Origin of the sequence: Pseudomonas putida (assembly GCF_028682635.1) — a bacterium.
GTDB lineage: Bacteria > Pseudomonadota > Gammaproteobacteria > Pseudomonadales > Pseudomonadaceae > Aquipseudomonas > Aquipseudomonas putida_AE.
On the sequence record NZ_JANHLK010000009.1, the window covers coordinates 114,009 to 170,128 of the forward strand.

The 56,120-nt window shown below is 58.9% G+C and carries 53 protein-coding genes, 1 tRNA gene and 1 pseudogene (2 of these 55 cut by a window edge); 29 read left to right on the top strand and 26 right to left on the bottom strand.

Going from position 1 to position 56,120, the window contains the following annotated elements:
* The 4 genes from tauA to NPS56_RS13700 form a co-directional block, all read right to left on the bottom strand.
* A protein-coding gene (gene tauA, locus NPS56_RS13685) for a taurine ABC transporter substrate-binding protein (protein ID WP_274075085.1) crosses the window boundary here: on the bottom strand, positions 1-289 show its start. The gene continues 689 nt to the left of window position 1, outside the view; the window shows 289 of its 978 coding nt (coding positions 1-289); the start codon lies at positions 287-289; its stop codon lies beyond the left edge, outside the window.
* Between the two features lie 219 nt (positions 290-508).
* Complete coding sequence (gshA, locus tag NPS56_RS13690; RefSeq protein WP_274075086.1) at positions 509-2,092, bottom strand: glutamate--cysteine ligase; 1,584 nt, start codon at positions 2,090-2,092, stop codon at positions 509-511.
* Between the two features lie 257 nt (positions 2,093-2,349).
* The gene (locus tag NPS56_RS13695; RefSeq protein WP_274075087.1) at positions 2,350-2,733 is read right to left on the bottom strand and encodes a PaaI family thioesterase; all 384 of its coding nucleotides are present in this window, start codon (positions 2,731-2,733) and stop codon (positions 2,350-2,352) included.
* Complete coding sequence (locus NPS56_RS13700; RefSeq protein ID WP_274075088.1) at positions 2,733-5,057, bottom strand: Tex family protein; 2,325 nt, start codon at positions 5,055-5,057, stop codon at positions 2,733-2,735. The genes NPS56_RS13695 and NPS56_RS13700 overlap by 1 nt, the downstream gene beginning before the upstream one ends.
* 360 nt (positions 5,058-5,417) lie before the next feature.
* Between NPS56_RS13700 and ompR the strand changes: the two genes are divergently transcribed.
* Both ompR and NPS56_RS13710 read left to right on the top strand, forming a co-directional pair.
* Positions 5,418-6,158: a two-component system response regulator OmpR gene (gene ompR / locus NPS56_RS13705; protein WP_218441155.1), complete on the top strand. Its 741-nt coding sequence runs from the start codon at positions 5,418-5,420 to the stop codon at positions 6,156-6,158.
* Between the two features lie 116 nt (positions 6,159-6,274).
* The gene (locus tag NPS56_RS13710; protein ID WP_274075089.1) at positions 6,275-7,588 is read left to right on the top strand and encodes an ATP-binding protein; all 1,314 of its coding nucleotides are present in this window, start codon (positions 6,275-6,277) and stop codon (positions 7,586-7,588) included.
* Positions 7,589-7,741: 153 nt separating this feature from the next.
* On the opposite strand, the gene rimK is transcribed toward NPS56_RS13710, so the two are convergent.
* Positions 7,742-8,647, bottom strand: coding sequence for a 30S ribosomal protein S6--L-glutamate ligase (rimK, locus tag NPS56_RS13715; protein ID WP_034148478.1), 906 nt, complete (start codon positions 8,645-8,647; stop codon positions 7,742-7,744).
* Positions 8,644-9,105, bottom strand: coding sequence for an ATP-dependent zinc protease family protein (locus tag NPS56_RS13720; RefSeq protein ID WP_178134291.1), 462 nt, complete (start codon positions 9,103-9,105; stop codon positions 8,644-8,646). Before NPS56_RS13720 ends, rimK begins: the two co-directional genes overlap by 4 nt.
* Before the next feature lie 233 nt (positions 9,106-9,338).
* On the opposite strand from NPS56_RS13720, the gene NPS56_RS13725 reads away from it, so the two are divergent.
* From NPS56_RS13725 to NPS56_RS13735, 3 genes are all read left to right on the top strand, one after another.
* Positions 9,339-9,743, top strand: coding sequence for an RNA-binding S4 domain-containing protein (locus tag NPS56_RS13725; protein ID WP_274075090.1), 405 nt, complete (start codon positions 9,339-9,341; stop codon positions 9,741-9,743).
* Between the two features lie 214 nt (positions 9,744-9,957).
* The gene (hslO, locus tag NPS56_RS13730) at positions 9,958-10,860 is read left to right on the top strand and encodes an Hsp33 family molecular chaperone HslO (protein ID WP_274075091.1); all 903 of its coding nucleotides are present in this window, start codon (positions 9,958-9,960) and stop codon (positions 10,858-10,860) included.
* Positions 10,861-11,039: 179 nt separating this feature from the next.
* The gene (locus tag NPS56_RS13735) at positions 11,040-12,581 is read left to right on the top strand and encodes a phosphoenolpyruvate carboxykinase (RefSeq protein ID WP_274075092.1); all 1,542 of its coding nucleotides are present in this window, start codon (positions 11,040-11,042) and stop codon (positions 12,579-12,581) included.
* A gap of 60 nt (positions 12,582-12,641) precedes the next feature.
* Here the strand turns inward: NPS56_RS13735 and NPS56_RS13740 are convergent, their stop codons facing one another.
* From NPS56_RS13740 to NPS56_RS13765, 5 genes and pseudogenes are all read right to left on the bottom strand, one after another.
* Positions 12,642-13,496 (bottom strand): DMT family transporter, encoded by an 855-nt coding sequence (locus tag NPS56_RS13740; protein ID WP_274075176.1) that lies wholly within the window; start codon positions 13,494-13,496, stop codon positions 12,642-12,644.
* Positions 13,497-13,539: 43 nt separating this feature from the next.
* Positions 13,540-13,734: pseudogene (locus NPS56_RS13745) on the bottom strand (DUF1493 family protein); the annotation flags it as partial.
* 233 nt (positions 13,735-13,967) lie between these two features.
* A complete protein-coding gene (locus tag NPS56_RS13755; RefSeq protein WP_274075093.1) occupies positions 13,968-14,255 on the bottom strand; it encodes a helix-turn-helix domain-containing protein in 288 nt (95 codons plus the stop codon).
* Positions 14,256-14,257: 2 nt separating this feature from the next.
* A complete protein-coding gene (locus NPS56_RS13760) occupies positions 14,258-14,572 on the bottom strand; it encodes a type II toxin-antitoxin system RelE/ParE family toxin (protein WP_274075177.1) in 315 nt (104 codons plus the stop codon).
* Between the two features lie 87 nt (positions 14,573-14,659).
* A complete protein-coding gene (locus NPS56_RS13765) occupies positions 14,660-14,950 on the bottom strand; it encodes a hypothetical protein (protein ID WP_274075094.1) in 291 nt (96 codons plus the stop codon).
* 344 nt (positions 14,951-15,294) lie between these two features.
* On the opposite strand from NPS56_RS13765, the gene NPS56_RS13770 reads away from it, so the two are divergent.
* The 3 genes from NPS56_RS13770 to NPS56_RS13780 all read left to right on the top strand — a co-directional run bounded on the left by NPS56_RS13770 (position 15,295) and on the right by NPS56_RS13780 (position 19,135).
* A complete protein-coding gene (locus tag NPS56_RS13770; RefSeq protein WP_274075095.1) occupies positions 15,295-17,223 on the top strand; it encodes a RecQ family ATP-dependent DNA helicase in 1,929 nt (642 codons plus the stop codon).
* A gap of 118 nt (positions 17,224-17,341) precedes the next feature.
* Entirely contained in the window at positions 17,342-18,568 is a 1,227-nt protein-coding gene (locus NPS56_RS13775) for a 3-hydroxyacyl-CoA dehydrogenase (protein ID WP_274075096.1), read from the top strand.
* 147 nt (positions 18,569-18,715) lie between these two features.
* Positions 18,716-19,135 (top strand): acyl-CoA thioesterase, encoded by a 420-nt coding sequence (locus NPS56_RS13780; RefSeq protein WP_274075097.1) that lies wholly within the window; start codon positions 18,716-18,718, stop codon positions 19,133-19,135.
* Between the two features lie 70 nt (positions 19,136-19,205).
* Here NPS56_RS13780 and NPS56_RS13785 read toward each other — a convergent pair whose 3' ends face one another.
* The 4 genes from NPS56_RS13785 to NPS56_RS13800 all read right to left on the bottom strand — a co-directional run bounded on the left by NPS56_RS13785 (position 19,206) and on the right by NPS56_RS13800 (position 24,222).
* Positions 19,206-19,703: a glycine zipper domain-containing protein gene (locus NPS56_RS13785; protein ID WP_274075098.1), complete on the bottom strand. Its 498-nt coding sequence runs from the start codon at positions 19,701-19,703 to the stop codon at positions 19,206-19,208.
* A gap of 354 nt (positions 19,704-20,057) precedes the next feature.
* Positions 20,058-22,406, bottom strand: a complete 2,349-nt coding sequence (locus tag NPS56_RS13790) for an FdhF/YdeP family oxidoreductase (protein WP_274075099.1) — start codon at positions 22,404-22,406, stop codon at positions 20,058-20,060.
* Positions 22,403-23,242 carry a formate dehydrogenase accessory sulfurtransferase FdhD gene (gene fdhD / locus NPS56_RS13795; RefSeq protein ID WP_274075100.1) on the bottom strand — a complete coding sequence of 280 codons (840 nt, stop codon included), beginning with the start codon at positions 23,240-23,242 and terminating at the stop codon, positions 22,403-22,405. Before fdhD ends, NPS56_RS13790 begins: the two co-directional genes overlap by 4 nt.
* Positions 23,243-23,334: 92 nt before the next feature.
* A complete protein-coding gene (locus tag NPS56_RS13800; RefSeq protein WP_274075101.1) occupies positions 23,335-24,222 on the bottom strand; it encodes a LysR family transcriptional regulator in 888 nt (295 codons plus the stop codon).
* 128 nt (positions 24,223-24,350) lie between these two features.
* Here NPS56_RS13800 and lysM point away from each other — a divergent pair, with 128 nt between their 5' ends.
* Positions 24,351-24,800 carry a peptidoglycan-binding protein LysM gene (gene lysM / locus NPS56_RS13805; RefSeq protein WP_274075102.1) on the top strand — a complete coding sequence of 150 codons (450 nt, stop codon included), beginning with the start codon at positions 24,351-24,353 and terminating at the stop codon, positions 24,798-24,800.
* A 99-nt stretch (positions 24,801-24,899) separates the two neighbouring features.
* Here the strand turns inward: lysM and yrfG are convergent, their stop codons facing one another.
* The gene (gene yrfG / locus NPS56_RS13810; RefSeq protein WP_274075103.1) at positions 24,900-25,562 is read right to left on the bottom strand and encodes a GMP/IMP nucleotidase; all 663 of its coding nucleotides are present in this window, start codon (positions 25,560-25,562) and stop codon (positions 24,900-24,902) included.
* Between the two features lie 90 nt (positions 25,563-25,652).
* Here yrfG and nudE point away from each other — a divergent pair, with 90 nt between their 5' ends.
* Together nudE and cysQ are read left to right on the top strand one after the other, a co-directional pair.
* A complete protein-coding gene (gene nudE / locus NPS56_RS13815; RefSeq protein WP_274075104.1) occupies positions 25,653-26,219 on the top strand; it encodes an ADP compounds hydrolase NudE in 567 nt (188 codons plus the stop codon).
* Positions 26,216-27,043: a 3'(2'),5'-bisphosphate nucleotidase CysQ gene (gene cysQ, locus NPS56_RS13820; protein WP_274075105.1), complete on the top strand. Its 828-nt coding sequence runs from the start codon at positions 26,216-26,218 to the stop codon at positions 27,041-27,043. Before nudE ends, cysQ begins: the two co-directional genes overlap by 4 nt.
* A 63-nt stretch (positions 27,044-27,106) precedes the next feature.
* On the opposite strand, the gene NPS56_RS13825 is transcribed toward cysQ, so the two are convergent.
* The 4 genes from NPS56_RS13825 to rfbC form a co-directional block, all read right to left on the bottom strand.
* Positions 27,107-27,562 carry a YiiD C-terminal domain-containing protein gene (locus tag NPS56_RS13825; RefSeq protein ID WP_274075106.1) on the bottom strand — a complete coding sequence of 152 codons (456 nt, stop codon included), beginning with the start codon at positions 27,560-27,562 and terminating at the stop codon, positions 27,107-27,109.
* Between the two features lie 40 nt (positions 27,563-27,602).
* Positions 27,603-28,997: a sigma-54-dependent transcriptional regulator gene (locus NPS56_RS13830; RefSeq protein ID WP_274075107.1), complete on the bottom strand. Its 1,395-nt coding sequence runs from the start codon at positions 28,995-28,997 to the stop codon at positions 27,603-27,605.
* The gene (locus tag NPS56_RS13835; RefSeq protein ID WP_274075108.1) at positions 28,994-30,802 is read right to left on the bottom strand and encodes a sensor histidine kinase; all 1,809 of its coding nucleotides are present in this window, start codon (positions 30,800-30,802) and stop codon (positions 28,994-28,996) included. The genes NPS56_RS13830 and NPS56_RS13835 overlap by 4 nt, the downstream gene beginning before the upstream one ends.
* A gap of 82 nt (positions 30,803-30,884) precedes the next feature.
* Positions 30,885-31,433 (bottom strand): dTDP-4-dehydrorhamnose 3,5-epimerase, encoded by a 549-nt coding sequence (gene rfbC, locus NPS56_RS13840; RefSeq protein WP_274075109.1) that lies wholly within the window; start codon positions 31,431-31,433, stop codon positions 30,885-30,887.
* Between the two features lie 186 nt (positions 31,434-31,619).
* Here rfbC and NPS56_RS13845 point away from each other — a divergent pair, with 186 nt between their 5' ends.
* The 4 genes from NPS56_RS13845 (at position 31,620) to NPS56_RS13860 (ending at position 37,246) form a co-directional block, all read left to right on the top strand.
* A complete protein-coding gene (locus NPS56_RS13845; protein WP_274075110.1) occupies positions 31,620-34,532 on the top strand; it encodes an aminotransferase in 2,913 nt (970 codons plus the stop codon).
* Between the two features lie 265 nt (positions 34,533-34,797).
* Positions 34,798-35,676, top strand: a complete 879-nt coding sequence (gene aguB, locus NPS56_RS13850) for an N-carbamoylputrescine amidase (protein WP_046815314.1) — start codon at positions 34,798-34,800, stop codon at positions 35,674-35,676.
* 5 nt (positions 35,677-35,681) lie between these two features.
* Positions 35,682-36,788: an agmatine deiminase gene (aguA, locus tag NPS56_RS13855; protein WP_274075111.1), complete on the top strand. Its 1,107-nt coding sequence runs from the start codon at positions 35,682-35,684 to the stop codon at positions 36,786-36,788.
* Between the two features lie 245 nt (positions 36,789-37,033).
* Positions 37,034-37,246 carry a hypothetical protein gene (locus NPS56_RS13860; RefSeq protein WP_274075112.1) on the top strand — a complete coding sequence of 71 codons (213 nt, stop codon included), beginning with the start codon at positions 37,034-37,036 and terminating at the stop codon, positions 37,244-37,246.
* 195 nt (positions 37,247-37,441) lie between these two features.
* Here NPS56_RS13860 and NPS56_RS13865 read toward each other — a convergent pair whose 3' ends face one another.
* Positions 37,442-39,535 (bottom strand): TonB-dependent receptor, encoded by a 2,094-nt coding sequence (locus NPS56_RS13865; RefSeq protein ID WP_274075113.1) that lies wholly within the window; start codon positions 39,533-39,535, stop codon positions 37,442-37,444.
* Between the two features lie 443 nt (positions 39,536-39,978).
* Between NPS56_RS13865 and NPS56_RS13870 the strand changes: the two genes are divergently transcribed.
* The 4 genes from NPS56_RS13870 to NPS56_RS13885 all read left to right on the top strand — a co-directional run bounded on the left by NPS56_RS13870 (position 39,979) and on the right by NPS56_RS13885 (position 43,201).
* Positions 39,979-41,265: an OprD family porin gene (locus NPS56_RS13870; RefSeq protein ID WP_274075114.1), complete on the top strand. Its 1,287-nt coding sequence runs from the start codon at positions 39,979-39,981 to the stop codon at positions 41,263-41,265.
* Positions 41,266-41,588: 323 nt separating this feature from the next.
* Positions 41,589-41,807, top strand: a complete 219-nt coding sequence (locus NPS56_RS13875; RefSeq protein ID WP_274075115.1) for a tautomerase family protein — start codon at positions 41,589-41,591, stop codon at positions 41,805-41,807.
* Entirely contained in the window at positions 41,804-42,448 is a 645-nt protein-coding gene (locus tag NPS56_RS13880) for a DsbA family oxidoreductase (RefSeq protein WP_274075116.1), read from the top strand. The genes NPS56_RS13875 and NPS56_RS13880 overlap by 4 nt, the downstream gene beginning before the upstream one ends.
* 42 nt (positions 42,449-42,490) lie before the next feature.
* Positions 42,491-43,201: an SDR family NAD(P)-dependent oxidoreductase gene (locus tag NPS56_RS13885; protein WP_274075117.1), complete on the top strand. Its 711-nt coding sequence runs from the start codon at positions 42,491-42,493 to the stop codon at positions 43,199-43,201.
* 72 nt (positions 43,202-43,273) lie between these two features.
* Here NPS56_RS13885 and NPS56_RS13890 read toward each other — a convergent pair whose 3' ends face one another.
* Positions 43,274-43,714, bottom strand: a complete 441-nt coding sequence (locus NPS56_RS13890) for an Lrp/AsnC family transcriptional regulator (protein ID WP_033040011.1) — start codon at positions 43,712-43,714, stop codon at positions 43,274-43,276.
* A gap of 139 nt (positions 43,715-43,853) precedes the next feature.
* On the opposite strand from NPS56_RS13890, the gene NPS56_RS13895 reads away from it, so the two are divergent.
* The 8 genes from NPS56_RS13895 to NPS56_RS13930 all read left to right on the top strand — a co-directional run bounded on the left by NPS56_RS13895 (position 43,854) and on the right by NPS56_RS13930 (position 51,930).
* The gene (locus tag NPS56_RS13895) at positions 43,854-46,901 is read left to right on the top strand and encodes an aminotransferase class III-fold pyridoxal phosphate-dependent enzyme (protein ID WP_274075118.1); all 3,048 of its coding nucleotides are present in this window, start codon (positions 43,854-43,856) and stop codon (positions 46,899-46,901) included.
* 213 nt (positions 46,902-47,114) lie between these two features.
* Positions 47,115-47,903 carry an ABC transporter substrate-binding protein gene (locus NPS56_RS13900; RefSeq protein WP_274075119.1) on the top strand — a complete coding sequence of 263 codons (789 nt, stop codon included), beginning with the start codon at positions 47,115-47,117 and terminating at the stop codon, positions 47,901-47,903.
* 64 nt (positions 47,904-47,967) lie between these two features.
* On the top strand, positions 47,968-48,615 hold the full coding sequence (locus NPS56_RS13905; protein ID WP_274075120.1) for an amino acid ABC transporter permease: 648 nt from the start codon (positions 47,968-47,970) through the stop codon (positions 48,613-48,615).
* 10 nt (positions 48,616-48,625) lie between these two features.
* Positions 48,626-49,285, top strand: a complete 660-nt coding sequence (locus NPS56_RS13910; protein WP_274075121.1) for an amino acid ABC transporter permease — start codon at positions 48,626-48,628, stop codon at positions 49,283-49,285.
* Complete coding sequence (locus NPS56_RS13915) at positions 49,282-50,049, top strand: amino acid ABC transporter ATP-binding protein (protein ID WP_274075122.1); 768 nt, start codon at positions 49,282-49,284, stop codon at positions 50,047-50,049. The genes NPS56_RS13910 and NPS56_RS13915 overlap by 4 nt, the downstream gene beginning before the upstream one ends.
* 518 nt (positions 50,050-50,567) lie before the next feature.
* Complete coding sequence (locus NPS56_RS13920; protein WP_150747378.1) at positions 50,568-50,750, top strand: type II toxin-antitoxin system HicA family toxin; 183 nt, start codon at positions 50,568-50,570, stop codon at positions 50,748-50,750.
* Between the two features lie 143 nt (positions 50,751-50,893).
* Positions 50,894-51,295, top strand: a complete 402-nt coding sequence (locus tag NPS56_RS13925) for a type II toxin-antitoxin system HicB family antitoxin (protein ID WP_274075123.1) — start codon at positions 50,894-50,896, stop codon at positions 51,293-51,295.
* 188 nt (positions 51,296-51,483) lie between these two features.
* Positions 51,484-51,930, top strand: a complete 447-nt coding sequence (locus NPS56_RS13930) for a hypothetical protein (protein ID WP_274075124.1) — start codon at positions 51,484-51,486, stop codon at positions 51,928-51,930.
* A 102-nt stretch (positions 51,931-52,032) separates the two neighbouring features.
* On the opposite strand, the gene NPS56_RS13935 is transcribed toward NPS56_RS13930, so the two are convergent.
* Entirely contained in the window at positions 52,033-52,668 is a 636-nt protein-coding gene (locus NPS56_RS13935) for a DNA cytosine methyltransferase (protein WP_274075178.1), read from the bottom strand.
* On the opposite strand from NPS56_RS13935, the gene NPS56_RS13940 reads away from it, so the two are divergent.
* Positions 52,552-53,589: a phage integrase gene (locus tag NPS56_RS13940; RefSeq protein ID WP_274075125.1), complete on the top strand. Its 1,038-nt coding sequence runs from the start codon at positions 52,552-52,554 to the stop codon at positions 53,587-53,589. The two genes, NPS56_RS13935 and NPS56_RS13940, sit on opposite strands and share 117 nt — an antisense overlap.
* Positions 53,590-53,605: 16 nt before the next feature.
* On the top strand, positions 53,606-53,809 hold the full coding sequence (locus NPS56_RS13945; RefSeq protein WP_274075126.1) for a hypothetical protein: 204 nt from the start codon (positions 53,606-53,608) through the stop codon (positions 53,807-53,809).
* Positions 53,810-53,902: 93 nt separating this feature from the next.
* Here the strand turns inward: NPS56_RS13945 and NPS56_RS13950 are convergent.
* The 3 genes from NPS56_RS13950 to NPS56_RS13960 form a co-directional block, all read right to left on the bottom strand.
* A tRNA-Thr gene (locus NPS56_RS13950) sits at positions 53,903-53,978 on the bottom strand.
* 395 nt (positions 53,979-54,373) lie between these two features.
* A complete protein-coding gene (locus NPS56_RS13955) occupies positions 54,374-55,603 on the bottom strand; it encodes a methyltransferase (protein WP_274075127.1) in 1,230 nt (409 codons plus the stop codon).
* Positions 55,584-56,120, bottom strand: the 3' portion of a protein-coding gene (locus tag NPS56_RS13960; protein ID WP_274075128.1) for an ABC transporter permease. 153 nt of this gene lie beyond the right edge of the window; 537 of the gene's 690 nt are visible here — the last part of the coding sequence; the start codon falls outside the window, past its right edge; it ends in the stop codon at positions 55,584-55,586. The genes NPS56_RS13955 and NPS56_RS13960 overlap by 20 nt, the downstream gene beginning before the upstream one ends.

A 56,120-nucleotide genomic window follows, 5' to 3' on the forward strand; every position in this document is an offset into this window, starting at 1 on the left:
TCTCCACCGGCACCTTGCGGGTGATGGCGGCTGTCAGCGGGCTGGAACCGAGGTAGCCGATCTGCACGTCACCCGAGGCGATGGCGGCGATGATGTCGGCACCGTTATCGAATTTGCGCCAGTTGATGTCGGCCTTGGTGGCTTTTTCATACGCGCCGTCGGCCTGGGCGACTTTTGCCGGGTCTACCGTGGTCTGGTAAGCGACGGTCACGTCAGCCGCCTGGGCAAACAGACTCGCCGCAGCCAGGGAGGCGGCCGCCAGCAAGCGAAGAGGGAAATTCAGTTTCATCGAGAAGCTCCTTGTCAGGCGACCGAGAGTCGGCGTGAAAAGGAGACTAAATGATATAAGAATCCGAAAATAAATAACTTTTTCGAATGAGCTTATGAGCGGAAAATTCTAAGAGTCTCTTTGTAGGAGCCGGCTTGCTGGCGAACCAGGCGGCGCGGTGTGACGGTTGCACCGCCTTCGCTGGCAAGCCAGCTCCTACAGGTTTTGCGTGATTTTCGATTAATTGCTGATCGCCAGAATACTCGCCTGGTACGAGCCGACAAACACATCGAAATCACCGACTTCGTTCTGCTCCAGCTCCGCTTGCTGAGCCAGCGACGAACGCGCCCGCTCTTCAAACTTCGCCTGTTGCTCGGCCGGCAACGGCTCGCTGCGGAAAAACTCCGCGTGTACCCGGCTCTGGCGCAGGGAGAACTGGGCAAAGCTTTCCTTGTGCTCGGCCATGGCCGCCAGCACCTGGGCCGATGGCGTCAGGGCAGGGTTCTGGACCTTGGCCATCTGTGCGTCCAGCGCCTTGCTGTGGGCGTCGCCGCCGTGGCTCTGATCCAGCAGCGCGGCCAGCGGGGCAATGCGCTCCAGCAATTGGCCGGCCCACTCCTTCAGGTCGACCGGTTGCCCGTCGCGTTGCAATTGCAGGCCCGGGCGACGACCTTCCTTGACCACGCTGAGGAAGTTGGAGGTCGCATTGCCGCAGCTGGTGTTGGTCAGCAACGGACTGTCGTTCAGCGCGCAGTACAGCAGGAACGCGTCGAGGAAACGCGACTCGGTGAGGTCGATGCCCATCGGCAGGAAGGGGTTGATGTCCAGGCAGCGCACTTCGACGTACTGGATGCCGCGGGCCACCAACGCCTGGATCGGCCGCTCGCCGGTGTAGGTCACGCGTTTCGGGCGGATGTTGGAGTAGTACTCGTTCTCGATCTGCAGGATGTTGGTGTTGAGCTGGACCCACTCACCGTCCTTATGGGTGCCGACTTCGACATAAGGCGGATAGGGTGTCGCCACCGCTTTGCGCAGGCTGTCGGTGTAGCTGTTCAGGTCGTTGTAGCACGGCGTCAGGCCGGCCTGGGCGTTGCTCTGGTAACCCAGGTCGCTCATGCGCAGGCTGGTGGCGTACGGCAGGTACAGGGTATCCGGGTCCAGCTGTTCCAACTGGTGCGAGCGACCACGCAGGAACCCGGCGTCCAGCGCAGGGGATGCGCCGAACAGGTACATCAGCAGCCAGCTGTAGCGGCGGAAGTTACGGATCAGCGCGATGTAGGACGACGACTGATAGTCGCGGTCGGTGCCGACAAAGCCTTCGGCCTGCTTGAGCAGCGGCCAGAGTTTTTCCGGCAGGGAAAAGTTGTAGTGAATGCCGGCGATGCACTGCATGGTCTTGCCGTAGCGCAGGGCCAGGCCCTTGCGATAGACGTACTTGAGCTGACCGATATTGGACGTGCCGTAGTAGGCGATCGGGATATCTTCCTCGGCCGGCAGCGGACACGGCATCGAGGGGCTCCACAGGTACTCGTTGCCGAGCTTGCTGTAGGCAAAACGGTGAATGCTGTCCAGGCTCGCCAGCGTATCGGCCGGGTCGGGCAGGGCCGGGGTGATGAACTCCAGCAGCGACTCGGAATAATCGGTGGTGATCTGTTCGTTGGTCAGCGCGGAACCCAATTCTTCCGGGTGCGGCGTTTGCGCCAGGCGACCTTCATCGGTCACGCGCAGGCATTCACGTTCGATGCCGTGAAGGCACTGTTCGAGCAGAGAGAGGTTTGCGCGCTCGCCGAGCAGAGCCAGGCGGCGGTTGAGAAGTTCGCTCAAGTTGGATTCCTTCACGCGTCAGTCGCCCCAATATGGGGGTGGGCAAGACGGTCTACAAGGGTGAAGTTAAAACTGGCGTTTTCGCCTGGTTTTGGAACTCGCCGCAATCGATGTGGGAGCGGGCTTGCTCGCGAAGAAGTTGTGTCAGCCAACAGATAATTACCTGACACACCGCCTTCGCGGGCAAGCGCGCTCCCACAGGAAATTCCGACGCTGTGGTCACAGCGCCGAAATTAACTCAAATCGATGACATCTAGCTACAGGACAGCGAACGTGCCTTGTGCTTTAGCGACCAGTTTGTCGCCTTGCATCACATCGGCTTCGACCACCAGCGTGCGCCGACCCGGGTGGATCACCCGGGCCGTGCACATCACCTCGCCGTCAGCGACGGCGCGGATGTAGTTGATCTTGCACTCGATGGTCGCGCTCTGCTGGTCAAAGCCGTGGGTGCTGGAGCAGGCCAGCCCCATGGCAATGTCCACCAGGCTGAACAAGGCTCCGCCGTGCAGCTTGTTGGCGCGATTGCGCAGTTGTGGCTCAAGCACCAGGGCGACTTGCGCCACCCCGGTTTCCAGGCTGTGCAAACGGCAGCCCAGCAGCTTGAAAAATGCGCTTTCGGTGTACCCGGCAGGGACGTCCATCAGCGCTTCTTCAACTGTTTGGCGTTGGCGAACAGCGACGCCATGGCGTTGTTGCTCGGCGCTGCGGCCGTGGTTTCCTTGCGCGGTGCGGTGTTCTGGGATTGGCGTGGCGCCGAACCCGGACGCGCACCACGGGCGCCGTCGATTTTCTCGCCCGGGGTGTCGCTCATGCGCATCGACAGGCCCACGCGTTTACGCGGGATGTCGACTTCCATGACCTTGACCTTGACCACATCACCGGCCTTGACCGCTTCCCGTGGATCCTTGATGAACTTCTCCGAAAGTGCGGAGATGTGCACCAAACCGTCCTGATGCACGCCGATATCGACGAATGCGCCGAAGTTGGTCACGTTGGTGACCACGCCTTCGAGAATCATGCCCAGCTGCAGGTCCTTGAGGTCTTCGACGCCTTCCTGGAACTCGGCGGTCTTGAACTCGGGACGCGGGTCGCGGCCAGGTTTTTCAAGCTCTTGCAGGATGTCGGTGACCGTCGGCAGGCCGAAGGTTTCATCGGTGTACTTCTTCGGATCGAGGCGCTTGAGGAACGCGGCATCGCCGATCAGCGAGCGGATGTCGCGGTCGGTCTCGGCGGCGATGCGCTGTACCAGCGGATAGGCTTCCGGGTGCACGGCGGACGAATCCAGCGGGTTTTCGCCGTTCATGACGCGCAGGAAGCCAGCGGCCTGCTCGAAGGTTTTTTCGCCCAGGCGCGCGACTTTCTTCAGCGCCGCGCGGGTCTTGAATGCGCCGTGCTCGTCGCGGTGGCTGACGATGTTCTGCGCCAGGGTCGCGTTGAGGCCGGAGATCCGCGCCAGCAGCGCCACGGAGGCGGTGTTGACGTCGACGCCCACGGCGTTCACGCAGTCTTCGACCACGGCATCCAGGCCACGGGCCAGTTTCAGCTGCGACACATCGTGCTGGTACTGGCCGACCCCGATGGATTTCGGATCGATCTTCACAAGCTCCGCCAGCGGGTCTTGCAGGCGGCGGGCAATCGAAACAGCACCACGGATCGAAACGTCCAGATCCGGGAATTCCTTCGAGGCCAGTTCAGACGCCGAGTACACCGAAGCGCCCGCCTCGGAAACCATGACCTTGGTCATCTTCATGGCTGGGTATTTTTTGATCAGCTCGGCGGCCAGCTTGTCGGTCTCACGGCTGGCGGTGCCGTTGCCGATGGCGATCAGGTCCACGGAATGCTTGGCGCACAGGGCGGCAAGAATCGCGATGGTCTGGTCCCACTTGTTGTGCGGCACGTGCGGGTAAACCGTGGCGTGGTCGAGCAGCTTGCCGGTGGAGTCGACCACCGCAACCTTGCAGCCGGTACGCAGGCCCGGGTCGAGGCCCAGGGTTGCGCGCGGGCCGGCCGGTGCCGACAGCAGCAAGTCGTGCAGGTTGTGGGCGAACACGTTGATCGCCTCGGTTTCCGCGCCGTCGCGCAGCTCGCCCAGCAGGTCGGTTTCCAGATGGGTGTAGAGCTTGACCTTCCAGGTCCAGCGCACCACTTCGCCCAGCCATTTGTCGGCGGCGCGGTTCTGGTTCTGGATGCCGAACTGCTGGCCGATCATGCCCTCGCACGGGTGCATGGTGCCCGGCAATTCGTCGCCGACCTTCAGCGCGGAGCTGAGGATGCCTTCGTTACGGCCACGGAAAATCGCCAGGGCGCGGTGCGACGGCATGCTTTTCAGCGGTTCGTCGTGTTCGAAGTAGTCGCGGAACTTGGCGCCTTCCTCTTCCTTGCCGGCGATCACGCGGGCACTGAGGGTGGCTTCCTGCTTCAGGTAGCTGCGCAACTTGTCGAGCAAGCCGGCGTCTTCGGCGAAGCGCTCCATGAGGATGTACTTGGCGCCTTCGAGGGCTGCCTTCACGTCGGCCACGCCTTTTTCGGCGTCAATGAAGCGCGAGGCTTCGGTTTCCGGGCTCAGGGTCGGGTCGTTGAACAGACCGTCAGCCAATTCGCCGAGACCGGCTTCCAGGGCGATCTGGCCCTTGGTGCGGCGCTTCTGCTTGTACGGCAGGTAAAGGTCTTCGAGACGGGTCTTGGTGTCGGCGAGCTTGATGTCGCGTTCGAGTTGCGGGGTCAGCTTGCCTTGCTCCTGGATGCTGGCAAGGATGCTGATGCGCCGTTCGTCGAGTTCTCGCAGGTAGCGCAGACGCTCTTCCAGATGACGCAGCTGGGTGTCATCGAGGCTGCCGGTCACTTCTTTCCGGTAACGGGCGATGAAGGGCACCGTGGAGCCTTCATCGAGTAGCGCGACGGCCGCTTCGACCTGTTGTGGGCGTACGCCGAGTTCCTCGGCGATGCGGCTGTTGATGCTGTCCATAAAACCACCTGACAAATTGTGAAAGCAGGCTCGCAGGCGCGCAGATAAAGGCCTGGCGAGTCTGGTTGAGCGGCCTGGCCTGCGCCGCTACCTGGATCAAAGGTATCCCGTTGACCCGTGAAATCGAACAATTACTGCCGGCGCCATGAAAATAAAAAGCAGCTGGCCGGCGTAACGATCAGACGTTGCCTGACACAAAAGGCCGCGCATTATAACCAGCGTTGCGTCCTTCGGGGACATCACAGGTTGTAGGCATAATCCCCGGATTTCTGGCGATAAAGGAAAAATCTGCTAACAATGCACACGGTGCGTATAACGGCAGCTACGCCATAATGCGCGCCGAGATCAAAGGAGCATCCAATGAGCAGCACTGCACAAACTGCTGAAGGCGAAAAAATTCTTATCGTTGACGACGATCCAGGGCTGAGCAGCCTGTTGGAACGTTTTTTCGTCAGCAAGGGCTACCGCGCTCGCGCCGTACCGAACACTGAGCAAATGGATCGCCTGCTGGCGCGCGAAGTGTTCAACCTGGTCGTCCTCGACCTGATGTTGCCCGGCGAAGACGGCCTGACCGCCTGCCGCCGCCTGCGCGGCGCGAACAATCAAATCCCGATCATCATGCTGACCGCCAAGGGCGATGAGCTGAGCCGGATCAAGGGCCTGGAGCTGGGCGCCGACGATTACCTGGCCAAGCCGTTCAACCCGGACGAGCTGATGGCCCGCGTAAAAGCCGTCCTGCGTCGTCAGTCGGCTCCAGTGCCGGGCGCGCCGGGCAGCGAAGACGAAAGCGTGACCTTCGGTGACTACGAGCTGTCCCTGGCCACCCGCGAACTCAAGCGTGGCGAAGAAGTGCACATGCTCACCACCGGCGAATTCGCGGTGCTCAAGGCATTGGTGATGAATGCCCGCCAGCCATTGACCCGCGACAAGCTGATGAACCTGGCCCGTGGTCGTGAGTGGGATGCCCTGGAGCGCTCCATCGACGTGCAGATTTCCCGCCTGCGCCGGATGATCGAACCCGATCCGTCCAAGCCCCGCTACATCCAGACCGTCTGGGGTGTGGGTTACGTGTTCGTTCCGGATGGCGCCGCCACCAAGTGATCGACGATTTGTAGGCGCGGGTTTGTGCGGGCAACGGGCAAGATGGCCTTGCCCGCAGACTCGCGACCGGCAATGTGCGAGCATCGCTCGCTCCTGCACGTGTTTAACGGTTACCCATGAAAACCCCGGTTTGGTTCCCCCAGAGTTTCTTCTCCCGCACCCTTTGGCTGGTGCTGATCGTCGTGCTGTTTTCCAAGGCGCTAACCCTGGTTTATCTGCTGATGAACGAAGACGTGCTGGTGGACCGCCAGTACAGCCATGGCGTCGCCCTGACGCTGCGCGCCTACTGGGCCGCCGATGAAGAAAATCGCGAAAAGATCGCCGATGCGGCAACCCTGATCCGGGTGGTGGGCGCCGGTGTGCCGGAGGGCGAACAACACTGGCCCTACAGCGAGATCTATCAGCGGCAGATGCAAGACGAACTGGGGGCCGATACCGAGGTGCGCTTGCGCATGCACTCGCCACCGGCGCTGTGGGTTCGGGCGCCCAGCCTGGGCGATGGCTGGCTGAAAGTGCCGCTGTATCCGCACCCGTTGCGTGGCCAGAAAATCTGGAATGTGCTTGGCTGGTTCCTCGCCATCGGCCTGCTTTCCACGGCCTCGGCGTGGATCTTCGTCAGCCAGCTCAATCAGCCCCTCAAACGCCTGGTGTATGCCGCGCGGCAACTCGGCCAGGGGCGCAGCGTGCGCCTGCCGATCAGTGATACGCCCAGTGAAATGACCGAGGTCTATCGCGCCTTCAACCAGATGGCCGAAGACGTCGAGCAGGCCGGTCGCGAGCGCGAACTGATGCTGGCCGGGGTTTCCCATGACCTGCGCACGCCGTTGACCCGGTTGCGCCTGTCTCTGGAGCTGATGGGTGACCATAACGACCTGACGGACGCCATGGTGCGCGATATCGAGGACATGGACGCCATTCTCGATCAGTTCCTGGCGTTCATTCGCGATGGTCGTGACGAGTCGGTGGAGGAGGTGGACCTGAGCGATCTCGTCCGCGAGGTCGCCGCACCGTACAACCAGAACGAAGAGAAAGTACAACTGCGCCTGGAGCCGATCCAGCCGTTCCCGTTGCGGCGGGTGTCGATGAAGCGGCTGTTGAACAACCTGATTGGCAACGCCTTGAATCATGCAGGCAGCGGGGTCGAGGTGGCGGCCTATGTGTCCGGGGATACCAGTGCGCCTTATGTTGTCCTGAGCGTCATGGACCGTGGCGCCGGGATAGATCCATCCGAGCTGGAAGCAATTTTCAACCCGTTCACCCGGGGTGACCGCGCTCGGGGCGGCAAGGGTACTGGTTTGGGACTGGCGATCGTGAAGCGGATCGCTTCGATGCATGGTGGCAATGTTGAGTTGCGCAACCGTTCGGGGGGCGGCCTGGAAGCGCGGGTGCGCTTGCCGTTGGGGCTGATGTTGCCGCGGGACGCTGTTTAAAACCCGATTTTTCAGTGGAGCTGATGGCCCCTTCGCGAGCAAGCCCGCTCCCACAATGATCGTGTTGAACGCAAATTTCATGTCCACTGAAGATCACTGTGGCAGCGGGCTTGCCCGCGAAGGCGGCTTCCCTGCCACCAAAAGATTCGGCGTTTAACCCTTCCCTTTGGTCCGAGTCATATTCGGCCCACCATTCTTCTCAAGATGCTCAATGATGATCCCCGCCACGTTCTTGCCGGTGGTGGTCTCGATCCCTTCAAGCCCCGGCGACGAGTTCACCTCCATCACCAGCGGCCCGTGATTGGAACGCAGGATATCCACCCCTGCCACGGCCAGTCCCATGACCTTCGCCGCACGCAAAGCGGTCATGCGTTCTTCCGGGGTAATCTTGATCAGGCTGGCGCTGCCACCGCGATGCAGATTGGAGCGGAACTCCCCGGGTTTGGCCTGGCGCTTCATGGCTGCAATGACTTTGTCGCCCACCACGAAGCAGCGAATGTCGGCGCCGCCGGCCTCCTTGATGTACTCCTGGACCATGATGTTCTGCTTGAGGCCCATGAATGCCTCGATCACCGACTCCGCCGCCGTGGCGGTTTCGCACAGCACCACGCCGATACCCTGGGTGCCTTCCAGCACCTTGATCACCAGGGGGGCACCGTTGACCATTGCGATCAGGTCGGGAATATCGTCCGGCGAGTGGGCAAACCCGGTGACCGGCAAACCGATACCCCGACGTGACAGCAATTGCAGCGACCGCAGCTTGTCCCGCGAGCGAGCAATGGCTACCGATTCGTTGAGGGGAAACACCCCCATCATTTCGAACTGGCGCAACACCGCGCAACCATAAAACGTGACCGACGCGCCGATCCGCGGGATCACCGCGTCAAAGCCTTCCAGCGGCTTGCCGCGGTAGTGGATCTGCGGCTTGTGGCTGGCAATGTTCATGTAGGCGCGCAGGGTATCGACCACCACCATTTCATGGCCGCGTTCGGTACCGGCTTCGACCAGGCGGCGGGTGGAATACAGACGCGGGTTCCGCGACAGCACAGCGATCTTCATGCAACACCTGTGGAAGAGGTAGATACCGGGAACACCGGCTTGTCTTGTACATATTTGATGCCCGGATTGACGACCAGCTGGCCATCAATCAGGGCTTTGGAGCCGAGCAACAGGCGATAACGCATGGATTTGCGGCAGGCGAGCGTGAACTCGACCCGCCAGACCCGGTCGCCGAGGGCCAGGGTGGTGCTGATCACGTATCGCACCTGCGCATGACCGTTGGAGCTTTTAATGGTTTTTCTCGTCACCAGGGGCGCTTCGCAGCGGCGGTGACGCAACTGCACCACCGTGCCCAGGTGCGCGGTAAAGCGCACCCATTGCTCGCCGTCGCGTTCGAATGTTTCGATGTCGGTGGCATGCAGGCTGGAGGTGCTGGCGCCGGTGTCGATTTTTGCCCGAAGGCCCGCGACTCCCAAATCCGGGAGCGCCACCCACTCGCGCAGACCGACAACGGTCAAATGGTCAAATGTCTTCAAATTTGCTCAACCGGTAGAAACCGCTCTGGCCGCAAGCGGCAGAATTCGCGGTATTCACGCAGAATAATGGTTAAAAGGCGACAGATATCTACGGCCCGGATTTCCAGCCCCGCGAGGCAGTTCTGGAATGACTGCATTGTAATCCGAGACGGCTTAATTCTTGGTACGAGGAAACGGTAGTACAGTTCATCAATATTTCAGGATGAGGAAATTCCATGGCACAAAAAAACGAAGAGGATGACAAAGTCCGGCTCGATAAATGGCTGTGGGCAGCGCGGTTCTATAAAACCCGTGCCTTGGCCAAGGCGGCGATCGAAAGCGGCAAGGTGCACTGCCGGGGCGAGCGCTGCAAACCGGGCAAGGAGCCGCGTATTGGCGACGAATTCGTGATCCGTACCGGTTTCGAGGAGCGCACGGTGGTGGTCCAGGCGTTGTCGATCGTGCGCCGTGGTGCGCCCGAAGCACAGACGCTGTATGCCGAGACCGAAGCCAGCATCGCCAAGCGCGAGAATGCCGCGGCCGAGCGCAAGGCAGGTGCCTTGGGCGTGAGTACCGATGGCAAGCCGAGCAAGAAACAGCGGCGCGATCTGTTCAAGTTTCGTGGCAGCAGCAACGAGTGATTGACCGGAGCCACCGATCGCGCCAATCAGGCCAGGACTTGTAATTGCGCCTGTGCGTAGCCATATGAGGTAATTAGTCTGCCGTGTTTGTGCCATTCGTCGTAAAGCGCGCACAGCCACTGGCCTGCAGGCCATAACCAGGCAGCCATACGCTATAGCCAAGGCGTAACCTCGTTCTGTAAACACTTTTGTCACCTATTCAGATACCAGACTTATGACCGACTTACCGGATAACGACTTCACCCAACGCTTCATCTTCGATGACAGCGACACCCGCGGCGAGATGGTTTCGCTGGAGCTCAGCTACGCTGAAGTCCTGGCCAAGCACGCCTATCCGGAGCCGGTTGCGCAACTGCTCGGCGAGCTGATGGCGGCTGCGGCGTTGCTGGTCGGCACCTTGAAGTTCGATGGCCTGCTGATTCTTCAGGCCCGCTCCGAAGGCCCGATTCCGCTGCTGATGATCGAGTGCTCCAGTGAGCGCGACATCCGTGGCCTGGCCCGTTACGAAGCGGACCGGATCGCCCCCGATGCCAGCCTGGCCGACTTGATGCCGGATGGTTCGCTGACGTTGACCATCGATCCGAAGCAAGGCCAGCGCTACCAGGGCGTCGTCGATCTGGACGGTGAAACCTTGTCCGACTGCTTCACCAACTACTTCGTCATGTCCCAGCAGATCGGTACGCGCATCAAGCTCTGCGCCGATGGCCGCCGCGCCCGTGGCCTGTTGCTGCAGCAACTGCCCGCCGATCGCCTGAAAGACGAAGAAGAGCGCGCCGCCAGCTGGCAACACCTCACTGCGCTGGCGACCACCCTGACGGCCGATGAGCTGCTGGGCCTGGACAACGAAACCGTGCTCCATCGTCTCTATCACGAAGAGCAGGTGCGTCTGTTCGATGTGCAGAAACTGCGCTTCCGTTGCAGCTGCTCGCGCGAACGTTCGGCCAATGCGTTGGTCAGTCTGGGTATGGAAGACGCGCAAAACCTGGTGGTCGAACACGGTGGAAAAATCGAGATCGATTGCCAGTTCTGCAACCAGCAGTACCTGTTCGACGCCGCCGATGTCACCCAATTGTTCGCCGGAGCGGGTGTCGAGACGCCGTCAGATACCCGGCACTAAAACGGTTCAGCGCAGGTAAATTCACTGGAAAGTGGCGTAATAGCGCCGTTACGACGGGAGGGCCCTACTCTTTTTGGGCTTTTCTGGCATAATCCGGCCCACTTTTTTCGCGGTAGTAGTGCACGACTTTCTACTACAAAACGTTTGGAGCACTCGGCCACTGGCCGACGGGGAACCTCATGACGCAAGCCAATAACGCCGTGTACACCGATCTGAGTGTTGATGATCTGGTTAAAGAAGCCCTCAACCGCGGTGAAGGCGAGCTTGCCGATACCGGCGCACTGGTTGTTCGCACCGGTCACCGTACCGGCCGTTCGCCAGTCGATCGTTTCATCGTTGAAGAGCCGTCCACCTCGGCCGCCATCGCCTGGGGCCCGATCAACCGCAAGTTCCCGGCCGACAAGTTCGATGCCCTGTGGGATCGCGTCGAGGCGTTCAACAACGCGCAAGAGCACTTCGTTTCCCACGTGCATGTAGGCGCAGCCGAAGATCACTACCTGGCCGTGAAGATGACCACTCAGACTGCCTGGCAGAACCTGTTTGGCCGTTGCCTGTTCATCAACCCGGCTCAGTACAACCCGGCTGGCCGTGAAGAGTGGCAAGTGCTCAACGTTGCCAACTTCGAGTGCGTGCCTGAGCGTGACGGCACCAACTCCGACGGTTGCGTGATCCTCAACTTCGCGCAGAAGAAAGTGCTGATCGCTGGCATGCGCTACGCCGGTGAAATGAAGAAAGCCATGTTCTCGGTGCAGAACTTCCTGCTGCCGGCCGCCGACGTGCTGCCAATGCACTGCGCTGCCAACATCGGCGAAGAAGGCGACGTGACCCTGTTCTTCGGTCTGTCCGGCACTGGTAAGACCACCCTGTCCGCCGACGAAAGCCGTTACCTGATCGGTGACGACGAACACGGCTGGGGCGAGGGCGTGGTGTTCAACATCGAAGGCGGTTGCTATGCCAAGTGCATCGACTTGTCCGAGAAGAACGAGCCGGTCATCTGGAAAGCCATCAAGCACGGCGCGGTCCTGGAAAACGTCGTTATCGACGATGCCAAGCACGCCGACTACGCCGATGTCAGCCTGACCCAGAACAGCCGTGCCGCCTACCCGCTGGAGCACGTTGCCAAGCGTTCCGAGAAGAACCTCGGTGGCGAGCCGAACGCTGTGATCTTCCTGACCTGCGACCTGACCGGCGTACTGCCGCCAGTGTCGATCCTCAACGAAGAGCAAGCGGCCTACCACTTCCTGTCCGGCTACACCGCTCTGGTGGGGTCGACCGAAATGGGTTCGGGCAGCGGCATCAAGTCGACCTTCTCCACCTGCTTCGGCGCACCGTTCTTCCCGCGTCCAGCTGGCGAATACGCAGAGCTGCTGATCAAGCGCATCCGCGGCTTCGGTTCCAAGGTTTACCTGGTCAACACTGGTTGGACCGGTGGTGGCTACGGCGTCGGCAAGCGCTTCAACATCCCGACCACCCGTGCGGTGATCGCAGCGATCCAGAGCGGCGCGCTGATCGGTACCGAAACCGAGCACCTGGACACCATCAACCTCGACGTGCCACTGGCCGTACCGGGCGTTGAGACTGGCCTGCTGAACCCACGCAACACCTGGGCCGACAAGCCATCCTACGACGAAGCCGCCAAAGCACTGGCCGGCCTGTTCATCGAGAACTTCAAGAAGTTCGAAGTGAGCGACGCGATCAAGGCTGCCGGTCCTCAGTTGTAAGTGTTGGTTTGACGCAATGAAAAAGCCGCCCTTCGGGGCGGCTTTTTTGTGGGCGACGTTTCAGGTTTTCAGGTGCAAGACAAACGCGCCGACCAACACCAGTACTACCCCCAGTACCTGCACCTTCCCCAGCCGTTCCTTGAAAAATACATACCCCAGAATAGCCGCTATCCCCCCCGACAACGTGCTGATCACCGTCACCACCGAAACCGACCCGGCCACTGCGCCCCAGGCGAATGACGAAAACCCGCCGAGGTTCATCAGGCTGGCGCCGGTCAGCGTCACGCAGTTTTTCAGCGGCGGGATTTTCAAGCCGTCGTCGATCCTGAGCACGATCACCACCAGCACTATCAGGCCCACCAGATACGCGAGCCAGAGCATCGTTACCGGCCCGAGTGTCTGCAGGACGAAGCGGCCTTGCAGCCAGAAACTGGTGCCGTAGAACACTGCCGCCAGCAACGCGTAGGCGATGGAACTGCTGGCTTGTGTGGTGTGGGGTACCTTCGGGTCGGAGTGAATGCTGGACAGAACCACACCGAGCACACAAAGGCCGATGCACAGCAACTGGATCAGGCTGATGTGTTCGCCGCCGGCCCAGGACAACAGCGTGGTCACCACGCCATAGGATGTCACCAGCGGGGCGACGATGGAGGCTTTGCCCAGGGCGAAGGCCTTGGACAAGGCCAAGGCGCCGGACACCGTCAACACGGCGGCGGCGAGGCCGAATAGCCAGGTTTCCAGCGGGGCGGCCAAGGACCGCAGAATGAATACCGGGAAGGCGACCAACAGCAGGCTCATGATGGTAAAGCCCAGCGCCTGACCGAAATACACGGCACGTTTGACGCCAACCGCGCGGGCGTTCAAGCCCACCAGAAAATCCGTGCCGCCCCACAGCACGGCGGCCAACAAGCCCATCAGAACGTCCACGCAATGTCCTTATCGTTATTCGCCGGGGACGCTACAGGCTTTCAAGTTCATCCGTGTCCCAGCGTTGGGCATTGATGGCCCGGTAGAGCATGCCGATGGTCAAAGGCACCTTGTCGCCACGACCCTTGGCTTTGCGCTTAAGGAATACATCGTAGCCGTCAGGCTGGAAATAGCGATAGCTGTCGTAATCCACGAAATCGATGGCGAAGTGGTCTTCCAGGGTTTGACTTGGGCAAATCTTATTGTTCGTCAGAGAGGATGGGAAGGGCGGGAGCAGATTGCGGCGAAGCATTTTGCATGTACTTGGCGATGGCTTTTTCTCGAGTGGACAGTGGTTTTTCGAGATCTGCCGGCGACGTGTTGAATCCTGCAAAACGCAAGCTTGCTAGATGTTTGAGCGGCTGACCTTTTCGTAATACGACTGTTTTTGTTTGAGCGTTAGCTTGCTATAACGTTGCTTCAGGTGGCTAATGCATTCAATACATGGACAGGGTCATTATGAATAGCTTTCAGCAAAGCCTTAGCCGGCCCCGTTGGCTCGCGACGGCCCTGCTCCCAATTTCGCAAAGTGCCAAGTTGGACGTCGATCAATGCTGCGAATTTGGCTTGAGTTAAACCAGTGGCCTTACGGATTTCTTTGACGTGCAACGCAACTACTTGAAATTCGCGGGAAGGTCGCCGCTCACCCCGTACAATCTCGTCCATCTGTTGTACGCTTTCCATCAGCTCATCAAAAAATTTGCTCATGGTTATCTCCAGTGTTCAATGACTGCTTTCAACGCTTTGCGCTCATCGGCGGTCAAATCTTGTTGTTCATTTTTAGGGTAGATCATCAATAAAGCGATTTGCGATGCCGAGATGAAATGATAGTAAATCACTCGAGCTCCGCCTCGTTTACCATGTCCCTTCGCTGCGACCCGCATTTTGCGGATCCCGCCTGTCCCTTCGATAACGTCGCCGGCTGAAGGGTTCGACACCAGCAGCTTCTGTAATATCGCGTAGGCATCGTCATCCAATAATTCTTTGGCTCGACGAGTGAAGATTGAGGTTTCAATAAAAATCATCAGTAATGTACGCCATTGGCTTACTTTTTGGCAGTGCCGGCGGTCCTGAATGACCTCCGCTTTTTCAGTTGCGACCATTATTGTTCTTCAGCCGGTCAGTTTCGGCAGGCGTTGCCGGGCGATGTCGAGCAGGTCGTTGCCGTCCTGGGTCAGCAGGTACAGCGCATTGACGATGTTGGGGATATCGCGGGTGTCGGCCTGTTTGAAGCACAGGCAATACAAGGTCTCCAGCAGGTCGCTGGCGGCGCGGATGCGCTGGCGGGCGGCGTCGAGGATTTCCAGGGGATCGGCCTCGGTGTCGATCACCAGTACCGGGGATTCGCTGTTGCTGGATTTGAGCGGGCGATAGCGGTCGGTCAGTGGGTCGGGGCGGATCATCGAGGTGGGTCCTGTGCGAAATCGGCAAGTGCGCCCGGTAAGCCCAGACACGGTTTTTCAGCCTTGCCGGAAACTATAGAAGGGCGTGGTGTTGTGCGACAAGACGGCGGAGATCGACAGGTGTTGTAGGGTTTTGCGCGGTTATTGAGGAAAGGGACTACAGACGCCGCAGAAGCTGTAGGGCATTTCGAATTTCGCTGCCCGCGAAGGCGATTTGCCAGGCGCCGCACTCCCAAGCCATCCGCTGTATCATCCCGTATCGTTTTTGCCCCCGACCTTTTCTCGACTCGCTGCGATCGCCGGCTAGGCTTTGCTCATCGCAGCAGTCAACGGAGTGACAGCTTATGCACAACACCCTGGAACAGGTTTTCGGTTATCCACAGTTTCGGCCCGGCCAGGAGGCAACGATCAGCGCAGTGCTGGCGGGGCGATCGGCGGCGGCAATTTTCCCCACTGGCTCCGGCAAGTCCCTTTGCTATCAGCTGTCGGCCGTATTGCTGCCGCACCTGACGTTGGTGGTCTCGCCATTGCTGGCGTTGATGCAGGATCAGTTGGCGTTCCTGCAACGCCACGGCATTGCGGCGGGCAGTATCGATTCGGCCCAGAGCCGCGATGACGCCAGCGATGTCATGGCCCGCGCCAAGTCCGGCGAACTGAAAATCCTGATGGTCTCCGTGGAGCGCTTGAAAAACGAGCGCTTTCGTAATTTCCTGCAGCAGGTGCCAATCTCGTTGCTGGTGGTGGACGAGGCGCACTGCATCTCCGAATGGGGGCATAACTTTCGCCCGGATTACCTCAAGCTTCCGGACTATCAGCGCCAGTTCAATATCCCCCAGGCGTTGTTGCTGACCGCCACCGCGACCCCGAAAGTGATCGCCGACATGCAGGCGAAATTCGCCATCGAACCTGGCGACGTGGTGACCACCGGTTTCTATCGGCCGAACCTCAATCTGTGGGTGGAGCCGGTTCGCGGCCAGGACAAGCGCCGACGCCTGGTTGAATGGATGAGCCAGCGACCCGGCCAGCCGAGCATCGTCTACGTCACCCTGCAGAAAACCGCCGAGCACATTGCCGAACATCTGCAGCGCCATGGCATTCAGGCCGAGGCTTATCACGCCGGTCTGCCTCACGAGCAGCGCGAGGGCATCCAGAGGCGTTTCATGGGCGGGCAGTCCAATTGCATCGTCGCCACCATCGCTTTCGGCATGGGCATCGACAAGAGCGATATCCGTAACGTCGTGCATTTCGACCTACCCAAATCGATCGAAAACTACAGCCAGGAAATCGGCCGTGCCGGGCGTGACGGGTTGCCATCGGACTGCCTGGTGCTGGCCAACCGCGACAGCCTCAACGTGCTGGAAAACTTCGTCTATGGCGACACGCCTGAACTGGACGGTATCCGCTGCGTGCTCGACGAGATGCAGGCCGCCGCGCCCGAGGGACAATGGGAGTTTCTGCTGGGGCCACTGGCGGACCAGAGCAACATTCGCCAGCTGCCGCTCAAGACCTTGCTGGTTCAGCTGGAGCTTCGTGGTCTGATCGCTCCGCGTTATGCCTACTACGCCGAATACCGGTTCAAATATCTGCAGGAGCCCGAGCAATTGCTGGCGCGCTTCGAGGGTGAACGCAGGGATTTCGTCGCGGCGATCATCCAGACGTCCCCGCGCGCGCGTACCTGGGCCACGGTGAATTTCGATGCGCTGTACGAACAGCATCAGGCCGAGCGCAGTCGGGTGGTCAAGGCGCTGGATTATTTCCAGGAAAAGGGCTGGGTCGAGCTTGAAAGCAAGCTGATGACCGAGGTCTACAGCCTGCTGCAAACCGATTTCGACAGTGCCGAGTTGAGTGCAGAGCTGCACGCCGGCTTCACTCGGCATGAACAGACCGAGGTTGCGCGGATACATGCCATGCTCGATTTGTTCGCCACTGATCGCTGCCTGGGTTATCGCCTGGCCGAGTATTTCGGCGACGAAAATGTGCCCCGTCAGTGTGGGCATTGTTCGGTTTGTCACGGGCAAGTCGCACGACTGCCAGCACCCCCGGAGTTGCCTGCGCTTGTGGATAAAAATTTCGAGGCGCTGTGTAGCGATTTTATCCACAAGCATGAACAACACACGGGGAGTTTGCCGTCGGCCGAGCGTGTGACGCGGTTTCTGTGCGGGATCAGTGTGCCCTTGTTTACCAAGCTCAAGGTGCGGACGATTTCGGGATTTGCGGTGTTGGAAGATTATCCGTATGCCGAGGTTCGAGGGTGGGCCGAGGCACACCTCTAACCCGTGTGTGGGCGCATCCATCCGCTGAATGTTGCTCATCACAGGAATAAATTTCAAAAAAGCGCAGCGGCTGACTATGGTGAGGGCTGTCTTCGGATCGCCAACAAGAGAACAGAACATGAGCCAGACACCGTTCGATATTCAGCGCGCAGCCGTGATCGGCGCGGGCACCATGGGCCGTGGCATTGTCATGTGCCTGGCCAACGCCGGGGTGGCGGTGCAATGGGTCGATAACAATCCGCAGATGCTTGAACAGGCACTGGTCACCGTGGCGGACACCTACGCCCATAGTGTTCGGCAAGAACGCATCGATCAGGCCGAGGCCGATGCCCGTATCGCGCGGGTCACGGCAGCGGCCAATTATGCGGCCATCCGTGACGTCGACCTGGTGATCGAAGCCGTTTACGAAAACCTCGAGCTCAAGCAGTCAATCTTCCGCGAACTGGATGGCCTGCTCAAACCTGAAGCCATTCTGGCGAGCAATACTTCAGCACTGGACATTGATGCCATCGCTGCCGTTACACGCCGTCCGCAACAAGTCCTGGGCCTGCACTTTTTCAGTCCGGCGCACATCATGAAGCTGCTGGAAATTGTCCGTGGTGCCCAGACTGCACCAGCGGTGCTTGAGGCCGCACTGGTGTTGGGCAAACGCATGGGCAAGGTCAGCGTGGTGTCGGGCAATTGCGACGGCTTCATCGGCAATCGCATGCTCAATACCTACGTGCTGGAGGCGCGCAAAATGCTGCTGGAGGGTGCTTACCCTTACCAGGTGGATGCGGCGCTGCAAGGTTTCGGTTTCGCCATGGGGCCATTCCGCATGTTCGACGTGGTAGGCGTCGATTTGCAATGGCGTGCCCGGCAACTGTCCGGCGTTGGGCAGGATGCGCCAGAGGTGCAGGTGGATAACCGTCTGTGTGAATTGGGTCGTTTTGGCCAGAAGAGCGGCGATGGCTTCTACCACTATGAACCGGGTAGTCGTCAGGCTGAGCACGACCCGCAGGTCGATGTGCTGGTACTGGAAGTCAGCGAAGGGCTGGGGTTCCATCGTCGCGAGATAAGCCAGGAAGAAATCCTGGAGCGCTGCCTGCTGGCGCTGGTCAATGAGGGCGCGAAGATTCTTCAGGAAGGCATCGCCGGATCGGCCCATGACATCGATCTGGTTTACCTCAACGGATACGGGTTCCCGGCGGACAAGGGCGGGCCGATGGCCTGGGCGGATCAGCAGGGGTTGGCGGATATTCATCAGCGGCTGTTGGCACTGGAGACCCGCCAGGGCGATCACTGGAGCCCGGCGCGGTTGATTGGTGAGTTGGCGGCGGCGCGGAAAGGGTTTGCCGACAAGTAATTGATATGGCGCCTGTTCCGGCGCCTTCGCGAGCAAGCCCGCTCCCACAGTTGAAGGCGTTCCACTGTGGGAGCGGGCTTGCTCGCGAAGAACGATAACCCGGTTTTTCGCCTTAAATTGGTCATCCAACCCCAGGAATCAACGCTGATGCCCCAACGCTCCGACTACCCGCACTTGCAACCCATCACCACCCGTTGGCACGACAACGATGCCTACGGTCACGTCAACAACGTCACCTACTACAGCTACTTCGACACGGCGGTGAACACCTACCTTATCGAAGTCGGTGGGCTGGACATCCACGATGGCGAGGTGGTGGGTTTCGTGGTGAGTTCGGCCTGTGATTACTTTGCTTCCATCGCCTTCCCGGATCGGATCGAGATCGGCTTGCGGGTCGGCAAGTTGGGCAGCAGCTCGGTGCAGTACGAATTGGCGGTGTTCAAGCAAGGGGAAGACGAGGCCTGTGCGGCGGGGCGCTTCGTGCATGTGTTCGTCGACCGGGCATCGAATCAGCCGGTGGCGATTCCGCTCGGGTTGCGCAGAGCGATGGAGCGCCTGGTAGTTTAAAACGGGCAAAAAAAATCGCAGCCCTTGGGCTGCGATTTTATCTATCAGTGAACCGCCTGGTATTCCGGGATCAGTCACGATGGCGATAGTACTTGTGATGCTTGCGGTGGCCATACGCATGACCGCGACCTGGATGGCCGTCACGGTAGTAACGACGATCATCATGACCGCGATATCGACGACCGTCATGATCATCGTCATCATCATCGGCTTTGTTGCCCATATAGTTACCCAGCGCGCCACCGGCACCGCCGCCTGCTGCGGAGCCGATCAGGCTGCCGGTGGTGCCGCCAACGCTGCGGCCAACCACGTTACCGCCTGCTGCGCCCAACGCACCGCCAATGGCGGCTTCGCCACGGCTGCGTTTGTCTGCGCCGACTGCGCTACCACCCGCGCCGCCCAGGGCCGCGCCGATGGTGGAACCTGTATTGCCGCCCAGCGATTGGCCGACGACCGAGCCCAAAACCCCGCCCAATGCGCCGCCCACACCTGCTTCGGTGGTGCCGCCAGCAGAGGCCATGCCACTGACCAGGCCAAGGGACAACAAGAGAATCGAGGAGAACTTCATGGAGGAACCTCAAGGGGATGACGACGCGATCCTGAGGCTGTGTCATGGGCGTGACAATCGAAATCCGACGAGTAACACGACTTGAGCACATTTCTATAAGTTGCTGTTTTTTGGGCGGAACTTAATGGTTTTTCGCCGGTCTTTAGTTACTTCGGACAGGCCGTTTTTGTGAAAAACGGCCTTTTTTGTGGGCGTTGGGAAACTGTTTCATCCGGATTATTTGTTGGATGATCCACCGCTTTCGCGAGCAAGCCCGCTCCCACATTGAATACCAGGCGTACATAAAATCTGTGTTCGCTGAAGATCAAATGTGGGAGCGGGCTTGCTCGCGAAGACGCCAGTCCAGACGCCGAATCAGGCCGACCTGGCCATGATCAACCCAGTCTCACTCGCCGCTTCCAACCGGATCGCCACGAACTTCGACGTTGGTGTATGGCTGCCATCCCCGGTGCTCTCCAGCGGCACCAGCGGATTCACTTCCGGATAATACGCCGCTGCTTGCCCCGCCGGGATATCGAACGCCAAGAGCGTGAAGCCCTTTACCCGTCGCTCCAGGCCATCATCCCAGATCGACACGATGTCCGCCTTCTGCCCCGGCTTGAAGCCCAGGCGAATGATGTCAGCTTCGTTGACGAACAGCACATCACGTTGGCCTTTAACCCCGCGGTAACGGTCATTGAGACCATAGATCGTGGTGTTGTACTGATCGTGGGAGCGCATCGATTGCATGATCAGGTCCGGCAACACACCGGTGGCGCGGGTACGTTCGTGAACCAGATCCCTGGGCAGCGCGTTCGGGCGGAAGTTGGCCCGGCCGGATGCGGTATTCCACTTGCGCGCGCCGGCGCTGTTGCCCAGGTAGAAGCCGCCTGGGTGCTTGACCCTTTCGTTGAAATCCTTGAAGCCTGGGATGGTATCGGCAATCAAGTCGCGGATGCGCCTGTAGTCGGCAACCAGCCAGTTCCAGTCGACCGGATGGCTGCCCAGGGTCGCGGCGGCGATGCCGGCCAGGATCGCCGGTTCCGAGCGCATCTGGTTCGACAGTGGCTGCAACTGTCCGTTGGAGGCGTGGACCATGCTGAACGAATCTTCGACAGTCACCGCTTGCGCGCCTTCAGTCTGGATGTCGATGTCGGTACGGCCCAGGCACGGCAGGATCAGGGCGTCTTTGCCGTGAGTCAGATGGCTGCGGTTAAGCTTGGTGCTGATCTGCACGGTCAGGTCGCAGTTGCGCAGGGCCTGGAAGGTGCGCGGGCTGTCCGGGGTGGCTTGAGCGAAGTTGCCACCCAGGCCGATGAAGACTTTGGCCCGGCCTTCGGCCATGGCATGAATCGCCTCGACCACGTTGTGGCCGTTTTCCCGCGGAACCTTGATCTGGAAGCGACGCTCCAGGGCATCAAGGAACGCCACGGGTGGCCGTTCGTTGATGCCCATGGTCCGGTCGCCCTGCACGTTGCTGTGGCCACGCACCGGGCACAGGCCGGCGCCTGGCCGTCCGATGTTGCCGCGCAGCAACATCAGGTTGGCGATTTCCTGGATGGTCGCGACCGAATGGCGATGCTGGGTGATGCCCATGGCCCAGCACATGATGACGTTCTTGCCCTTGGCGTACATGCGCGCCGCTCGCTCGATTTCCACCAGGGGCAGGCCGGACTGCTCGACGATCTGCTCCCATGGGGTTTCGTCGATGGCGGCCAGGTAGTCCAGTACATTGACGCTGTGTTCATTGAGGAATGCGTGATCGAACACCGCAGGCTCGCCCGCATTCTGTGCATCACGCTCCCATTGCAGCAGGAATTTCGCCATACCCCGCATGATCGCCATGTCGCCGCCCAGCGCCGGACGGAAGTACGCGGTGTTGGTCGGTTTGTCGCCATTGGTGAGCATTTCGATCGGGTGTTGCGGGTGCTGGAAGCGCTCCAGGCCACGCTCTTTAAGTGGGTTGATGCACACCACTTGCGCGCCGCGTTTGACCGCTTCACGCAACGGTTCGAGCATCCGAGGATGGTTGGTGCCGGGGTTCTGGCCCCAGACGAAAATCGCATCGGCGTGTTCGAAGTCGTCGAAGGTCACGGTGCCTTTGCCGACGCCGACACTTTGTGACAACGCAACGCCGCTGGCTTCGTGGCACATGTTCGAACAGTCGGGGAAGTTGTTGGTGCCATAGGCGCGCACGAACAGTTGGTACAAGAAAGCCGCTTCGTTACTGGCCCGGCCGGAAGTATAGAACTCGGCCTGGTCCGGGCTCGCCAAGCCGTTCAGGTGTTTGGCGATCAGCGCAAAGGCAGCGTCCCAACTGATCGGCTTGTAGCGATCGGTCTCGGCGTCATAGCTCATCGGCTCGGTCAGCCGGCCCTGATATTCAAGCCAGTAGTCGCTTTGCTCCAGCAGCGAAGTGACGCTGTGTTTGGCGAAAAAACTGGCGTCGACGCGGCGTTTGGTCGCTTCCCAGTTCACCGCCTTGGCGCCGTTCTCACAGAACATCACCATGCCGGCTTCGTTGGAGTCACCCCAGGCGCAGCCGGGACAGTCGAAGCCGCCGTTCTTGTTGGTCTTGAGCATCATGCGCAGGTTTTTCAGCGCGTTGTCGCTGGTCAACCAGGCCTGGGCGACGCTGATCAGTGCGCCCCAACCTCCGGCCGGGCCTGTGTAGGGTTTGTAGCGAGGGACAGGTTTCTGGTCGGCTTGACGGTGTTGACTCACGCTTGGTTCTCCAACGCTGGGCTGTAGACCCGCGGCGCATTCTTTTGTGGCAGATGGATGAGATTGAGGTTGTGGCGACGGGCCCATTGCACGGCGAGCCCTGTCGGAGATGACAGGCTGACCAGGGTCTGGATGCCGGCGCGCAAGACTTTCTGGATCAATTCGAGGCTGCAGCGACTGGTGACGATCGCCAGCCCGCCTGCCGTCGGAATATTTTGCCGGATCAAGCCACCGATCAATTTGTCGAGGGCGTTGTGCCGGCCGATATCTTCACGGCCCAGCAACAGTTGGCCCTGATCGTTCATGAACACGGCCGCGTGCACCGCCCCGCAGTGCTGGCCAAGCGGCTGGAACGCGCCAATGCGCTGGCGCAGGCCATCGAGCCATTCAATGGGTGGCAGCGGGGCGCCGGGCAATACCTGGAGGTCCGGCAATGCCTGCTCGACCGCTTCCACGCCGCACAGCCCGCAACCGCTGGTACCGGCCAGTTGCCGACGCTGTTGCTTGAGGTTCCAGAACGCGCGATTGGCGATGGTCACTTGCGCGTACTGCGCCGAGCCCGAGCCGCTGAGTTGCAGGTCATAGATGTCCGTGGCGTCCTGGATGATGCCGCTGCCCAGGCTGAAGCCGACGATGAAGTCTTCAAGGTCCGTGGGCGTTACCAGCATCACCGCCTGGCTGATGCCGTTATAGGCAATCGCCAGTGCGACTTCCTCGGCCAGCGCGGTGCTGGCCGACTCCGAATGTTCGAGGTTGCTGTAGCTGTACGTTTGGCTGGCGTCGGGCGCGGGCGTTTCGAGGGCAGGCGCCGCGCAGGCTGGGCGCTTGGCGTTCATGGCATCACCGAGGGTTTGATCAGCTTTAAGACTAGGCGCGGCAACTTGTCACGTCTAATCGCTATTACTGATCTGCCGATAGATGCCGTCGATCAAGCGCCGATCAACGATTGTTGATAAAGCGCAAAACAGGCCTCCGCCAAGGCCGAGCGTGGCGCGCTGCGTCGCATGATCAGCCCCAGCCGGCCAAGGGTCTGGGCGTTTTCGATCGGTTGCAGGCGCAAATGATCGGTCAGTCCTTCCAGGCCTCCGTCCAACGGCATCACCGCGCAGCACAAGCCACCGTGCACAGCTTGTAACAGTTGATGAACGGCATCGGTTTGCAACAAAGGCTGCGGGTTGAGCCCTCGACTATGGAAGTTGTGGTCGATGGACTGGCGAAAGTGCATGCCGCTGGTGAGCATGCCCAGCGGTAATTCGATCATCGACTCCCAACTCAGCGGTGTATCGCCAAAGGTAAAGAAACGCTGATCGTAGAGCAGGCCCATGCGGGTTTCACTGAAGGTCAGGGAATCGAAGCGCTCGGCATCCAGGCGTTCGAGGTAGGACACGCCGAGGTCCAGGCGATTGTTCGCCAGTTGTTCGAGGATCTGCTCGGAACTCAGTGCCGAGAGTTCGAAGCGCAGGTTCGGGTGTTCCGTGTGCAGGCGTTGCAGCAGCGGCAAGGGATCGAAGCTCGACAGCGGCACCACGCCCAGGCGCAGGGTGCCGACCAGGTTACCGCGACAGGCGGCCGCCTCGGCGTACAGGCCATCATAGGCCGCCAGAACGGTGCGCGCCCAAGCCAGCACCCGCTCGCCAGGTGCAGTGAAGCCTTCGAAGCGCTGGCCGCGATTGACCAGCGGCAGGTCGAGTTCTTCTTCGAGGCTGCGCAGGCGCATGGACAGGGTCGGCTGGGTAATGTGGCAGCGCGCGGCGGCCTGGCCGAAATGGCGGGTTTCGTCCAGAGCGATGAGGAATTTCAGCTGCTTGATGTCCATCTTCGTTCCTGGAGGCGGGAAGGGGCGATTCTATCGCAAGCGGCGTCATTGGTCGGTTTGGATTGGCAAATGACTGCCGTGGTCTAGGCTTTTGCGTCTGGAACCCGAAACCCAAGGAGAGCGAAACAATGAGCCTGTTCAGTTTTCTAAAAGAAGCCGGTGAAAAAATCCTCGATGCGTTGACGCCGGACAAAGCCGAAGCCAACAGCGAGGCGTTGACCAAGCATGTGCAGAGTGCGTTGACGGGGATCGACACTTCCAAGATTCAGGTCAAGGTCGAGGGCGATAAGGTCATCGCCAGCGGCGAAGCGAATACGCAGGAAGAGAAGGAGAAAATCCTCCTGGCCCTGGGCAATGTGGCAGGTGTCAGCGGTGTTGAAGACGAGATCACTGTTACTGGACCTGTGGTCGTGGCGGCGAAGTTTGTTGTGGTCGAGAAGGGCGACACCCTGAGTGCCATTTCCTTGCGCGTGTATGGCAATGCCAACCTGTACAACAAAATCTTCGAGGCCAACAAACCCATGCTCAAGGATGTGAACAAGATCTATCCGGGGCAATCGTTGCGGATTCCCGAATAATGTGAGGCTCTGTAGGGCTGCCGCAGGCTGCGATCTTTTGATCTTGTTTTTAAAGATCACAGTCAAAAGATCGCAGCCTTCGGCAGCTCCTACAGGGAATCAAAGGCCGGTTATCAAATCCCGATAATCACCCACTGCGGCAAATTCAGCGGTGTCCTTGGGCCCCTTTTGGCTGTCCGGCTCTTTCACGGCCAGCAAATGCCCCACACCAAAATCCCGCGCACTGCGCAGGATCGGCAAGGTATCGTCGATAAACAGGCTGCGCGCCGGGTCGAAGTCGATGTCGGCCTGCAAGGCATCCCAGAACTGCGGGTTTTCCTTGGGGAAACCGTAATCGTGGGAGCTGATCAGGCGCTCGAAATAGGGTGCCAGTTCGATTCTTTCCAGCTTCAAGGACAGCGAATCGCGGTGCGCGTTGGTGATCAGCACCACGCGTTTGCCTGCACGCTTGATCGCGGCCAGGAAGGTGTCCGCATCCGGGCGCAGGGCGATCAGATGAGCGGTTTCCAGTTTCAGCTCGCGCACCGGCAGCTTCAGTTCGGCACTCCAGAAATCCAGGCAGTACCACTGCAGCTGGCCAGCATTGCGTTCAAACAGGGGCTGCAGTTCCATATCGGCCATGGCCCGACTCACTCCGTGCCATTCGGCATAGCGCTTTGGCAGGTGCTCCAGCCAGAAATGGTTGTCGAAGTGCAGGTCCAGCAGCGTGCCGTCCATGTCCAGCAGAACGGTATCGATATCGCGCCAGGGCAGCAGGGACATAAAAACTTCTCCAGCGGTAAAAAAAGGTATCCGGGGACAACAAACAGGATAGGCCGGGTATAGTAACCCGCTATCGCCCAGGAGCCGCTCATGCGCCAGAAACCCACCATCCTCGCCCGCGAGATTGTCGCCACCAGCCGTTTGTTCTGCGTCGAGGAACTGAAGCTGCGTTTTTCCAATGGCGTGGAGCGCACCTATGAGCGGCTGGTCGGCAAGGGTGCAGGTTATGGCGCCGTGATGATCGTGGCGATGCTCGATGCGGACCATGCTGTCCTGGTCGAGGAATACTGCGGTGGTACCGATGAATACGAATTCTCGCTGCCCAAAGGCTTGATCGAGCCAGGTGAGGACGTTCTGGCGGCAGCCGAGCGCGAGCTCAAGGAAGAAGCCGGTTTTGGCGCGCGACAGCTTGAGCATTTGACCGAGCTGTCGCTGTCCCCCGGTTACATGAGCCAGAAAATCCAGGTGGTCTTGGCCACTGACCTGTACGAAGAACGCCTGGAAGGTGACGAACCTGAGCCGATGGGCGTGGACAAGGTCAACCTGCGCGAGTTGTCGGCGCTGGCGCAGAACCCGAAGTTCACCGAAGGCCGGGCCTTGGCAGCCTTGTACCTGGCCCGTGACCTGTTGACCCAGCGCGGGGTGTTCCAGCCATGAATTTTCCCCACCCATTGATGGCGCCGGTGGTCGAGCTGGCGTTGCAGGCCGGCGATGCGATCCTGCCATTTTGGCGCACCGGCACGCAGGTGACCGCCAAGGCGGATGATTCACCCGTGACGGCCGCAGACCTGGCCGCTCACCATCTGATCCTGGCCGGGCTGACGGCACTCGATCCGAGCATCCCGGTGCTGTCCGAGGAAGACGCCAACATCCCCCAGAGCGTACGCGCCGGATGGCAGCGCTGGTGGCTGGTGGACCCGCTGGACGGCACCAAGGAATTCATTTCCGGCAGCGAAGAGTTCACCGTCAACATCGCGTTGATCGAGCAGGGGCGCGTGGTATTTGGCGTGGTGTCGATGCCGACCAACGGGCGTTTCTATGTCGGTGGTGCCGGGTTCGGCGCGTGGCGTGGCGATCAAGGTGGCACGCCCGTGGCGATTGCGGTGCGTGATGTTCCGGCCCCCGGTCAGCCGTTCACCGTGGTTGCCAGCCGTCGCCATTCCAGTCCAGAGCAGGAACGCTTGCTGGCTGGGTTGAGCGCCAGCCTGGGAGAACTGGAACTGGCCAACATCGGCAGTTCTCTGAAGTTCTGCCTGTTGGCCGAGGGGGCGGCGGATTGTTATCCACGCCTGGCGCCGACTTCGCAGTGGGATACAGCAGCGGCTCAAGGCGTGCTGGAAGGGGCGGGTGGCGAGGTGCTCGATTTGAAGGGGGCGCCGTTCTGTTATCCGGCGCGGGAGTCGCTTTTGAATGAGTTCTTTTTGGCGCTGCCGGCCAAGGCTGCTTGGCGGGAGCAGTTGTTGGCGTTGGCTCGAGGTTAAAATCAAAAGATCGCAGCCTGCGGCAGCTCCTACAGGGGTATTCGTATGGCTGCGATTTTTGCGTTAGCGGTGTAGCACGTATTGCCCGACAAACTTCACCGCATCCTCATCGCTACCCGCATTCACCACTCGCGTATGCAGGCTCAATCGCGCCCGTCCGTACCGCTGATACATCGCCAGGAATTTCTTCCACACCTGCGCACTCGGCGCCTGGCAAATGGCGTGTGCATCGCCTGTCACTGGCAGCGGGTAGTTGATCTGCCCTTCCTGAATAACGATGTGCCCGTCGCTTATCCCTTCTTCTTTCAGGCGTAAATGCAGCCAGCCCCAACCGGCCAGTACCGCGCCGCAATACAGGCTGCCGCCGAACATGGTGCTCTTGTGGTTGACGTTGGCGTCCAGCGGCAAGTACAGGCGCAGTTGCTGATCGTGCCAGTCGAGCACCTTGAGGCCCATGTCCCGGGTGAGGGGAATGTCGTGGTGGAGGACGGATTCCAGTTGACGACTGTCGCGGCTCATTCAGGGGCCTCTTGTTTGTAGTGGATGAGTGGGCGGCAGCTCAATCGAGGTCGTCGCCATGGGTGGAGGTGCCGCTGTCGGCAAAGCTCAGGCCGTGCTTGCGCAATTTGTCATGCAAGGTCTTGCGTGGAATGCCAAGCGCCTCGGCGACGCTGCGTACCGAGCTGTGCGAGCGCGCCAGTTCCGCGGCAATCAGGGTTTTTTCGAAGTTTTCCACCTGCTCGCTCAACCCGCCGCTGACCATGTCTACCGTCGTGCCAACCGAGCCTTGCACCTCGTTGTTATCCAGCGCCAGTTCCAGGCCCAGGGCGAAGCGTTCGGCCGCATTTTGCAGTTCGCGCACGTTGCCAGGCCAAGTGTGGCGCAACAGCAGGGCGCGTTGCCCGGGTTGCAGTTCATGCGGCGGCAAGCCGTGGCGGGCGCTGGCTTCATCGGCGAAATGCTGGAACAGCATCAGCGCATCTTCACCGCGTTCGCGCAGTGGCGGAATGCGCAGGGGCGCGACGTTCAGGCGATAGTACAGGTCGGCGCGGAAGCGCCCCTGATCGGCGGCCTGACGCAGGTCTTCCTTGGTGGCGGCGATGATGCGGATGTCCAGCGGGATCAGTTGATTGCCGCCCAGACGTTCGACCACCCGCTCTTGCAGCAAGCGCAGCAATTTCACCTGGACGTCCAGGCTCATGCTTTCGATCTCATCGAGAAACAGCGTGCCGCCGTTGGCAAACTCGAACTTGCCGATGCGGCGTTTCTGCGCACCGGTGAAAGCGCCTGGCTCGTGGCCGAACAACTCGCTTTCGACCACCGACTCGGCCAGCGCCCCGGCATTGATCGCCACGAACGGACCATTGCGCCGATTCGACAGGTCATGCAGCGCGCGGGCCACCACTTCTTTGCCGGCCCCGGTCTCACCGAGGATCAACACGTCTGCCCGGGTCGCCGCCAAGGCGCCGATTTGCTCGCGCAGGCGCAGCATCGAGGGCGAGTGTCCGACCAGGCGTGTGCTCAATTCATTGCGATCGCTCAGGGCCAGGCGCAGGCTGCGGTTGTCCAGCACCAGTCGGCGCAGGGCCAGGGCGCGGCGAACGCTGTCGAGCAGGGCGTCGCTGGCGAAGGGTTTTTCCAGAAAGTCATAGGCCCCGGCGCGCATGGCTTGCACCGCCAGCGGCACATCGCCGTGGCCGGTGATCAGCAGCACCGGCAGTTCCGGGTCCTGGGCGTGGAGTTCGGTCAGCAGTTCGATGCCGTCCATGCCCGGCATGCGGATATCGCTGACGACCACGCCCGGCCAGTCGCGCTCCAGTTGCGCGGCCAGGCCCTTGGCTTCTGCCAGCGGCAGAATCTTCAGGCCGGCCAGGTCCAGGGTCTGGCTCAAGGCCTGGCGCAGATGGGGATCGTCGTCGATCAACACGACCTGGATGCGGTTGTCGATGGTCATGCACTTCGGTCCTCGGACGGTTGCAGGCTCACACCCGGTGCGCCTGCGCGCAGTTTAAGGGTAATCAGGGCGCCGCCTTCCTTGTGGTTGGCGAACGACAGTTCGCCGCCGAAGGCGCGCATCAGGGTCTCGCAGATCGCCAGCCCCAATCCAAGGCCCTGGGTGCGGGTCTTGGTGGTGTAGAAGGGCTCGCTGGCGCGGCCGAGGGCCTCCAGGCAGAAACCGGGGCCGTTGTCGCGAATGTACAGGTTGACGCCATCGGCCGTGGATTGGGCACTCAACCAGAGTTTTCGCGGCGGGCCTTTTTCCGTCAGGGCATCCAGGGCGTTGGCCAGCAGGTTGCCCAGCACCTGGCGCAGGCGGGTTTCTCCGGCCTCTACCCACAAAGTGGCGGCGGGCAAGTCGCGGATCAACTCGACTTCCATACTGCGCCGACGCTTGGCCAGCAAGGCCAGGGCATCGTCCAGCGCCGGTTGCAGGGCGACGCTCTCCGGGGCATGGCGATCGCGCCGGGCAAAGGCGCGCAGGTGAGCAATGATCGACGCCATGCGGCCGGTCAATTCGCTGATCAGCTTGAGATTGCCGCGGGCATCGTCGGTGCGCTGGTGGTCGAGCAGCACTTCGGCGTTTTCCGCGTAGCTGCGGATGGCCGCCAAGGGTTGGTTGAGTTCATGGCTGATGCTTGCCGACATCGTGCCCAGGGCCGACAGCTTGCCGGCCTGCACCAGGTCATCCTGGGCGCGAACCAGTTCTTGCTGGGCCTGTTCGCGTTCCAGCACTTCCTGTTTGAGTCGACGGTTGAGGCCCTCAAGATCACTGGTGCGCTCGGCCACCCGGCCTTCCAGTTCGCGCCGGGCCTTGGCTTCGAAGGCGATCCGTTCCAGGTAGTGGCGGCGGCGTTGCATCATCAGGCCGAGCAACAGCATCAACACCAGCAGCGTCGCGCCACCGATGGCGAGCACCGTGCGCACCGGGCGATCTATCAGGGTGCGCGGGGCGAGGATGCTGACGTTCCAGCCGGTTTCCGCGATCGCCTGGGTCTGGGTCAACCAGGCGTTGGGATTGAGCTTCAGCGGCTTGGGTTCGCGGGTGGGGTAGGGCTGGATCGCGGTGATTGCCTTGCGCTCTTCTTCGCTCAACTCACGGGTCGAACGAAAGCGCCATTCGGGGCGCGAGGTGAGGATGACCACGCCGTTGTGATCGGTCAGCAGCAGTTGCTCCGGGGTTTTGCCCCACAGGCTTTCGGTGTGGTCGAGGTCGACCTTGACCACCAGCACGCCAGTGATCTTCTCGCCCTCGCGCACGGCAGCGGCGAAGAAGTAGCCACGTTTGGCGGACGTGGTGCCCAGGCCGAAAAAACGTCCGAGTCGACCGGCCATGGCTTCGCTGAAGTACGGCCGGAAGGCAAAGTTACGACCGACGAAGCTGTCGTGCTTATCCCAGTTGGAGGCGGCCAGGGTCTTGCCCGTGGTGTCCATCAGGTACATGACTTCGGCGCCGGTCTGGGTGCTGATGTTTTTCAGCAGACGGTTGGCGTTGCCCTGGGTGACGCCATCGTCCGGCGCGCCAAGCACGGCGCGCAGGGCTGGCAGGTCGCCGAGGATCTGCGGCAATACTTCATAACGATGCAGGGTGCCCAGCAGGTTGGCGACGTAGAGATCGAGGGTCTGGCGATTCTGCCCGGCCAGTTCGCTACGGTAATAGCGCTCGGCCAGATGCTCCAGCGGCCACAGCAAGGGCGCCAGGCACAACGCGAGCAGGGCCAGGCTGCGCCAGCGGGGTCTGCGGGGAAGGGTCGGAGTCATGAGCATCGAGCGCCTGGGGGTACAGGTGCATTATGCCTAGGCTTGCCGACGCAGTCTGCGCGCTGAAAAGGGCGCCGCCGTTTCAGTCGAAGACGTCGGCGTCCTTGAAGAATGCGGCGGCCTGATCCCTGGCCGACAGTTGCGGCGCTGTATCCAGCGGCGGCCACTCGATGGCCAGGTCCGGATCATCCCAACGAATGCTGCGCTCGGCCACCGGGTTGTAGTACTCGGTGGTTTTGTAGAGAACCTCGGCGAAATCACTCAACACCAGGAAACCGTGGGCGAAACCCTTGGGGATCCACAGCTGGCGATTGTTCTGCGCAGAAAGGCGTACGGCCACCCATTTGCCGAAATGCGGCGAGCTGCGCCGCACGTCGACGGCGACATCAAGAATTTCCCCGGCGCAGGCCCGAACCAGCTTGTCCTGGGTGTTCTCCAGTTGGTAATGCAGCCCGCGCAGCACGCCTTGTTGCGAGCGCGAATGGTTGTCCTGAATGAATTGCGTATTCAGGCCAGTGGCTTCCTTGAAAGCCTTGGCGTTGAAACTTTCGTAGAAAAACCCCCGTTCGTCACCGAAAACCTTGGGCTCGATGATCAAAACACCGGGCAGGTCGGTGGTCACAACATTCATGGGTTTCTCCAACGATGGGCATTGATGGTCGCCATTCTTGCCTAGAGTGCCTGCAAGGGCGAGTGTCATGTGGTTTTTTTCTTGGTAGTTGACCGATCCAGCCGCTTGCCAGCCGTTTCAAGGGGGTTGCGTATCGCCTTGAGCAGTGGCGATATAGGCGCCTAATAAAATTTCAGGGGTCGTTGTATGCCGCTCGCCACGTTGATTCATCGCGCCAGTTTGCCCAGCCCGCAAGTGTCAGCGGAGCAAGCGCTAGAGCTGCTGCAGGCGCATTACGGGCTTAGCGCAAGATTACAGCCCCTGGGCAGCCAGCAGGATCTGAATTTTCGCGTCGACAGCGATCAGGGGCGGTTTGTCCTGAAAATCTGCCGGGGCGACTATTCGGCGCTCGAGCTGCAAGCCCAGCATGCCGGGCTCAAGCACCTGGCTGAGCATCCTGACGTCCATGTGCCGCGGGTGATTGCGGCGAAAAACGGTGCGGACCTGTTGTCCCTGGAGGTCGCAGGCCAAGCGGTGCATGTGCGTCTGCTGGATTACATCGAAGGACAATCGCTGACGCACCTCGAACATTTCAATCGCACGGTGGTGGCCGGTTTCGGGCGGCTGTGCGGTGAAATGGACCTCGCACTGGCGGATTTTGACCATCCGGGGCTGGTGCGCACCCTGCAGTGGGACGCGCGCCACGCCCATGCGCTGATCGCCCATTTGCTGCCGGTGATCAAGGATGAAACCCAGCGCCGCTTGATCGTTGAAGCGTGCGAACAGGCAGAGCGCCATTTGTTGCCACTGCAAGACAAGTTGCCCGTGCAAGCCATTCACATGGACATCACCGACGACAACGTGGTCTGGCAGCGCGATGCGCAACGCCATTGGCAGTTGCAAGGCGTGATCGATTTCGGTGACCTGATCCGCACCTGGCGCATTACCGACCTGTCGGTGACCTGTGCCGCGTTGCTGCATCATGGCGGAGGCGATCCCTTCTGCATTTTGCCGACGGTGCAGGCCTATCACGCGGTCAATCCGCTGCAACACGAAGAACTGCTGGCGCTGTGGCCGCTGATCGTCGCCCGCGCGGCAGTACTGGTGCTCAGTGGCGAACAGCAGGTCAGCATCGATCCGGGCAATGCCTATAGCCGCGACAACCTGGTCCACGAGTGGGAAATTTTCCGTGTGGCCACCTCGGTGCCGTTGGCGCTGATGGAAGCGGCCATCCTGTCGGCCGTCGGACAGCGCCTGCCGGACATTGGCAGCGACGGTTTCGCACCGCTGCTGCCGAGTCTGGTGGGGCGCGAGTTTGCGTTGATCGACCTGGGCGTGCTCAGCCCGCATTTCGAGGCCGGTAACTGGGAGCAGGAAGGCATCGATCAGCGCCTGTTGGACGAAGCCTCCGCTGCCCACGGCCTGGCGGCCAGTCGTTATGGGCAATATCGGTTGTCGCGCACGCGCCCGGACACTGCCGGCGAACCGGACACTTGTCCCTTGCACGTCGAGTTGCGCGTGCCCCATGGCACGGCAGTCGAAGCGCCGTTTGCCGGGGTGGTGCACCAGCCGATGGCCGGGGTGCTGCAACTGGATGGTCCGCAACTGAGTGTGCGGTTGTGGGGCGTAACGCCATCGCTGCACAGCGGTGCGGCGCTAGTAAAAGGCCAGGTGCTGGGCTCGGTCAGCGGGCCGTTGATCGTGCAGTTGTGCCGAAGTGCGTCGATCAGTGCGCCGCTGTTCTGCACACCTTCGCGCGCCGCCGCCTGGCAAGCGCTTTGCCCGTCGCCGGCGACGCTGCTGGGCCTGGCGTGCGATGCGCAGGAAGAACTCGATTCGCAGACCTTGCTGGCTCGGCGCGACGCCAGTTTCGCCCGTACGCAAAAACACTATTACGTCGACCCGCCGCGCATCGAACGCGGCTGGCGCAACCACCTGATCGACATGCAGGGCCGCTCCTACCTCGACATGCTCAACAACGTTGCGGTACTCGGCCACGGCCATCCGCGCATGGCGGCGGTTGCCAGCCGTCAGTGGTCGTTGCTCAACACCAACTCGCGGTTCAACTATGCGGCGGTGGCCGAATTCTCCGAGCGTTTGCTGAAACTGTCGCCAGAGGGCATGGATAGGGTGTTCCTGGTCAACAGCGGCAGCGAGGCCAACGACCTGGCCATTCGCCTGGCGTGGGCCTACAGCGGCGGGCGCGACATGCTCAGCGTGCTGGAGGCCTATCACGGCTGGACGGTAGGCGCGGATGCGGTCTCGACTTCGATCGCCGACAACCCCAAGGCCTTGAGCAGCCGTCCGGACTGGGTGCACCCGGTGATCGCGCCGAATACCTATCGCGGCGAATTCCGCGGCCCTGACAGCACGCCGGACTACGTGCGCAGCGTCGAACACAACCTGGCGAAAATCGCCGAGCAAAAGCGTCAACTGGCCGGTTTCATTTGCGAGCCTGTGTACGGCAATGCCGGTGGTATTTCACTGCCGCCGGGGTACTTGCAGCAGGTTTACGCAATGGTCCGCGCCCAAGGCGGCGTGTGCATCGCCGACGAAGTGCAAGTGGGTTACGGGCGCATGGGCGATTTCTTCTGGGGGTTCGAAGAGCAGGGCGTGGTGCCGGACATCATCACCATGGCCAAGGGCATGGGTAACGGCCAGCCCCTGGGTGCAGTGATCACCCGCCGGGAAATTGCCGAAGCGCTGGAGGCCGAGGGCTATTTCTTCTCGTCTGCCGGTGGCAGCCCGGTCAGTTGCCAGATCGGCATGGCGGTGCTGGATGTGATGGAAGAGGAAAAGCTCTGGGAAAACGCCCAGGTGGTCGGCGGGTACTTCAAGGAGCGTCTTGAAGCGCTGATCGATATTCATCCGTTGGTCGGCGCGGTGCATGGTTCCGGGTTTTATCTGGGGGTGGAGTTGATCCGCAACCGTGAAACCCTGGAGCCGGCCACCGAGGAAACCACGGCGTTGTGCGATCGCTTGCGCGAGCTGGGGATCTTCATGCAACCGACTGGCGATTTCCTGAACGTGCTGAAGATCAAGCCACCGATGGTCACTACGCGCCAGAGCGTGGATTTCTTCGTGGATATGCTCTCGAAGGTGCTCGCGGAGGGTCTGTAAACACATACTCACTGTAGGAGCGAGCTTGCTCGCGAAGAGGCCGTGTCAGCCACGAATTCTTGTCTGAATGACCGCTTTCGCGAGCAAGCTCGCTCCTACAGGGAGTGGTGGTGTTAATTCGATTGTTATCGGGTTTAAGTGTGAAATTTTAGACGCATTGCTTATCTGTCGCTTCTAAAGCCGATATTTATCGGCTATAAAGTCGCCAATGCCAGGGTGTGGATCAACCATGCCCGACCGTCACGCACTTGCCCGGAGATGATTCATGAGCCGTAACGTTACCGTCGCCGCCACCCAGATGGCCTGTTCCTGGGACCTTGAAGGCAATATCGAGGTCGCAGAAAGGCTGGTCCGCGAAGCCGCCGCCAAGGGCGCGCAGATCATCCTGATCCAGGAACTGTTCGAAGCGCCGTACTTCTGCCAGAAGCCGAACCCGGATTACCTGCAACTGGCGACGACGGTCGAAGACAACGTCGCCATCAAGCACTTCCAGAAAGTCGCCAGGGAACTGCAAGTAGTGCTGCCGATCAGCTTCTACGAACTGGCAGGCCGTGCGCGTTTCAACAGCATTGCGATCATCGACGCCGACGGCAGCAATCTCGGGATTTATCGTAAAAGCCACATTCCAGATGGCCCTGGCTACCACGAGAAGTACTACTTCAACCCGGGCGATACCGGCTTCAAGGTGTGGAACACCCGCTACGCGAAAATCGGCGTGGGCATCTGCTGGGACCAGTGGTTCCCCGAGGCTGCGCGCAGCATGGCGTTGCAAGGCGCGGAAATCCTGTTCTACCCGACCGCCATCGGCAGCGAGCCGCACGACAAGACCATTTCGTCCCGTGATCACTGGCAACGCGTGCAACAGGGCCACGCCGGCGCTAACCTGATGCCGCTGATCGCCAGTAACCGCATCGGCAACGAAGAACAAGACGGCTACGACATTACCTTCTATGGTTCGTCGTTCATCGCCAACCAGTTCGGCGAGAAGGTGCAGGAACTCAACGAAACCGAAGAAGGCATCCTGGTTCACACCTTCGACCTCGACCAACTGGAACACATCCGTAGCGCGTGGGGCTCGTTCCGTGACCGTCGTCCGAACCTGTACAGCGCGCTGAAAACCCTCGACGGTTCCCTGGAGTCCTGATCGACATGACCACTTTGAGCAGCACCCCTCGCGCAGACGGCTTCTACATGCCGGCCGAGTGGGCACCACAAACCCAGACCTGGATGATCTGGCCCGAGCGTCCGGACAACTGGCGCCTGGGCGGCAAGCCGGCGCAAGCCGCGCACATGGCGGTGGCCAAGGCCATCGCCCGTTTCGAACCGGTCACCGTGGCGGTGTCCGCCGGCCAGTACGAAAACGCCCGTGCCCGCCTTGACGTACCCAATATCCGCGTGGTCGAGATGTCCAGCGACGATGCCTGGGTCCGGGACACAGGACCGACGTTCGTCATCAACAACAACGGCGAAGTCCGCGGCGTGAACTGGGACTTCAACTCGTGGGGCGGTTTTGACGGTGGCCTGTATTCGCCGTGGAACCGCGACTCGCAGGTGGGCGGCAAGATCCTCGAGATCGAGCGCAGCCAACGCTACCGCACCGAGGGCTTCGTGCTTGAAGGCGGCTCGATCCATGTCGATGGCGAAGGCACGCTGATCACCACCGAAGAGTGCCTGCTCAACCGCAATCGCAACCCGCACCTGAACCGTGCGGAAATCGAAGCGGTGCTCAGCGCGCATCTGGCTGTGGATAAGATCATCTGGTTGCCGGACGGCTTGTTCAACGACGAAACCGACGGCCATGTGGATAACTTCTGCTGCTACGTGCGTCCGGGAGAGGTGCTGCTGGCCTGGACCGACGATCCACAGGACCCGAACTACCCACGCTGCCAGGCCGCGATGAAAGTGCTGCAAAACAGCACCGACGCCAAAGGTCGCCCATTTACGGTGCACAAGATGCCAATTCCAGGGCCGCTGTATGCGACCGAGGAAGAATGCGCAGGTGTCGACCCGGTGCATGGCACCCAGGAACGCAATCCGAGCGTGCGTCTGGCCGGTTCGTATGTGAACTTCCTGATCGTCAACGGCGGCATCATCGCCCCGAGTTTCGACGACCCGCTCGATGGTCCTGCAAAAGAAATTTTGCAGAACCTGTTCCCCCAGCATGAAGTGGTCATGGTGCCTGGCCGTGAACTGTTACTGGGAGGCGGCAACATTCACTGCCTTACCCAACAACAGCCAGCACCGTACAAAGAGTGAGTGCAGTTGTAACAGCTTGAGTTTGTAGCGAAATCAGACAGGCAAACGTTTTCGCGCGCAACTTTGTGGGAAGCCCGCAGCCCTTAAGGACTGCGGGCTTTTTTGTATCCGCTTGTCGACAGCGCGCACGCCTTGGCATAGCTCTTGTATCTGCGAAGGTGTAATGCCGGGAGGGGGAGAACTTAGTTGTTCTGTCATAAACCTTGGATAAGTTAGCCGCTCAAAAACCGGGAGAGAGCGTTGAAATGAACGCCGAAGTGAATGTGGCAAGTGAGCGGGCGTTGCATCCCCTGGCAGTTAATGGCGAGTCGCTGCAGATCCTGGCGCACTGGTTAAAGTCCAATGGAACGCGTCAGATCACACAAAGTGATCCGCGCCGGACGATGATCGAGCGCTACCCCGCTGGCTTGTTCAGCGAAGCGGAACTGGATGCGTTGTGGGATGTGATGGAAGGATAAGAAGAAAAACAACGGATTGATAAAACAAAAGCGCTGCCGGGATGGCAGCGCTTTTTTTATGGGCGACAAGTTGTAGCAAATTACCCCGCCCCCCTGTAGGAGCTGGCTTGCCAGCGATGAGGCCAGCACACCCAACATTGATATCGGATGAAACGCCGCCATCGCTGGCAAGCCAGCTCCTACAGGGTGATGGTGTTAGAAACTGTAAGTCCCGGTCACCACAACGCTGCGCGGCTCACCCGGCTGAATCTGCGCCGCACTGGTGGCCGACGAGTAATACGTCTTGTCACTGATGTTGTTCAGCGCCGCGCGCAGATCCCAATCCTTCTGCCTGAACCCGGCCAACGCATCCCAGCGGCCATAACCCGGCAGCACGGTGGTGTTGAGGTTGTCGGCATAACGATCGCCAACCAGGGTCAACCCGGTTTCGGCATACCAGCCCATTTCAGGTTTCCAGGTCACGAACAGGCTGCCGTTACGCTTGGCCACGTTGCTGATGCGATTTCCTTCAAAGCCATTGTTGTCTTCCTCGATGGTCGCGTCCTGAAGACCTACGCCACCGCGCACATACCAGTTGCCGGTGATCTTGCCGGTGGCGGTCAGCTCTATCCCACGCGAACGTTGTTTACCGGTCAGCAAGGTAATGGTCGGGTTGTTCGGATCACTGGTGCGGCGGTTGTAGAGTTCCAGTTCGTAGATCGCCAGCGTGGTGCTCAGGCGATCGTCGAGCCAGTCGCTTTTCACGCCGATTTCTTTCTGCCTGGTCAGCTCCGGGCTCAGGTCGTTGGTATTGCCGGCCGCACCCGGAGTGATGCCGATCAAACCACCGCCGACCGGCGAAAACGTCTTCGACCAGGAGGCATAGAAAGAATGATTCTGCAGCGGCGTCCACACCAGCCCTACGCGAGGGCTGGTGCTGTGGCTGTCACGGTCTTCGGAAATGTCCCGCAGCTTGTTGGTCGACTCGATGTCGAACGTGTCGTAACGCAAGCCGGCGAGCAGTTGCCATTGATCGTTCAGTTGCAGCTGATCCTGCACATACACCGCACGGCTTTCGACCTCGGTGTGCGAGCTGCTGGAGACCTGCATGCGACCGGTGTGGCGTAAATCCCGATTGGGGTTGTTCAGGTCCAGCGGCGGCACCGGTGAACTGCCCGGGCCTGAGGTGGCGGCGGTGTACAAGGTCGGATCGCGCCGCTGGCTGCCGATCTCGATGCCGGTCAGCAGGCGATGTTCCAGGCCGAAAGTATCGAACCCGCCTTCCAGTTCAACGTTGTTGTAGACGTTGCGGGTGGTCAGGTCCTGTTGCCAGTGCTGGCGCGTGACCTGGTTGGTGGTCGGGTTGTAGCCGGTCAGGTAGGTGTTGTCGAAATCGCTGTTGAGCTTGAACACGCCCAGGGTCTGGCGCAGTTGCCAGTTGTCGCTGAGCTCGTAGGTGAGCTTGGAGCGCAGCGATTGCGACTTGTCGTCGATGAAATCGTGCTCGCTGCCGTAGGTCGTGTCGCGTCCGACGTCTGCCGGGCGGCCGTTGACCCCGGGGACACCGCGATCCGGCGTACGGTTGTAACGGCTGTATTCGTACTGCACCAGCCAGTTCAGGTCCGGCGTCAGCTGCCAGCTCATCGAGGGTGCAAACAACTGGCGATTACCACTCACGCCATCGCGGAAACTGTTCTGGTCCATGTTGCCCATATTCAGGCGCAGGCTGATGTTCTCGGATGGATCGCTGCTAAGGTCGGCATACAGGCTGCGAAGATCATCGCTGCCGCCCTGGGCTTCGAGGGTCGAGCGGCGGCCGAACTCCGGAAGTTTGCTCACCCGGTTGACGATCCCGCCCTGGCTGCCGCGGCCGTACAACACGGCGGCCGGACCTTTGAGCACGTCGATGCGTTCGATGTTGTGCAGGTCGCGCACGTATTGGCTGTCGTCACGGATGCCATCGAGATAAAAGTCGTTGCTTGCGTCAAAACCACGGATGCGCAGGCTGTCGAAGCGGGTGTCGGCGCCGCTGCTGACGTTGGGGATGCCACTGAGTGCGTTGCCCAGGTCGTTGGTGCCGTAATCGACAACGTTGGCGGTCTTGATCGAGTCGATGGCTTGAGGCACGTAGCGCACCGGCGTGTTGGTGCGGGTCGCCGTATTCGTTTCCTTCACACGTGGGTCATCGGCCTCGGTTTCGGCACTGATGGACGTGGCAGGTAAGGTGGTAGGCGCAGCGTAGGAAAAACCGGCAGATATCAGAGCAGAAAGCCCAAGGCTGAAGGGCGTAAGGCGAAAAGGGGCAGGCATTGAAGAACGCATCCGTAGGATTTTTAGGGGTGTAACTAAAGCGGCGCGAATGATAATGCTTGCTATTTACTTGTGTTAATTATTCCTGAGAAGGTGCTCTGCTTGATTGTTTCCAATTGTGTCGCAATTGTTACTTTTGCCTTTTCAACGTTATTTGAAGTCGATAAGACTGCGCGTCCGTTGAGGTTTTCTGCCAAGCAAACTCATTTCTTAGACGAATTTCGCCGGGTTATAGACGATTCATGAAATTGACACATCGTTAAGGCCGCGGCTACGATCCGGCCCAACGCCTGTGGCAGACCGCCATGACCGAAAAATAATTAAAAGGCCCGCCGCGAGAGATCGTGGGCGGGCCTTTTTGTTTGTGGGATGAAAAAAGAGCGCGATAGCGCCGTTTCGGCCGTTGAACACAGCGCGTTTCAACCCGTAATAAGGAAAACAACATGTTGAACAAGCGAATCAGCCTGATCGCTCTGGGGATTTTGAGCGCTACACAGGCCATGGCTAACGACCAGGCCGAATCCAAGGGATTTGTTGAAGACAGCAGCCTCAAAGTGCTGCTGCGCAATGCCTACATGAACCGTGACTACAAAGACGGCAACCCGGATAAATCCGAGTGGGGCCAAGCGGCCATCGGTACGTTCTCGTCCGGCTTCACCCAAGGCACCATCGGCGTGGGTGTGGATGCCTTTGGGCTGTACGCGCTCAACCTGGAGCGTAATGAAGACCGCAGCGGCGCCCAGGGCATCGACTTTTTCAAACAGGGTGCCAGCGGCGAACCGGCTGACGACCTGGCCAAAGCTGGCGCAGCCGTCAAATTCCGTCTGTCCAGCACAACGCTGACCTACGGCGACCAGATGCCGGTGCTGCCGGTATTGAGCTACGACAACGGTCGTCTGCTGCCGGAAAGCTACACCGGTACCCTGATCACCTCCAAGGAGATCAAGGGCCTGGAACTGAACGCCGGTCGCTTCACCGCCGAATCGCGCAAAAGCGCTGAAGGCCATGACAGCGGTGGCTTGAAGTCGATCAACGTGTTGGGCGGTAGCTACCAGTTCACCGAACAATTCAAGGCCGCGTTATATGCCTCCGACGTCGAAGACGTGCTGAAGAAGCAATACGTGAACGCCAACTACGTGTTCCCGTTCGACAAGGATCAGTCCCTGACCCTGGACTTCAACGGCTACCGTACCAAACTGGACGACTCTTACGTCCGTGACAACGGTATTACCGGCGACGACAACAAGATCTGGAGCCTGGCAGCCACCTTCGCCACCGGCCCGCACTCGTTCACCCTGGCGCACCAGCGCAGCACCGGTGACAGTAACCTGGGCTACGCCTACGGCGGCTACCAGAAAGATCAAAACCGCGTCGGCGACGGTGGCAACACCATCTACCTGGCCAACTCCTACTGGTCCGACTTCAACGCCGAAGACGAACGCAGCTGGCAACTGGGCTACGGCCTGGACTTCAGCACCTTCGGTGTGCCGGGCCTGAGCTACAACTTCGCCTATGTACGCGGTGACAACATCACCACCTCCACCAGCGAAGGCGGCACCGAGCGCGAGATCTTCAACCAGTTCAAATACGTCGTACAAAGCGGCCCGGCCAAAGACCTGAGCGTGAAGCTGCGCAGCTCGATCCTGCGCGTGTCGCAGAAGTCGAGCGAGTACAACGTCAGCGGTAACGAAGTGCGTGTGTTCGTGGACTACCCGATCAACATTTTCTGATGATGGGTTGCGGTATCGAGGCCTGATGTAAGGCTGAGAAAAAGAAGAAGCCCCGACTGGTTCGGGGTTTTTTTGTGAGTGCTTGTTGGCTCATGTCGTCAAAAGGCGATATCGGGAACACGTCTTGAGAACGTCGTCCGCGGCGACATGTTCCGAGACTGGATAAACACCGCATCTCGATACGCTGAAGTTTGACTTGGCTTATTACCTCACGTAACTAATGAAGTTCCCGCCCCCACCTTTATCCCCTCCAGCTAACTCCATACATTGAGCTCCAACGCCTCTCCCATCATTCCGACGGGAAGGTCACTGGAGTTTCGATCATGCCTTTTGTAAGCGTACGCATCACCCGCGATGGCGTTACCACTGAGCAGAAAGCTCAGGTGATTGCCGAGATCACTGAAACACTGGAACGCGTCCTCAACAAACGCCCTGAGCTGACCCATATCGTGATCGAGGAAGTCGACACCGATAACTGGGGCTATGCCGGTATCACCACCACCCAGTACCGCAAACAACTGGCGGAGGAGGGGAAGTCATGACGGCGTCGGTGACCATCGATTTCGTTTCCGACGTGGTGTGCCCATGGTGTGCTCTGGGGGCGACGGCGCTGGAGCAGGCGATCGAGAACGTGGCGGGTGAGGTGGCGGTCGAGCTGACCTACAAGCCTTTCGAGCTGAACCCGGACATGCCGGTTGAAGGCGAGAAAGCCGTCGAGCACTTGATGCGCAAATACGGGCGCACCGCCGAGGACGTCGCCTCTGGCAAGGCGATGCAGATCGCTCGCGGCGAGGCCATCGGCTTCAAGTTCGATCTGGAAAAGCGCACGCACTTCTACAACACCTTCGACGCTCACCGGTTGTTGCTCTGGGCGCTGGAAGAAGGCCGCCAGGTGGCGCTGAAGAAGATCCTGCTGCGCGCTTACTTCAGCGAAGGCCAGAACCCGAGTGATCAGCAGACGCTGGTGCGCCTGGCGGGTGAAGCCGGGTTGGACGAGGCCCGTGCGCGCAAGGTGCTGGCGTCAGGCGCCTTTGCCGACGAGGTACGTGAGCTTGAAGCTTTTTATCGACAGCACGGCATCAATTCGGTCCCGGCCCTGGTGCTCAACGGTCGTCACCTGGTGTCCGGCTCGCAATCGGTCGAGTACTACGAACAGATGTTGAGACAAATGGCACAAGCCTGATTACCAAATTTTTAAATCATCATTTATCAGTAGAGGTTCATCATGAGCAATTCGAAAAAAGTCGTTGTCATCACTGGCGCATCCCAAGGTCTCGGCGACGGCATGGTCAAGGTCTTCCGCGAGCTCGGTTACCAGATCGTCGCCACCTCGCGCTCGATCAAGCCATCCACCGATCCGGACATCCTCACCGTGGCCGGTGACATCGGCGAGCCAGAAACTGCACAGCGCGTGATTCGTGAAGCGATCGCCCATTTCGGCCGTGTCGATACCCTGGTCAACAACGCCGGGATCTTCATCGCCAAGCCGTTCACCGCGTACACCGCTGAAGATTACGCCAATGTTTTGTCGGTGAACGTCAACGGCTTCTTCTACATCACCCAACTGGCCATCGCCGAGATGGAGAAACAGGGCAGCGGCCACGTGGTCAACATCACCACCAGCCTGGTCGACCACGCCATCGACGGCGTGCCATCGGTACTGGCCTCGCTGACCAAAGGCGGCCTGAACGCGGCAACCCGTTCCCTGGCCATCGAATACGCCAAGCGCGGCATTCGGGTAAACGCGGTATCGCCTGGCATCATCAAGACCCCGATGCACGGCGAAGAAACCCACGCCGCACTGGGCGCACTGCACCCGGTCGGGCACATGGGCGAGATCGATGATATTGCGCAGGCAGTGGTGTATCTGGACGGCGCCAAGTTTGTTACTGGCGAGATCCTCCATGTAGATGGTGGGCAGAGCGCGGGTCACTGAGTCCTGGGTTTTCAAACTGCGCAAACAACAAAGCCCTTGTATTGCTACAAGGGCTTTGTTTTTAGGGCCGCATCAGGAAGTCTGCCGATCAATATCGCGTCGAAGCACGACAGCGGTGGTGATGTCTTCAACGGTTTCGTGACTGGCTACTGCGTCTCTAACCCGATTCAGATCATCGATCGTTCGCGATTCGATCTCGATGACCAGATCAAGCTGGCCACTGACCGAGGAGACGCGTCGTACCTGGGAGTTCTGGGCAAGCAGGTCCAGCAGGCTTATTGCCGGTGTGCGCTTGAGGCTCACAAGCAGGATGGCGCGAATCACGTTGGCGTCGATTTCGCCGATATCAGCCCGGTAGCCCCGGATCACACCATTGCGTTCAAGGTTGATGACGCGCTCGCTGGTGGCGCTTCTTGACAGTCCAATTCTCGCGGCCAGGGCCTTCAGGGCAATGCGCGCCTCTCTGGACAGGATTTCGAGTATTTCGCGATCTTTCGTGTCCAGGTCGCGCATCAGAACTCCCTAATTTTGTTACCGAATTTGTGCCGGTCGATTCCGACAATATGCAGGCCAAAGCCGACCGCATACCTACTGCCGTCCAAGGCTCCGCGTGCCAAGCTATCTGAAAAAAATGGCCTGGAAAACAATTACCATGACTAATCTTTCCCATCCCGCCCCCCAGTTCTCGACGGCGGAAGCCGAAAACCTCGGTGAGCAGCTTTTCGACGTTATCGGCACAGCCACGCCACTGGACGGTGAACGAGACCGCAACTATCGGTTGAGGACAGGCACCGATGCGGGGTGGATTCTGAAAGTCGTCAACTCGACGGAACCGCGTGTTGAAAGCGAGTTTCAGACGGCCATTCTCAGTCACCTTGCCAGTTGCAGCCCAGAGCTTGCCGTGCCCTTTCTCAAGAAAAGCCTGGCGGGTGATTTCCTCGCCTCGACAGTGGCACCTTCTGGCGAAACCCATGCGGTTCGCCTGGTCGGTTGGTTGCACGGAACGCCACTTGCCGAGGTCCCTCGTACGTTCGAATTGATGCGCAGCCTCGGTCAATCTTTCGCAGAGGTAGATCGTGCACTTCAGGGCTTCATTCATCCGGGCGCGGTACGTGATCTCGACTGGGATTTGCGTCACGCCGCACGTTCGCGCTCACGCCTGCATTTCGTGAAAGACGCGGACAAAAGGGCGATTCTGGAACGGTTCATTGACAGGTTCGAAAGAACCGTTCAACCCAAGCTTGCGCGTTTGCGCACACAGGTCATACACAATGACGGCAATGACTGGAACATCCTCGTCGATTCCTGCAACCATCAGAAAGTCTCGGGCATCATCGATTTCGGCGATGCCGTCCATACGATCCTGATTGCCGAAGTAGCCATCACCTGTGCTTATTCCATCCTCGACATGGAAGATCCAATCGGCGCGGCCGCTGCCCTCACGGCCGGTTTCCATGAGAAGTACCCTCTGCATCCCGAGGAGGTCGACGTCCTCTTCAATCTCATTGCGATGCGCCTGGTCACGAGCGTCACGTTGTCGGCATTGCGATACGGCCAGACGCAAGACAATCCCTACCTTGCCATCAGCGAAGCGCCGGCCTGGCGCCTCCTGGAGAGGATGGATCGCATGAACCCTCGACTGGCGACGGCGATCCTGCGCAAAGCCTGTGGTTTTGACGCGATCGAAGGCGCCGGTGCGGTTCGCCGCTGGGTGGCTGAAAACAGTAAGTCTTTTGCGGATATCGTGCGTCCATCTGCGGCGACCATGAACAAGGCGATCGCTCCATTCGGGGATGCTTCGCACGTAATGACGATCGCCTCGGCCGAGCAGCGTCCAGCGCAGGCAACCCAGTGGTGGAATGAGTTTTCTGCCGAGCACAAGGTGCCGCTCGGCATCGGACCCTGGGGCGAGGAAAGGACCATCTACACCGACACGGCATTCGAATCGCGCTTCATTGAAGGGCAGCGTCGGATCATTCACGTCGGTGTCGATTTGATCATGCCCGCCGGCACACCTCTCTATACGCCTGTTGCCGGTGTGGTGCAGAGCGTCGAGGTCGAGCCTGAGCCGCTTGGCTATGGCGGTTTGATCATGCTCGAGCACTCGCCTGAAGATTGCCCTCCCTTCCTGACCCTGTGGGGTCACATGGCCCATGAAGCGCTGGCGCGACTTAAACCCGGCGACCGACTTGAGGCTGGCGCGCTGGTTGGATACATGGGCGCGGATACGGAAAACGGTGGGTGGATCCCCCATGTACATTTTCAGATGTCCACGGACACCGGGTTGAAAGCCAGCGAGTTCATTGGCGTCGGTGAGCGGGCTTATCTTGAGGTTTGGGCCGACCTTTTTCCCGATGCATCGACCCTCGCCGGGATTCCTCCGGAAACCTACAGCCAGGACGGCTGCACCAAGGCTGAGATCGTTGCCAAGCGTAAGGAACTGCTGCTTCCAAACTTGTCGATTTCCTATTCAGATCCGATCAAGTTCGTACGCGGTGATGGGGTTTGGTTGATCGATAACTTCGGCAGAGCGTATCTGGACTGCTTCAATAACGTGTGCCATCTCGGCCACTCCCATCCAGATGTGGTGCAAGCGCTTTCACGCCAAGCCGCACGCCTGAACACCAACACGCGTTATCTGCACGACAATATCGTGGAGTACGCAGAGCGGCTCACCGCGACGTTACCTGAAGGTTTGGCGGTCGCTTCCTTCGGCTGTTCAGGCAGTGAAGCCAACAGCCTCATGCTCCGGATGGCGCGCAATCACACGGGTCGTAACGACGCCATTGTGCTGGATTGGGCCTACCACGGCACGACACAGGAGCTGATCGATCTCAGCCCTTACAAATATAAGCGCAAGGCCGGTAAAGGACGTGCAGACCATGTGTTCGAAGCGGTCGTCCCGGATGCTTATCGAGCTGAGCAAGATTGGCCGTACGAGGAGCTCGGCAAGCGTTTCGCTGAGAGTGTGGCGGATCAGATTGAGCTCATGCGCAAGCAAGGTCGATCCCCGGCATTCTTTTTGGCGGAGTCCATTCCAAGTGTCGCCGGGCAACTGTTCTTCCCGGATAACTACTTGAAAGAAGTCTATGCAATGGTTCGCGCAGAGGGTGGTCTTTGCCTGGCGGACGAAGTCCAGGTCGGCTTCGGTCGTGTTGGCAGCCACTGGTGGGCATTTGAAACCCAGGGCGTCGTTCCCGACGCAGTGTCCATGGGCAAACCCATTGGCAATGGGCATCCCATGTCGGCGGTTGTTACTACGCGCGAAATGGCAGACAGCTTCAACAATGGCATGGAGTACTTCAATACCTTCGCCGGTAGTCCGGTTTCATGTGCTGTAGGGCTCTCGGTACTCGATGTGATTGAGCGCGATGACTTGAAACTCAACGCACTGACCGTTGGCAACTATCTGCTCGACGGCTTCAGTAAGTTACAGCGGCGATACGATGCAATAGGCGATGTGCGCGGGCTGGGTCTTTTTCTCGGAATAGAACTTGTCACCGATCGCAAAACGAAAATTCCAGCCACGGCGCTGGCGAAAAAAGTAGCCGATGGTGCCAGGGAGCGAGGCGTTTTGATCGGTACTGAAGGCCCCTATGACAATGTCCTGAAAATGCGTCCGTCGATGATTTTCAGTCAGAAGAATGCTGATTTCCTCCTTGAAGTCCTGGACGAAAGCTTCAAGGCCGCACTCCAGTAAGGGGTCAAAATCGGGGGCGTGCAGCAAGGGTCCTGGTTGATCAGTCTCTTCGCACGCTGCCTTCCCGGCATAGTGTCGGTCAACTCCGGCAATGTGTCAGGCAGGCTGGCACCTTGCTGGGTGCTTTCCAAAATAGCCTATGCAAAGATTTTCCTGAAGGCTGGGTGAAGAGCCCCAAAACAATAAATAATAATTCTTCCGAGGTGCCATCCGATGCTAACTAACAGGCTCAAGGACTTGATTGTCGCTTCCACTGTGGTGGTGGCGGCACTGGTTTTTACCTCCGCTGTTCACGCTGATGATTTGAAGTCAATTCAGGATTCCCAAGAGATTCGTATTGCGATGAGCGGGCAATACGTTCCCTTCAGCTTTGTTAACGAGAATAACCAGGTTGTCGGATTCGACGCCTCCATCAGCGAGGCACTAGCTGAGCGGATGGGGGTAAAAGTGACGATCATCACGACCCCGTTCGACGGGATCATTGCCGGTCTTCTGGCGAAAAAATACGACGCCATCATCGCGTCCATGACCATTACGCCGGAACGCCAGAAGGCCGTGGATTTCGTTGGGCCCTATTACCACGCTGGCCGCACGATCGTGGTGAAGGACAGCTCTTCGATCAAAAGTTTTGATGATCTCAAGGATGTTGTGGTTGGCGTCACGCTGGGGGATGCCCACGATAAATGGGCCAGGGCTCGCGGCAACCTGAAGGTGAGATCGTACAAGGGTCTTCAGGAAATGCTGGTTGATCTGGATGCCGGTCGTATCGACGCGCTGGTGATGGACAGTGTTCCGGTGCTGGTCGCCGTCAAGGAAACCGGGCAGAAGGTTCGCATCATTACTCCACCCGAGAGCGATGGTGGCATTGAAGGTATGGGTATTGCACTGCGCAAGAATAACCCTGAGCTCAAGGCGACGATGCAGAAGGCGCTTGAAGAAATGCTCGCCGATGGCACTTACGAAAAGATCTCCATGAAATGGATTGGCAACGATATCCGCTAATTCATCTTTAGCCTGGCCCGACTTTTTCATCGGGCCAGTCAATCGGCCTTTTCTGAGCGTTTCCATGGATCTGACACTCATACAGCGCACATTCCCGTTTTTTCTGGAAGCGGCCTGGATCACGGTGCAAATCTCGGTACTTGCACTGCTACTGGGTTTCCTGGTCGCCATCGTGCTGGTCGCTGCGCGGTTGTCCACTTTTCTCATCTTTCGCAGCCTCGCAAGAATCTACATCAGCGTTTTTCGCGGCACTCCCTGTCTGGTCCAGCTGTTCATCATTTACTTTGGCGGGCCGCAGGTCGGGGTTGAATTGGAGCCCTTTGCCGCAGGCGTGATCGGCTTGGGCCTGAACATCGCGGCCTACATGGCCGAATCCATTCGTGGCGCCATCATCAACGTCGATCCTGGCCAGGAAGAAGCTGCACGTTCAATTGGTTTCGGGCGGGGCCAGACGTTATGGCACATCAAGCTGCCACAAGCGGCAAAGCTGATGATCAGGCCGCTGGGCGTAAATGCTGTCGCGCTTATCAAAGGTTCTGCATTGGTGTCGACGATCTCCGTGGTTGAACTTTCATATACCGCGCAACGCTTTATCAGTTCAACGTACAAGCCTTTTGAGATTTTCATGGTGTCTGCACTGCTTTATATCGTGATGGTCTATTCGGTCAGATTTGTTGTTGACTACCTCGATAATCGCTTCGCGGCAAGGTGAGAGCATACAGATGCAAAACCTGGATCTTAGTATCGTTACTCCCTATTCCGAATTGCTGGCGACGGGCCTCTGGTGGACAGTCGTAATGTTTTTAAGCTCAAGCATATTGAGTTTGATCGCCGGGGTAGCCTTTGCACTCATCGTTCTTTATGCGCCTAAGCTTCTGGCGCTACCCGTGCGCTTTATTACCTGGCTGCTCATGGGAACTCCACTCCTGCTGCAGTTGTATTTGATCTATTACGGTCTTGTGCAAGTGGGGATCGATATTCCTGCACTGGTGGCAGGCATCATAGGCCTTAGCCTGCACTTCGCCGTCTACAATGCCGACGTCATTCGGGCTGGCGTGATGTCAGTAGACCCTGGTCAAATCGAAGGTGCCCGGTCCATTGGTTTCAGTCGCGGGCAGACTCAGCGCTACATCATCGTGCCACAAGCGCTGCGTAGTACTATTGCGCCGCTTGGAAATAACCTGATTGTCTTGTTAAAGGACACATCACTGGTTTCCATCATCGGTATTGCCGAGTTGGTGTATAGCGCGCAACTTGCCGTGAGCGAGACCTATAGCCCGTTTGAGTTCTATCTGACGGTCGCGGTTATTTACTATGCAGCCAATCTTGTTCTCGAGGCCGGCCTGCATCTTCTCGAAAGAAAGGTAGAGATGTCACGATGACCAAAAATGAATTCATGGTTGAGGTGAAGGGCGCTCGCAAGGCCTACGGAGCAATTGAAGTACTCAAGGGCATCGATCTTTGCGTACCTCGCGGAAAAATAATCGCCATTATCGGCCCCAGTGGTTCCGGCAAAAGCACACTTCTGCGGTCAATCAACCACCTGGAAGCACTGAACGACGGAGAGATCTGGCTGGAAGGTGAGCAAGTCAATCGGCCATTGAAAGGTCGTGCGTTTGAACAGCATATCAATGCTGTGCGCCAGCAGATGGGCATGGTGTTTCAGCACTTCAATTTATTTCCGCATTTGACCGTGTATGAAAACATCGCCCTTGGCCCGATAAAACTCAAAGGGCTCACGAAAAAGGAAGCACGTGAGCTGGCAATGGAATACTTGTCAAAAGTCGGGTTGGCCAACAAGTTCGACGAGTATCCTTCTCGGCTGTCAGGGGGACAGAAGCAGCGCGTAGCCATCGCCAGGGCACTGGCCATGCGGCCGAAAGTCATGCTGTTCGACGAGGCCACCTCGGCACTGGACCCTGAGCTCGTCGAGGAGGTCAACCTGGTTATGAAGCAACTTGCGGCCGAGCATATGACCATGTTGATCGTCACGCATGAAATGCGTTTTGCAGGCGAAGTGGCAGACAGGATTGTCTTTATGGACGGTGGGGTTGTAGTAGAGGAAGGGGCGCCAGCAGAGATCTTGCAGAACCCGGTCCACGAACGAACCCGGTCGTTCTTGAAAAAGCATCTGCACGAAAGATGAGGTGAGCTTATCGCAGACAAACAAAAGGCCCGCATCGCTGCGAGCCTTTGTTTTGTATGGTGCCGGCACCAGGAATCGAACCCGGGACCTACTGATTACAAGTCCATGCAGTTGCGCAATGAACATTAGAAAAAGCTGCGAAACCTGCATTTTCCGTGATTATTTCAACGATGTTCAGCAAGTATTCTTAATGGGTGTGGACGGAATGTGGACGTTCCAAGGCTGGCCCGCTTTCACAAACCTACATAGACCTTCAATGAGTGAAATACCTCTTTCCTGCCTCCGGCCCAACGCCTGCCTGTTCCGGAGCCCTGATTGCACCTCCTGCTGCGTTGCACAAAAAACGGATGCGAGGCCCGTCGGCGGGAGGGGGAAAAGTGCGTTCTCACTCCCTTTTTCTTTGGATCGTTCGGATCTAACTGACGAAGGTGACTCTGTGTGTATTGTGTGTATTCGACATTGACTGATTTGTCATTCGTGTGTACTATACACAACATCGGAGCAAGGGGAGGGACAGGATGCGGAGTAGAGAGGTGATTGATTTGATGCTGGCGGATGGTTGGGAGGAGGTGGCCGTAAAGGGCAGCCATCACCAATTCAAGCATCCCACCAAGCCAGGCCGGGTGACAGTTCCACACCCCAAGTCTGAAATTGCTAAAGGAACGCTACATAGTATTTTGAAGTCCGCCGGCCTCAAATGAGGCCGAACGAACCGCCTGAAGCCCTGCAGATGGGGCTTTCGGTGGATCGGTTAGGTAATAGTGACTGTCCTTAGACGGACGCTTGCTCTGGCTCAACAGATTGAAAAGCGTATAGCACGCTTGCAACTCAAGGGAGTGCACTAATGAAATTTCCAGTCGTATTACATAAAGACGCTGATTCTGATTACGGGGTGACTATTCCCGACGTGCCTGGATGCTTTTCGTCCGGTAGCACCTTCTCGGAAGCACTCGAAAATGTACACGAAGCACTGGCGCTACATTTAGAAGGGTTGGTTGCTGACGGTGATGCTCTACCACAAGGAAAGGAAGTAGATGCGCACTTAGATAATCCAGATTACGAAGGTGGTGTATGGGCAGTGGTCGATTTCGATCTAACTCCATATCTTGGTAAGTCAGTTAGATTTAACGCTTCTCTGCCTGAAAATCTGTTGTTACGTATCGATGAAAAAGTTAACAAAGATCACCGCTACTCTTCTCGTTCAGGTTTTTTGGCCACAGCAGCGTTGCGAGAGCTTGCCGTCTAATTGGCAATTTTTACGTTGAGGGCGCCTATGGCGCCTTTTTTGTTGCCAGTATTCGAATGGTGTCGTGATCGGAGCATCGAGTGAATGTCTTCTTTGTCATATATTTCAGGCCTCAGTGGCGGTCGCGAAAAATGAAAGGTGTAAGTTCAGGTTTATAAGCTCTGATGGCGTTAAGCATGGAAATCAGCATGAAAGATATCGTTGCTCTAGTTTTCTCTGGGTGCGCAGTCATTATTTCTGTGATCAGCTTAATTAGAACCGGAACATCTATTTCTGTTTTTCGAGAGAAATCGACCGATTCAGTCACAATTACTCATAACAGTCCGCATGCGGTTACCATTATAGAGTTTGGGGTAGTAACTCCAGCAGGCAACTTCGAACCAATTGACTGTGAAGATTACAGCTTGCCTCTGCCTCATCGTCTTGATGCGCGAGATATTGCCAAATTCGAGCCTAAAACATTTGCCACGATAGCCAGAACGTTAGTGCAGATGAATTTCGGTCGAGAGGGTACGTACTTCAGAATGGCAGGTGGTAATTTCTTTGGAAGCAAAGGAAAAGTTTTTAGCGATGTCGGTTTTTTCAAGCGCCGATGGTGGTGGCTACGAAGCAAATTAATCAAGCAAGGCCTTTAGCCCAGCGCTTCACAGACAACGATTGGCGTCTGTTTCCTTAAGGCACGTATGCACCGGTAAGCCGCTCCAACTTTGACTGAAGCGGTTTTCTCGATCAAAGATTCAACCCACTCTAATCAACCCCCGCCCAACCCACTCCGCAACCTGCGTAACAACGGCATTTCCGGCAGCGAAAGCTTCCGCAAGGTTGGCCGCATCCAGTCTGAGACAAAACCCATCATCTTCAGACGCTCGCTGCCGCTCAGCCATCTGATCCCATCCGTGCGGGTGAGCGACGAAAGTGGTACAGCCCATAGTGATCTGAGATCCGGCTTTGTTTGCCAATAGAGTATTGGTAGCCCAGGCATCCGCTGGCCGTGGCCACTGGATCGAGCGAGACGCTGGAGGTATTGCGTCCACTGGCGCGGCGTCAGCCAGGAACTCGATGGGGGGCATTCTTCGATAACCTTCGACCAGGAATACTCGGCGACGTTGCTGGGGAACTCCGAAATATTGAGCATTAAGCACTCGCCAAAATCCCACATACCCGCAGTCCGCAAGGGCCCTGATGACTGTTTCAAAGTCACGGCTATCGTTGACAGCGACTGGGACTCTCAGAGATGTCGCGGTGCTGGCTCGGCTATGACGGTCAAGAAACTTGAAGACGGCCGGTATGAAGTAGACTGCCGGCCGGAAGGGCGTAATGGTCCTAGAATTCGGAAGATCCTGCGTACCAAAAACGAAGCCTTGAATTATCAGAACCGGATCATGGGGGACGGTGCCAGGGGGGAATTTGAGAAAAAGCAGAAGCGAGACGAGCGGCGGTTGTCCGCGCTGATAACGCTCTGGTTTGACAGCCATGGCCGCACGCTGAAACGAGGTGAAGAGCGAAAGCGTGCGCTGCAGAGCATGGCTGAGCGGATGGGGGATCCATGTGCGGCAGATTTCAGCACCAGCCATTTTACGACTTACCGGGCCGATCGCCTGGCTGGCAAATACAACCGCGAAAAGATTGGCAGTGGTCGCAAGAAGGGTGAAGAGGCGAAACCCGTCAGCGCAAATACGTTGAACCACGAACTGGCTTACCTGCGCGCTGTATTTAATGAGCTTGAGCGGCTTGGGGAATGGCAGGGGGATAACCCGCTGGGGAAGATGCGGGCGTTGAAGTTCGACGAAACGGAAATGGCCTATCTGAGTGCAGCGCAAATTCCTCCATTGCTCGCCAACCTCGACTCGAGTTCAAAGGCAGCAGGCTTGATCGCCAGGATCTGTCTTTCGACTGGGGCGCGTTGGTCGGAGGCAGAAGGTCTCAAACCGAACCAGGTACGCGATAAGCGCATCCACTTCACTCGCACGAAGTCCTCAAAAAATCGAGTTGTGCCAATCTCCGACAGCCTGGCCAATTTGCTCAAAGGGGAGCTGCCTTTCCCTGTGAGCTACAAAAAATTCGAGAAGTCGGTCGATGCGATCGGGCTGGAGCTGCCGGCGGGGCAATTGACTCACGTTCTGCGTCATACCTTCGCGAGTCATTACATGATGAATGGCGGGGATATTCTTACATTGCAGCGTGTCCTGGGACATTCATCCCTGGCGATGACGATGCGTTATGCCCACTTCAGTCCGGGACACCTGGCGGAAGTGGTTAACCTCAACCCTTTGGCGTCTGGGCCTAGGAAATAAAAAAAGGAAAAGCAGTATGGCTTTCGTGTACTTGAAAGATATAAGCGGAGAGCATTGGGTGCTCAATTCCGACATGATTTCTCATGTCATGCCGAAGGTTAAAGGAAAATTCGAACATGGAGCTGCTGTGTACCTTAAGCAGACAATCAACGGTAACCGGGACGCTATCAACTTGTCTGGAGAGGAAGCCCAGCAGCTGCTCCAGGCAATTTTGGATTGAGGTGTGGACGCTTTGTGGACACTGCCAAGCAATGAAAAGGAGTAAAGCATAACCCCAGAAACGACAAAGCCCCGCATTGCGGGGCTTTGAATATGGTGCCGGCACCAGGAATCGAACCCGGGACCTACTGATTACAAGTCAGTTGCTCTACCATCTGAGCTATACCGGCATGTCAGGGCGACGATTATAGCGATTGGGAAGGTTCTGTAAACCCCTGAATTCAGACTATTTTTGCGCGGTGCTTGATCGAGTGTTTCCAATGCTTGCCGAGCGTCATGACGGGGTGCAAAACGATGTGCCAGAGCCGCTGTTTCATGCGTGTGCTGTTGCCCATCTGTCGATGGTTTATGTCTTTTGTTCGAATGCTTATGCACAACGGGATTTGCGCTTCACCCGGTTAACAGTGCTTTTGTGGATCCGTTCTCATTAGCTCGCAAATGCCTGTTTTTCTGGTTTTTTATTCTTTGTATGAAATCTGAACAGTGCCGTATCAGGGCTGAAACAGCTGTAAAGATTGGATCCATGAATATTTCATCAACAGAGTTATCCACAGGCTGTGTGGCGTTAAGAACGTTCCGCCAGCAGAAGAATGTTGCGCGGTGTGAGCGAGGTTTCGCAGAAGGTGCCGAGGCGAACGGTGTAATCCTGCTCTTGTAGGAATAATGCCCGATCCAGCACCAGCCAAAGCTCCAGCGGGCGTCGGAAAAGCCCGCGCACAAGCTCTAGATTGCGGACCTGGGCCAGGCGCTGCCAACCGGCGGCTTCGAGTGCGGGCCAATCCTGGGCGCCGATTGTGGATAACTCCTTGTGATCGGCCAGGTGTTGGCAGTATTCGGCAAAGGGTTTTTCCAGCCAGGCGCTGGCCAGGGATGGGGTCGGCAGGTACTCGTCAACGCCTCGCAGCTGTCTTTGCAGCAAGTCGAAACCCAGGCGTCGGGCCATCGAGATGTCGCGTTGGCGTCTTACGCGAGCGCCGGCGGTGACGGTTTCACTCATCGGCAGCCCCAGATCGTCGAGGGACAGCTGTAGGTCAGAGCGTTCGGCGGCTGAGGACATCGGTGAGTACCGGCCAAGGCTGGTCCGGTTGTAGCAACAAGGGGCGATGGCGAGTTGCTTGCAACCGGCTGCACTGGCGAGCCGGATCAGTCGCACATGCAAATCGCCGCAGGCGTGCAGAGCGACGGGTGTGTGCTGATCTTCCAACAGCAACGCCGCATCGGCCGTCAGTACGTCCTGTTCGACATGCAACGCGTGCAGTCGATGCCGCAGGCTGAGGGCCTGACCGCTGGTTACCAGCGCCGGATCGTATTCCAGGCAGGTCAGTTGCTGCCCAGTTTGCAGAAGGCGTCGACCCAGGTGTCCCTTGCCCGAGCACCAGTCCAGCCAGTGCGTGGCGGTATCGTCAAAGTGCAGTCGGCTGGCAAAGGCTTCGATTTGCTGCCACTTGCGCCCCGGCACATCCACATTCAGTCGATGAGCTGGCGCTTCGAGCGCATAAGCAGGCAATTCATCCACCACACACAGCGCCAGTGACATGGCCGCCAGCGAAGCAAAAGGCTGCGGCGCATCCACAAGGGCAGGGTGGTTGTGAGCGCCTTCCGCCTCGTCCAGCGACCGCCCGCGTAGCCAGGTGGCCAGTTCGGGGTAGGAGGTTTCCCATGGCAGCTGCAGATGAGTGAACGGCCGTGGTTTCCACAGCGCCTGATGCGCTGTCAGAAAAGTATCCAGCGCAGTGAAACGGGCGAGCAGTTCCTCGCCCGTCAGCACCTGGGGATCAACGCCCTTGGCAGGCATCGACGCGCAACCAGCGCTCCAGCAGCTTGAAGCCGCGTACCAGCACGTAGGCCATCAACAGATAGAACATGCCGGCGGCGAAGAAGATCTCCACCGGCAGGTAGGTCCGGGCGATGATGGTGCGGGCCATGCCCGTCAGTTCCAGCAGGGTCACGGTGCTGGCCAGGGCGCTGGCCTTGAGCATCAGGATCACTTCGTTGCTGTAGGCCGGCAGGCCGATGCGCGCGGCACGGGGCAGCATGATGAAGATCAGCGCCTTGGTTTTGGACATGCCCAGGGCGCGCGCCGCTTCGATCTCGCCCGGTGGAATCGCCTGGATGGCCCCGCGCAGGATCTCGGCGATGTAGGCCGCGGTGTGCAGGGTCATGGTCGCCGTGGCGCACCAGAACGGATCGCGCAAGTAAGGCCACATGGCGCTGGTACGGATCGCGTCGAACTGTGCCAGCCCGTAATAGACCAGGAACAATTGCACCAGCAACGGCGTACCACGGAAAAAGAAGATGTAGCCGTAGGGAAA

Bases quoted from the DNA above. Each gene is read 5' to 3' on its own strand.
- NPS56_RS13695 (WP_274075087.1), bottom strand. From the start codon at position 2,733: ATGGACGTCCCTGCCGGGTACACCGAAAGCGCATTTTTCAAGCTGCTG.
- NPS56_RS13700 (WP_274075088.1), bottom strand. From the start codon at position 5,057: ATGGACAGCATCAACAGCCGCATCGCCGAGGAACTCGGCGTACGCCCA.
- ompR (WP_218441155.1), top strand. From the start codon at position 5,418: ATGAGCAGCACTGCACAAACTGCTGAAGGCGAAAAAATTCTTATCGTT.
- NPS56_RS13710 (WP_274075089.1), top strand. From the start codon at position 6,275: ATGAAAACCCCGGTTTGGTTCCCCCAGAGTTTCTTCTCCCGCACCCTT.
- rimK (WP_034148478.1), bottom strand. From the start codon at position 8,647: ATGAAGATCGCTGTGCTGTCGCGGAACCCGCGTCTGTATTCCACCCGC.
- NPS56_RS13725 (WP_274075090.1), top strand. From the start codon at position 9,339: ATGGCACAAAAAAACGAAGAGGATGACAAAGTCCGGCTCGATAAATGG.
- hslO (WP_274075091.1), top strand. From the start codon at position 9,958: ATGACCGACTTACCGGATAACGACTTCACCCAACGCTTCATCTTCGAT.
- NPS56_RS13735 (WP_274075092.1), top strand. From the start codon at position 11,040: ATGACGCAAGCCAATAACGCCGTGTACACCGATCTGAGTGTTGATGAT.
- NPS56_RS13740 (WP_274075176.1), bottom strand. From the start codon at position 13,496: ATGGGCTTGTTGGCCGCCGTGCTGTGGGGCGGCACGGATTTTCTGGTG.
- NPS56_RS13755 (WP_274075093.1), bottom strand. From the start codon at position 14,255: ATGAGCAAATTTTTTGATGAGCTGATGGAAAGCGTACAACAGATGGAC.
- NPS56_RS13760 (WP_274075177.1), bottom strand. From the start codon at position 14,572: ATGATTTTTATTGAAACCTCAATCTTCACTCGTCGAGCCAAAGAATTA.
- NPS56_RS13765 (WP_274075094.1), bottom strand. From the start codon at position 14,950: ATGATCCGCCCCGACCCACTGACCGACCGCTATCGCCCGCTCAAATCC.
- NPS56_RS13770 (WP_274075095.1), top strand. From the start codon at position 15,295: ATGCACAACACCCTGGAACAGGTTTTCGGTTATCCACAGTTTCGGCCC.
- NPS56_RS13775 (WP_274075096.1), top strand. From the start codon at position 17,342: ATGAGCCAGACACCGTTCGATATTCAGCGCGCAGCCGTGATCGGCGCG.
- NPS56_RS13780 (WP_274075097.1), top strand. From the start codon at position 18,716: ATGCCCCAACGCTCCGACTACCCGCACTTGCAACCCATCACCACCCGT.
- NPS56_RS13785 (WP_274075098.1), bottom strand. From the start codon at position 19,703: ATGAAGTTCTCCTCGATTCTCTTGTTGTCCCTTGGCCTGGTCAGTGGC.
- fdhD (WP_274075100.1), bottom strand. From the start codon at position 23,242: ATGAACGCCAAGCGCCCAGCCTGCGCGGCGCCTGCCCTCGAAACGCCC.
- NPS56_RS13800 (WP_274075101.1), bottom strand. From the start codon at position 24,222: ATGGACATCAAGCAGCTGAAATTCCTCATCGCTCTGGACGAAACCCGC.
- lysM (WP_274075102.1), top strand. From the start codon at position 24,351: ATGAGCCTGTTCAGTTTTCTAAAAGAAGCCGGTGAAAAAATCCTCGAT.
- yrfG (WP_274075103.1), bottom strand. From the start codon at position 25,562: ATGTCCCTGCTGCCCTGGCGCGATATCGATACCGTTCTGCTGGACATG.
- nudE (WP_274075104.1), top strand. From the start codon at position 25,653: ATGCGCCAGAAACCCACCATCCTCGCCCGCGAGATTGTCGCCACCAGC.
- cysQ (WP_274075105.1), top strand. From the start codon at position 26,216: ATGAATTTTCCCCACCCATTGATGGCGCCGGTGGTCGAGCTGGCGTTG.
- NPS56_RS13825 (WP_274075106.1), bottom strand. From the start codon at position 27,562: ATGAGCCGCGACAGTCGTCAACTGGAATCCGTCCTCCACCACGACATT.
- NPS56_RS13830 (WP_274075107.1), bottom strand. From the start codon at position 28,997: ATGACCATCGACAACCGCATCCAGGTCGTGTTGATCGACGACGATCCC.
- NPS56_RS13835 (WP_274075108.1), bottom strand. From the start codon at position 30,802: ATGACTCCGACCCTTCCCCGCAGACCCCGCTGGCGCAGCCTGGCCCTG.
- rfbC (WP_274075109.1), bottom strand. From the start codon at position 31,433: ATGAATGTTGTGACCACCGACCTGCCCGGTGTTTTGATCATCGAGCCC.
- NPS56_RS13845 (WP_274075110.1), top strand. From the start codon at position 31,620: ATGCCGCTCGCCACGTTGATTCATCGCGCCAGTTTGCCCAGCCCGCAA.
- aguB (WP_046815314.1), top strand. From the start codon at position 34,798: ATGAGCCGTAACGTTACCGTCGCCGCCACCCAGATGGCCTGTTCCTGG.
- aguA (WP_274075111.1), top strand. From the start codon at position 35,682: ATGACCACTTTGAGCAGCACCCCTCGCGCAGACGGCTTCTACATGCCG.
- NPS56_RS13860 (WP_274075112.1), top strand. From the start codon at position 37,034: ATGAACGCCGAAGTGAATGTGGCAAGTGAGCGGGCGTTGCATCCCCTG.
- NPS56_RS13865 (WP_274075113.1), bottom strand. From the start codon at position 39,535: ATGCCTGCCCCTTTTCGCCTTACGCCCTTCAGCCTTGGGCTTTCTGCT.
- NPS56_RS13870 (WP_274075114.1), top strand. From the start codon at position 39,979: ATGTTGAACAAGCGAATCAGCCTGATCGCTCTGGGGATTTTGAGCGCT.
- NPS56_RS13875 (WP_274075115.1), top strand. From the start codon at position 41,589: ATGCCTTTTGTAAGCGTACGCATCACCCGCGATGGCGTTACCACTGAG.
- NPS56_RS13880 (WP_274075116.1), top strand. From the start codon at position 41,804: ATGACGGCGTCGGTGACCATCGATTTCGTTTCCGACGTGGTGTGCCCA.
- NPS56_RS13885 (WP_274075117.1), top strand. From the start codon at position 42,491: ATGAGCAATTCGAAAAAAGTCGTTGTCATCACTGGCGCATCCCAAGGT.
- NPS56_RS13890 (WP_033040011.1), bottom strand. From the start codon at position 43,714: ATGCGCGACCTGGACACGAAAGATCGCGAAATACTCGAAATCCTGTCC.
- NPS56_RS13895 (WP_274075118.1), top strand. From the start codon at position 43,854: ATGACTAATCTTTCCCATCCCGCCCCCCAGTTCTCGACGGCGGAAGCC.
- NPS56_RS13900 (WP_274075119.1), top strand. From the start codon at position 47,115: ATGCTAACTAACAGGCTCAAGGACTTGATTGTCGCTTCCACTGTGGTG.
- NPS56_RS13905 (WP_274075120.1), top strand. From the start codon at position 47,968: ATGGATCTGACACTCATACAGCGCACATTCCCGTTTTTTCTGGAAGCG.
- NPS56_RS13910 (WP_274075121.1), top strand. From the start codon at position 48,626: ATGCAAAACCTGGATCTTAGTATCGTTACTCCCTATTCCGAATTGCTG.
- NPS56_RS13915 (WP_274075122.1), top strand. From the start codon at position 49,282: ATGACCAAAAATGAATTCATGGTTGAGGTGAAGGGCGCTCGCAAGGCC.
- NPS56_RS13920 (WP_150747378.1), top strand. From the start codon at position 50,568: ATGCGGAGTAGAGAGGTGATTGATTTGATGCTGGCGGATGGTTGGGAG.
- NPS56_RS13925 (WP_274075123.1), top strand. From the start codon at position 50,894: ATGAAATTTCCAGTCGTATTACATAAAGACGCTGATTCTGATTACGGG.
- NPS56_RS13930 (WP_274075124.1), top strand. From the start codon at position 51,484: ATGAAAGATATCGTTGCTCTAGTTTTCTCTGGGTGCGCAGTCATTATT.
- NPS56_RS13940 (WP_274075125.1), top strand. From the start codon at position 52,552: ATGACGGTCAAGAAACTTGAAGACGGCCGGTATGAAGTAGACTGCCGG.
- NPS56_RS13945 (WP_274075126.1), top strand. From the start codon at position 53,606: ATGGCTTTCGTGTACTTGAAAGATATAAGCGGAGAGCATTGGGTGCTC.
- NPS56_RS13955 (WP_274075127.1), bottom strand. From the start codon at position 55,603: ATGCCTGCCAAGGGCGTTGATCCCCAGGTGCTGACGGGCGAGGAACTG.